The 54,797-nt window shown below is 65.5% G+C and carries 60 protein-coding genes and 1 other RNA gene (1 of these 61 running past the window's edge); 41 read left to right on the forward strand and 20 right to left on the reverse strand.

Annotation, left to right across the window (positions count from 1 at the left end; all coding sequences use genetic code 11):
* Window positions 1–56: 56 nt before the first annotated feature.
* Complete coding sequence (locus tag I6N89_RS16840; protein ID WP_236016695.1) at window positions 57–719, reverse strand: E2/UBC family protein; 663 nt, start codon at window positions 717–719, stop codon at window positions 57–59.
* The gene (locus tag I6N89_RS16845; RefSeq protein ID WP_207019640.1) at window positions 719–1,933 is read right to left on the reverse strand and encodes a CBASS cGAMP synthase; all 1,215 of its coding nucleotides are present in this window, start codon (window positions 1,931–1,933) and stop codon (window positions 719–721) included. The genes I6N89_RS16840 and I6N89_RS16845 overlap by 1 nt, the downstream gene beginning before the upstream one ends.
* 113 nt (window positions 1,934–2,046) lie before the next feature.
* Between I6N89_RS16845 and I6N89_RS16850 the strand changes: the two genes are divergently transcribed.
* The gene (locus tag I6N89_RS16850; protein ID WP_236016696.1) at window positions 2,047–2,670 is read left to right on the forward strand and encodes a hypothetical protein; all 624 of its coding nucleotides are present in this window, start codon (window positions 2,047–2,049) and stop codon (window positions 2,668–2,670) included.
* A 61-nt stretch (window positions 2,671–2,731) separates the two neighbouring features.
* Here the strand turns inward: I6N89_RS16850 and I6N89_RS16855 are convergent, their stop codons facing one another.
* Window positions 2,732–3,982, reverse strand: coding sequence for a hypothetical protein (locus tag I6N89_RS16855; RefSeq protein ID WP_207019643.1), 1,251 nt, complete (start codon window positions 3,980–3,982; stop codon window positions 2,732–2,734).
* A 1,143-nt stretch (window positions 3,983–5,125) separates the two neighbouring features.
* Window positions 5,126–5,533 (reverse strand): SufE family protein, encoded by a 408-nt coding sequence (locus tag I6N89_RS16860; RefSeq protein WP_207019644.1) that lies wholly within the window; start codon window positions 5,531–5,533, stop codon window positions 5,126–5,128.
* Window positions 5,534–5,664: 131 nt separating this feature from the next.
* Here I6N89_RS16860 and I6N89_RS16865 point away from each other — a divergent pair, with 131 nt between their 5' ends.
* Entirely contained in the window at window positions 5,665–6,174 is a 510-nt protein-coding gene (locus I6N89_RS16865) for a hypothetical protein (RefSeq protein ID WP_207019646.1), read from the forward strand.
* 89 nt (window positions 6,175–6,263) lie between these two features.
* On the opposite strand, the gene rnd is transcribed toward I6N89_RS16865, so the two are convergent.
* On the reverse strand, window positions 6,264–7,421 hold the full coding sequence (gene rnd / locus I6N89_RS16870; protein ID WP_207019648.1) for a ribonuclease D: 1,158 nt from the start codon (window positions 7,419–7,421) through the stop codon (window positions 6,264–6,266).
* Window positions 7,422–7,664: 243 nt separating this feature from the next.
* On the opposite strand from rnd, the gene I6N89_RS16875 reads away from it, so the two are divergent.
* Window positions 7,665–7,856: a hypothetical protein gene (locus I6N89_RS16875; RefSeq protein ID WP_207019650.1), complete on the forward strand. Its 192-nt coding sequence runs from the start codon at window positions 7,665–7,667 to the stop codon at window positions 7,854–7,856.
* Here the strand turns inward: I6N89_RS16875 and purN are convergent.
* Both purN and purM read right to left on the reverse strand, forming a co-directional pair.
* Window positions 7,847–8,443: a phosphoribosylglycinamide formyltransferase gene (purN, locus tag I6N89_RS16880; protein ID WP_207019651.1), complete on the reverse strand. Its 597-nt coding sequence runs from the start codon at window positions 8,441–8,443 to the stop codon at window positions 7,847–7,849. The two genes, I6N89_RS16875 and purN, sit on opposite strands and share 10 nt — an antisense overlap.
* On the reverse strand, window positions 8,440–9,486 hold the full coding sequence (gene purM / locus I6N89_RS16885; RefSeq protein ID WP_207019652.1) for a phosphoribosylformylglycinamidine cyclo-ligase: 1,047 nt from the start codon (window positions 9,484–9,486) through the stop codon (window positions 8,440–8,442). Before purM ends, purN begins: the two co-directional genes overlap by 4 nt.
* Window positions 9,487–9,722: 236 nt before the next feature.
* Between purM and ssrA the strand changes: the two genes are divergently transcribed.
* From ssrA to I6N89_RS16930, 9 genes are all read left to right on the forward strand, one after another.
* Window positions 9,723–10,074, forward strand: a transfer-messenger RNA (tmRNA) gene (gene ssrA / locus I6N89_RS16890).
* Between the two features lie 56 nt (window positions 10,075–10,130).
* Entirely contained in the window at window positions 10,131–10,784 is a 654-nt protein-coding gene (locus I6N89_RS16895) for a DUF1194 domain-containing protein (RefSeq protein ID WP_207019654.1), read from the forward strand.
* Between the two features lie 49 nt (window positions 10,785–10,833).
* On the forward strand, window positions 10,834–12,069 hold the full coding sequence (chrA, locus tag I6N89_RS16900; RefSeq protein ID WP_207019656.1) for a chromate efflux transporter: 1,236 nt from the start codon (window positions 10,834–10,836) through the stop codon (window positions 12,067–12,069).
* A gap of 81 nt (window positions 12,070–12,150) precedes the next feature.
* Window positions 12,151–12,618, forward strand: coding sequence for an SspB family protein (locus I6N89_RS16905; RefSeq protein WP_207019658.1), 468 nt, complete (start codon window positions 12,151–12,153; stop codon window positions 12,616–12,618).
* Between the two features lie 12 nt (window positions 12,619–12,630).
* Entirely contained in the window at window positions 12,631–13,260 is a 630-nt protein-coding gene (locus tag I6N89_RS16910) for a class I SAM-dependent methyltransferase (protein ID WP_207019660.1), read from the forward strand.
* Between the two features lie 102 nt (window positions 13,261–13,362).
* Entirely contained in the window at window positions 13,363–14,757 is a 1,395-nt protein-coding gene (fumC, locus tag I6N89_RS16915) for a class II fumarate hydratase (protein ID WP_207019662.1), read from the forward strand.
* A 97-nt stretch (window positions 14,758–14,854) separates the two neighbouring features.
* Window positions 14,855–15,826, forward strand: coding sequence for a serine hydrolase domain-containing protein (locus I6N89_RS16920; protein ID WP_207019834.1), 972 nt, complete (start codon window positions 14,855–14,857; stop codon window positions 15,824–15,826).
* Window positions 15,827–15,879: 53 nt separating this feature from the next.
* Window positions 15,880–16,056, forward strand: a complete 177-nt coding sequence (locus tag I6N89_RS16925) for a DUF4169 family protein (protein ID WP_207019664.1) — start codon at window positions 15,880–15,882, stop codon at window positions 16,054–16,056.
* A complete protein-coding gene (locus I6N89_RS16930) occupies window positions 16,053–16,280 on the forward strand; it encodes a ribbon-helix-helix domain-containing protein (RefSeq protein ID WP_207019665.1) in 228 nt (75 codons plus the stop codon). Before I6N89_RS16925 ends, I6N89_RS16930 begins: the two co-directional genes overlap by 4 nt.
* A 131-nt stretch (window positions 16,281–16,411) precedes the next feature.
* On the opposite strand, the gene lipA is transcribed toward I6N89_RS16930, so the two are convergent.
* Complete coding sequence (lipA, locus tag I6N89_RS16935) at window positions 16,412–17,362, reverse strand: lipoyl synthase (RefSeq protein WP_207019835.1); 951 nt, start codon at window positions 17,360–17,362, stop codon at window positions 16,412–16,414.
* A gap of 189 nt (window positions 17,363–17,551) precedes the next feature.
* Here lipA and I6N89_RS16940 point away from each other — a divergent pair, with 189 nt between their 5' ends.
* On the forward strand, window positions 17,552–18,694 hold the full coding sequence (locus I6N89_RS16940) for a CaiB/BaiF CoA transferase family protein (RefSeq protein ID WP_207019667.1): 1,143 nt from the start codon (window positions 17,552–17,554) through the stop codon (window positions 18,692–18,694).
* 96 nt (window positions 18,695–18,790) lie between these two features.
* Here the strand turns inward: I6N89_RS16940 and I6N89_RS16945 are convergent, their stop codons facing one another.
* Window positions 18,791–19,399: a cupin domain-containing protein gene (locus I6N89_RS16945; protein ID WP_207019669.1), complete on the reverse strand. Its 609-nt coding sequence runs from the start codon at window positions 19,397–19,399 to the stop codon at window positions 18,791–18,793.
* Window positions 19,400–19,451: 52 nt separating this feature from the next.
* On the opposite strand from I6N89_RS16945, the gene I6N89_RS16950 reads away from it, so the two are divergent.
* From I6N89_RS16950 to I6N89_RS16995, 10 genes are all read left to right on the forward strand, one after another.
* Window positions 19,452–20,387: a DMT family transporter gene (locus I6N89_RS16950; RefSeq protein WP_207019671.1), complete on the forward strand. Its 936-nt coding sequence runs from the start codon at window positions 19,452–19,454 to the stop codon at window positions 20,385–20,387.
* Between the two features lie 137 nt (window positions 20,388–20,524).
* Window positions 20,525–22,561, forward strand: coding sequence for an ASKHA domain-containing protein (locus I6N89_RS16955; protein WP_207019673.1), 2,037 nt, complete (start codon window positions 20,525–20,527; stop codon window positions 22,559–22,561).
* Between the two features lie 149 nt (window positions 22,562–22,710).
* The gene (locus I6N89_RS16960) at window positions 22,711–23,289 is read left to right on the forward strand and encodes a YqaA family protein (RefSeq protein WP_207019674.1); all 579 of its coding nucleotides are present in this window, start codon (window positions 22,711–22,713) and stop codon (window positions 23,287–23,289) included.
* Window positions 23,286–23,765 carry a disulfide bond formation protein B gene (locus tag I6N89_RS16965; RefSeq protein ID WP_207019676.1) on the forward strand — a complete coding sequence of 160 codons (480 nt, stop codon included), beginning with the start codon at window positions 23,286–23,288 and terminating at the stop codon, window positions 23,763–23,765. Before I6N89_RS16960 ends, I6N89_RS16965 begins: the two co-directional genes overlap by 4 nt.
* A gap of 270 nt (window positions 23,766–24,035) precedes the next feature.
* Complete coding sequence (locus I6N89_RS16970) at window positions 24,036–24,281, forward strand: PepSY domain-containing protein (protein ID WP_207019678.1); 246 nt, start codon at window positions 24,036–24,038, stop codon at window positions 24,279–24,281.
* Between the two features lie 63 nt (window positions 24,282–24,344).
* Window positions 24,345–24,884: a cytochrome b/b6 domain-containing protein gene (locus I6N89_RS16975; RefSeq protein ID WP_207019680.1), complete on the forward strand. Its 540-nt coding sequence runs from the start codon at window positions 24,345–24,347 to the stop codon at window positions 24,882–24,884.
* A complete protein-coding gene (locus I6N89_RS16980) occupies window positions 24,881–25,408 on the forward strand; it encodes a helix-turn-helix transcriptional regulator (RefSeq protein ID WP_207019682.1) in 528 nt (175 codons plus the stop codon). Before I6N89_RS16975 ends, I6N89_RS16980 begins: the two co-directional genes overlap by 4 nt.
* A 31-nt stretch (window positions 25,409–25,439) precedes the next feature.
* The gene (locus I6N89_RS16985; RefSeq protein ID WP_207019684.1) at window positions 25,440–25,583 is read left to right on the forward strand and encodes a hypothetical protein; all 144 of its coding nucleotides are present in this window, start codon (window positions 25,440–25,442) and stop codon (window positions 25,581–25,583) included.
* 106 nt (window positions 25,584–25,689) lie between these two features.
* Window positions 25,690–26,691: a type I glyceraldehyde-3-phosphate dehydrogenase gene (gene gap, locus I6N89_RS16990; protein WP_207019686.1), complete on the forward strand. Its 1,002-nt coding sequence runs from the start codon at window positions 25,690–25,692 to the stop codon at window positions 26,689–26,691.
* Between the two features lie 491 nt (window positions 26,692–27,182).
* Window positions 27,183–27,350: a hypothetical protein gene (locus I6N89_RS16995; protein WP_207019688.1), complete on the forward strand. Its 168-nt coding sequence runs from the start codon at window positions 27,183–27,185 to the stop codon at window positions 27,348–27,350.
* Window positions 27,351–27,449: 99 nt separating this feature from the next.
* Here I6N89_RS16995 and coaD read toward each other — a convergent pair whose 3' ends face one another.
* The 3 genes from coaD to I6N89_RS17010 form a co-directional block, all read right to left on the reverse strand.
* Window positions 27,450–27,941 (reverse strand): pantetheine-phosphate adenylyltransferase, encoded by a 492-nt coding sequence (coaD, locus tag I6N89_RS17000; protein ID WP_207019690.1) that lies wholly within the window; start codon window positions 27,939–27,941, stop codon window positions 27,450–27,452.
* Between the two features lie 213 nt (window positions 27,942–28,154).
* On the reverse strand, window positions 28,155–28,589 hold the full coding sequence (locus tag I6N89_RS17005) for a CBS domain-containing protein (RefSeq protein ID WP_207019692.1): 435 nt from the start codon (window positions 28,587–28,589) through the stop codon (window positions 28,155–28,157).
* A 62-nt stretch (window positions 28,590–28,651) separates the two neighbouring features.
* Window positions 28,652–29,551, reverse strand: a complete 900-nt coding sequence (locus I6N89_RS17010) for a LysR family transcriptional regulator (protein ID WP_207019695.1) — start codon at window positions 29,549–29,551, stop codon at window positions 28,652–28,654.
* Window positions 29,552–29,675: 124 nt separating this feature from the next.
* On the opposite strand from I6N89_RS17010, the gene I6N89_RS17015 reads away from it, so the two are divergent.
* Window positions 29,676–31,175, forward strand: a complete 1,500-nt coding sequence (locus I6N89_RS17015) for a CoA-acylating methylmalonate-semialdehyde dehydrogenase (RefSeq protein WP_207019697.1) — start codon at window positions 29,676–29,678, stop codon at window positions 31,173–31,175.
* A gap of 70 nt (window positions 31,176–31,245) precedes the next feature.
* On the opposite strand, the gene I6N89_RS17020 is transcribed toward I6N89_RS17015, so the two are convergent.
* The gene (locus I6N89_RS17020) at window positions 31,246–31,416 is read right to left on the reverse strand and encodes a hypothetical protein (protein WP_207019699.1); all 171 of its coding nucleotides are present in this window, start codon (window positions 31,414–31,416) and stop codon (window positions 31,246–31,248) included.
* A gap of 184 nt (window positions 31,417–31,600) precedes the next feature.
* On the opposite strand from I6N89_RS17020, the gene I6N89_RS17025 reads away from it, so the two are divergent.
* The 13 genes from I6N89_RS17025 (at window position 31,601) to I6N89_RS17085 (ending at window position 43,776) form a co-directional block, all read left to right on the forward strand.
* On the forward strand, window positions 31,601–32,020 hold the full coding sequence (locus tag I6N89_RS17025; RefSeq protein WP_076703837.1) for a hypothetical protein: 420 nt from the start codon (window positions 31,601–31,603) through the stop codon (window positions 32,018–32,020).
* Between the two features lie 96 nt (window positions 32,021–32,116).
* Window positions 32,117–32,536, forward strand: a complete 420-nt coding sequence (locus I6N89_RS17030) for a hypothetical protein (protein WP_207019701.1) — start codon at window positions 32,117–32,119, stop codon at window positions 32,534–32,536.
* A 65-nt stretch (window positions 32,537–32,601) separates the two neighbouring features.
* On the forward strand, window positions 32,602–33,720 hold the full coding sequence (locus I6N89_RS17035) for a carboxylate-amine ligase (protein ID WP_207019703.1): 1,119 nt from the start codon (window positions 32,602–32,604) through the stop codon (window positions 33,718–33,720).
* Window positions 33,721–33,797: 77 nt separating this feature from the next.
* Complete coding sequence (locus I6N89_RS17040) at window positions 33,798–34,943, forward strand: glycosyltransferase (RefSeq protein WP_207019705.1); 1,146 nt, start codon at window positions 33,798–33,800, stop codon at window positions 34,941–34,943.
* A 214-nt stretch (window positions 34,944–35,157) separates the two neighbouring features.
* Window positions 35,158–36,297, forward strand: coding sequence for an acyl-CoA dehydrogenase family protein (locus I6N89_RS17045; RefSeq protein WP_207019708.1), 1,140 nt, complete (start codon window positions 35,158–35,160; stop codon window positions 36,295–36,297).
* An 82-nt stretch (window positions 36,298–36,379) separates the two neighbouring features.
* Window positions 36,380–37,411: an enoyl-CoA hydratase/isomerase family protein gene (locus I6N89_RS17050; protein WP_207019710.1), complete on the forward strand. Its 1,032-nt coding sequence runs from the start codon at window positions 36,380–36,382 to the stop codon at window positions 37,409–37,411.
* A 26-nt stretch (window positions 37,412–37,437) separates the two neighbouring features.
* Complete coding sequence (gene mmsB / locus I6N89_RS17055; protein WP_207019712.1) at window positions 37,438–38,310, forward strand: 3-hydroxyisobutyrate dehydrogenase; 873 nt, start codon at window positions 37,438–37,440, stop codon at window positions 38,308–38,310.
* Window positions 38,311–38,362: 52 nt separating this feature from the next.
* Window positions 38,363–39,022: a Crp/Fnr family transcriptional regulator gene (locus tag I6N89_RS17060; protein WP_207019714.1), complete on the forward strand. Its 660-nt coding sequence runs from the start codon at window positions 38,363–38,365 to the stop codon at window positions 39,020–39,022.
* A gap of 76 nt (window positions 39,023–39,098) precedes the next feature.
* Complete coding sequence (locus I6N89_RS17065; protein WP_207019715.1) at window positions 39,099–39,752, forward strand: DsbA family oxidoreductase; 654 nt, start codon at window positions 39,099–39,101, stop codon at window positions 39,750–39,752.
* 16 nt (window positions 39,753–39,768) lie between these two features.
* Window positions 39,769–40,140 (forward strand): potassium channel family protein, encoded by a 372-nt coding sequence (locus tag I6N89_RS17070; RefSeq protein WP_207019717.1) that lies wholly within the window; start codon window positions 39,769–39,771, stop codon window positions 40,138–40,140.
* Between the two features lie 172 nt (window positions 40,141–40,312).
* The gene (locus I6N89_RS17075; RefSeq protein ID WP_207019720.1) at window positions 40,313–41,521 is read left to right on the forward strand and encodes an MFS transporter; all 1,209 of its coding nucleotides are present in this window, start codon (window positions 40,313–40,315) and stop codon (window positions 41,519–41,521) included.
* Between the two features lie 203 nt (window positions 41,522–41,724).
* Window positions 41,725–42,939: an NADP-dependent isocitrate dehydrogenase gene (locus tag I6N89_RS17080; protein WP_207019722.1), complete on the forward strand. Its 1,215-nt coding sequence runs from the start codon at window positions 41,725–41,727 to the stop codon at window positions 42,937–42,939.
* A 216-nt stretch (window positions 42,940–43,155) separates the two neighbouring features.
* Window positions 43,156–43,776: a YitT family protein gene (locus I6N89_RS17085; protein WP_207019836.1), complete on the forward strand. Its 621-nt coding sequence runs from the start codon at window positions 43,156–43,158 to the stop codon at window positions 43,774–43,776.
* Window positions 43,777–43,823: 47 nt separating this feature from the next.
* Here I6N89_RS17085 and I6N89_RS17090 read toward each other — a convergent pair whose 3' ends face one another.
* Window positions 43,824–44,072, reverse strand: a complete 249-nt coding sequence (locus I6N89_RS17090; RefSeq protein ID WP_207019724.1) for a hypothetical protein — start codon at window positions 44,070–44,072, stop codon at window positions 43,824–43,826.
* 243 nt (window positions 44,073–44,315) lie between these two features.
* Between I6N89_RS17090 and I6N89_RS17095 the strand changes: the two genes are divergently transcribed.
* Window positions 44,316–44,777 (forward strand): RNA polymerase sigma factor, encoded by a 462-nt coding sequence (locus tag I6N89_RS17095; protein ID WP_207019725.1) that lies wholly within the window; start codon window positions 44,316–44,318, stop codon window positions 44,775–44,777.
* Window positions 44,778–44,875: 98 nt separating this feature from the next.
* Here the strand turns inward: I6N89_RS17095 and I6N89_RS17100 are convergent, their stop codons facing one another.
* The 4 genes from I6N89_RS17100 to I6N89_RS17115 form a co-directional block, all read right to left on the reverse strand.
* Window positions 44,876–45,769 (reverse strand): fructose bisphosphate aldolase, encoded by an 894-nt coding sequence (locus tag I6N89_RS17100; RefSeq protein WP_207019727.1) that lies wholly within the window; start codon window positions 45,767–45,769, stop codon window positions 44,876–44,878.
* Between the two features lie 105 nt (window positions 45,770–45,874).
* Window positions 45,875–47,227 (reverse strand): cytochrome P450, encoded by a 1,353-nt coding sequence (locus I6N89_RS17105; RefSeq protein WP_207019729.1) that lies wholly within the window; start codon window positions 47,225–47,227, stop codon window positions 45,875–45,877.
* A complete protein-coding gene (locus tag I6N89_RS17110) occupies window positions 47,224–48,462 on the reverse strand; it encodes a hypothetical protein (RefSeq protein WP_207019731.1) in 1,239 nt (412 codons plus the stop codon). Before I6N89_RS17110 ends, I6N89_RS17105 begins: the two co-directional genes overlap by 4 nt.
* Window positions 48,463–48,626: 164 nt before the next feature.
* Window positions 48,627–49,379, reverse strand: a complete 753-nt coding sequence (locus I6N89_RS17115) for a cytochrome c biogenesis CcdA family protein (protein WP_207019733.1) — start codon at window positions 49,377–49,379, stop codon at window positions 48,627–48,629.
* 93 nt (window positions 49,380–49,472) lie between these two features.
* Between I6N89_RS17115 and I6N89_RS17120 the strand changes: the two genes are divergently transcribed.
* On the forward strand, window positions 49,473–49,697 hold the full coding sequence (locus I6N89_RS17120) for a sulfurtransferase TusA family protein (RefSeq protein WP_207019735.1): 225 nt from the start codon (window positions 49,473–49,475) through the stop codon (window positions 49,695–49,697).
* Window positions 49,698–49,795: 98 nt separating this feature from the next.
* Here the strand turns inward: I6N89_RS17120 and I6N89_RS17125 are convergent, their stop codons facing one another.
* The gene (locus I6N89_RS17125; RefSeq protein WP_207019736.1) at window positions 49,796–52,699 is read right to left on the reverse strand and encodes an Rne/Rng family ribonuclease; all 2,904 of its coding nucleotides are present in this window, start codon (window positions 52,697–52,699) and stop codon (window positions 49,796–49,798) included.
* 512 nt (window positions 52,700–53,211) lie between these two features.
* Between I6N89_RS17125 and I6N89_RS17130 the strand changes: the two genes are divergently transcribed.
* Window positions 53,212–53,637: an OsmC family protein gene (locus I6N89_RS17130; RefSeq protein ID WP_207019738.1), complete on the forward strand. Its 426-nt coding sequence runs from the start codon at window positions 53,212–53,214 to the stop codon at window positions 53,635–53,637.
* A 100-nt stretch (window positions 53,638–53,737) separates the two neighbouring features.
* Here the strand turns inward: I6N89_RS17130 and I6N89_RS17135 are convergent, their stop codons facing one another.
* On the reverse strand, window positions 53,738–54,574 hold the full coding sequence (locus I6N89_RS17135) for a LysR family transcriptional regulator (protein WP_207019740.1): 837 nt from the start codon (window positions 54,572–54,574) through the stop codon (window positions 53,738–53,740).
* Window positions 54,575–54,679: 105 nt separating this feature from the next.
* On the opposite strand from I6N89_RS17135, the gene I6N89_RS17140 reads away from it, so the two are divergent.
* On the forward strand, window positions 54,680–54,797 hold the beginning of the coding sequence (locus tag I6N89_RS17140; RefSeq protein ID WP_207019742.1) for a quinone oxidoreductase family protein. Its footprint extends 851 nt past the window's final position; the window shows 118 of its 969 coding nt (coding positions 1–118); it begins with the start codon at window positions 54,680–54,682; its stop codon lies off the right edge, out of view.

The raw sequence follows: 54,797 nt of genomic DNA on the forward strand, positions 1-54,797 counted from the left end.
CCCCCGTGAAGAGAACCGCGCCGCCGCCGCCAGCCTTCGGTCGGGCTACGCCCTCCCTACGGCTGGCGGCGGCGGCCAACTTGCCTGACGGTGCCGGTCAAGATGGTTGTCGCCCACCACGTGCCGGATGATGGCGGACGGATCGCATCAATCGCGTGCACCACCGGCGCTTCGAAGGTCTTGCTGAATGTCCCCCCGGCCTTTTCGGTCCAGGCTTGAAGGCGCTCTTCGCTCTTTCCTGCAATGAGGATTTGTGGACCGTTTTGAAACGTACATACTCCGAACACGCAGCGCGTTAATCCCGATTGTTCATCGATAAGGCAATAGGGCGTGGCGCTCCAATAGGCAGCCAGCTCAGTCATGAAGGCTGAGCTCGGGTTGCCGTGAAGCAATGTGTTGAGCGTTGTGCGGGCCTGCTCAAGACAGGATGCAACGCTGCGATCAGGCTGGTAGCGGTCGAGCAAGAACGTGGCTTTTTCCGCATAGCACAGGGTGCCGTCGCTGACGATATGAGCGGTGAGGCGCTTGGGAAGAGTGTCGCGCTTTAGCACCCGGATTTTCGGCAGGTCTAGAAAGTCGTAATCGGTGATCTCGATTTCTAAGGATACTGATACCGTGCCAACCTTAACCTGGCCTTGATACCGATCCCGCCCGGAGCCTGGCACGAGGGTAAACCCGTGTCCGGCAAGAACCTCACGTACGCGCTGCCAAGCGTTCATCACCCCGAAGTCGTGCGCGCCGTGGTCTTGAGCGGTGCGCTGGAGATAACCGCCGCAGGGGCGGCGATCTCGGGCACCTTGCTATGAGCTTTGACAAGATCGGGGCGGTTCGGCACGCGCCGCCCGAGCGCTTTCTGAAGGCGCTGCACGGTCAGGTCTTGCAAGTAATGTCCGTTCAGCGCGGTGCCGACCGTCTCGTGCAGTTGGTTCGCGGCGCTGCGATAGCGGGCACGCTCGATTTCGTCCCAGTCGTTGAGGGCGCTCGGAACGTCCAAGACCGGGTTCTGGATAGGATCGCGCATAAATTCTGAAAGCGCGCCTGCGACCTGATGAAACGCCAAATCGTCTCGTGCCTCGTCAGCAGAGACAAGACCTTCGCGGTAGCAGTTGGCGATACAGACCATGAGCGCAACCGAAGACGGCCCGCCTTGCTCGAAAGCAAAATCACGCCACCCCTTGAAGTATCGGCTCTGACGCCGGACCTGGGGCCCGTAGCGTGAGAACTGTTCTTCGAACCAGTCATGAAGGGCGCGGGGATCGGACTGGACCCAGCCCTCTTCGCGGTGTGCGAGCATGATCCGGTCGGAAGGGATGCGAAGCGTGCGATGACGGTCCATCATAGTAAGCATCTGGGATGCGGCGGTCACCAGCGTTTCACCCGTCGCATCGCGAAGGCTCTTTTCCAAGGTCTCGAAGGCATCATCAGGGATCGCGTAGAGCGGGTAATCGATATGCATGAACGGGCTGATCTCGACCCGCACACAGGTACTCTTCTTCTTGATGGTCCAGCCTTCGGCATCACACAGAGGATTGATGGCAGTCTCGACCAGTTCGAAGAATTTCTTAGCGGCAAGACCGGGTTCCTGACGGGCCAAGAACGAAGTCTTTACATAGACGCCCGTGTCGCGGTCGCATTGCTGCGGCGGCATGAAGGCCGGTTCGACGGCGGTGTCATAGGCAAGGCCCCCTTGGAGAAGGAAGCGAACATCAAGGGTCGGCGGCGCTTGCTTGGAGGCGCGGTAAGCATCGGTGGCGAGCGCCATCTGTTTGCCGAACTGAACGGCCACGGCGGCGGCGCGGCGGATAGCGGCGCGAAGCTTCCGGTCGGCCTGCAACAGGGCGCGGCGCGTATCATCCGGCAGCAAGATCGCCTGATGGTAGGACGCGCTCGTGTTCGCGCCGAGAAACAGAGCATGGGCATTCATAGTTGACATAGGACCCACCGAGTTCGTGACATCACACACCACATGATATAGGATAGACGGGCGAAAAACAAACCAGATCTTGAGGAATCTCGCGGTTGTACAGAGTCCTAGATAAAACGGCGTTGAATTGGGTTCTGTTCATCCTGTTCGGGGTAAGCTTGGCCATCAACGCGGTGCTGATCCGGCCAGAGACGGGCTCGGAACTCATGCGTCTCATCTACACGACCCCGGCCACCTTCGGGCTCATTAGCCTGGTGCTTGGAGCAACCCCTCTGTGGCGCAAGCTTTGGGGGTTTTTCCCGCTGCTAAACAGCTGGGTTTTCCCCGATCTAAACGGGCGCTGGCAAACTGAAATCCACTCAAACATCGCCGCGATGGCAGCGTATCATCCGGATTTTGCAGGCACCGACCCGCAAACCATCAATACACTGGTGCCCGGGCAATTCGAGATCGTTCAGAACTGGTTCAGGCTCTACATCCGTTTTGATGCCGATGACAAGTATTCGACCTCGAACACACTTGTAGTCGAGCCGAGAAAAGACCGCGAGTCGGGTCGGTTCACTCTCACATATGTCTACAAAAACGAGACCCCTGCACCTCAGCCAACGGATGAGCAGTTTCATTTCGGCGCTGCCCACGTCGAGATCGATCCGAACTTCAAGTCCATGCGAGGAATCTACTGGACGAACCGCAATGCCCCACGCGGGCTAAATACAGCGGGATCCATTGCAGCAAAGCGGGTTTAAAGCTAATAGCTTCTGGCGGCACATTCCTCTAGCTGCACTCGAACGAAGTTCGCGCCGTGGCCTACATCAACCTAAATGCAGGCGAGACTTCAGAACTCCCACTCGATGTGGGTCTATAGCCTATTATACTTCCGTCTTGCGAGACTTTGACTCCAAGGCCGAACCTAGCCAACCCTTGGGCGGCCGATGACCGGCCGCCGCCATCGCCAGTATTGCTGATCCTTACTATAGCGCCGACTGCCAGCACATTACCCTTATGATCCAGTAGTGTTGCTCCATCGATTGAAAGCAACTCTTCCCTAAGAGTACGGTCCAGTTCGTGGAAGGGCCGCTTCTGTACGATGGCGCTAAGCGCTTTTGTTTTTTCTGAAGTTATTAGGTCCAGCCTGTCAAATTCGGCTACTAGCGAGTGCCAACTCTCGCGTTGACCAGAGCCAACAATTCCTAGGCAGGCACCTCGCCTCCCAAACGAAGCGTCGAGAATAGATTCATATATTGCTCCACGAATCTTTGGATCACGCGGCACGGCCATTTGGCCCAAGATCGGACTGTGGGTAAGAAAATGCCAAACCCCATTCCGCCTTGAGAAGAGAAGCTGGCCATCGCGAAAGACTAGCAACTCTCCATATCCATTGAGTGCAACTGCAACCCTACCTTCGCGGCCTGCAGTCCAGTTAGAAATTGCCGATTGCATCGAAGGGCTTGCCGGAGCCGTTTTAACCTGATGATTTAGAGAAAGGTGCTGAATAAAACTCAGACCTTCATCGAATACCAGCATGCTATTGTACCCGTTCGTGAGAACGGCACCTATGTCGTTCGAAGCAAAAAGGTCAAATTTAATGCCTGTGTTCGCTTTCGCAAAGGGATCGATGCCTATCGCCCCGGTTATAGGCGTACCTTCGTAAAGTCGCGTCGACCAGTTCGACATCTGATCGAGCAAGGCAAGAACGTTCTTCTCGATGGATTCTTCAGAGACCGCTCGAGCAACTACTCGCCTTTGGAAGGTCGAGAGCAGATCGGCTTTGAGGTCTCCCTTCAGCTCGTCGTTCATTTCAGCCAGGATACTTGAGAAGGCTTCAACTACCCGAATTTCTCGGGCGGGGTCCTTTTTCTTCGCGAACGGCTGATCTCTTCGAAATATTAGCCGGTATGTATCCGATTTGTTCACCTTAAACCCAATCTTTTGAGGACTGAGATAGGCGACAGTTGCCTCTGAGGAGCTCGAACGTTCAGAAGACGCGTCTAATGCCGCGCCCGAAAATAGTGGGAGCAGATATTCCTCAGATATCTCTCTGAGAAGATCCTCGCTCATCCCTTTCGGTAAAGTGGACCGATCTCTTTTCTGAATCGCCAATATTCAAACCATCTCTTGAAAGCCCATCGCTACGAGAACTTGTTTCTAGCGAATTGGCACGTCTCTCTTGTTGCATTAGTGGCGGGCAAAGTTCACAAGCGAAATCGCTCGGGACCAGCCGTACACATCCTTGCATCACCTTCTCTTCCCAGTCAAAGAGTGCGCACACAAGGCGGTTGAGCAAATTTTGAGTTGTCCGATCACATGGCAGACCAATGTCTGCTTTCGGCACACGAGATACTGTGTGGAGCCCGCCCTTTTGGGCCTTCGTCGCTGCGCTGTGTCTGGGCCGAATGACGGTAAAGGGCTGCCTCGCGCCCTGCCCTACGCCGGGCACGAAGCGCAGTTCAGCGCTGCGTGGGGATCTCGCGGTTTTGAGTCTTCGGAAACCAGCCGTTAACGACTGCCAGCGCAAAAGAAGCTGGTGTCAGCGAGGCTAAGGAGCCTGTGGCGGGCGTAAGGGACCGTCTCTTGGCAGGACAAGGCAACCGCAGTCTGCGCCCCCGCCCCGTTCATCCTTAACCAGGCCCTCGGCCAACGCTTTTCTCAATATCATCCACTTCGTCGACAGCGGGCGAACCACGGTGGCCGATAACTTCCTCGGCCGGAAGCCTTCCGATTCTGAAGCCTTCCCCGCTACTAACTGTGTGTCCAAGGAGGGCCAGTGTGTCCGGCAGTGTGCGTGGAGTGTGCGCGGATGCCCTCCAAAACTGGCCTTTTTGTCCTGTTTTGCGACAGTCCGACCGACACACGTTTTATTTAAATTCAAACACTTACCTAAAACCCGCCAAACAACTCCGGAAACTGTTAATCAATTGGTCGTAGGTTCGATCCCTACCGCCGGAGCCAATCACGAAAAAGCCCATAAAAGTCAATGACTTAGTTGGGATTTCTGTTTGGCAGGGTCTTTCTCATCCCTCTGTGCCCCAAAGCGCGATTATTACTGCGCCCTCCCCCTCGCAGCAATCATCAACCACCCGCACCAGCTTGAACACATCGGCATAGGTAAGGCCCGCGTCCAGCAAATCGGCAAGACGGGCCTTCACGATTACGTCCAAAAACGCGACACAAGCCCGACCAAGCTCGCCGGCAGGCGCCTCCTCACCCCCCCGCCGCATACTCCCGGATCCGCTCCACCATCGCCCGCAGCCCGTTCGAGCGTTGTGCCGAGAGGTGGTCGTTCAGACCCAGCCGGCCCAGCTCGGCGCGGGCGTCGAGCTTGCCGACCTCGCCCACCGGCAGACCGTCATAGAGCCGGTGCAGCACCGCGATCAGGCCACGCACGATCATCGCGTCGCTGTCGCCCTGAAAATGGAAATGCCCCTCCTCAACCGCCGGGTGCAGCCAGACCTGGCTGGCGCAGCCCTCGACCTTGGTGGCGGGCACCTTGAGCGCATCGGGCAAGGGTTCCATCGCCTTCCCCAGCTCGATCACCATGCGGTAGCGGTCTTCCCAATCCTCGAGAAACTCGAAATCCTCGACCACCTCTTCGAACGCCGCCTGTGCCATATCCGTCTCCTGCTGTCGCCTCCAGAGGTAGGCAGGCGCGGCGGAAAGGTCCAGCCCCTGCACGGGATGCTTTTCAAGCCTGGCACAATGCGATAACCCTCACGCACAGGCAGGCAAGGGGCAGTGACGCCATGAAGACATCTCTCTCGGTCCTGATCGTCGCGGGCGTCGTTCTGACAGGCTGCGGCACCGTGCGCGAGTCGCGGATGAACCCGTTCAACTGGTTCGGAGGCAGCGAGCCGGTGACCGTAAACACTGCCGCCACCGGCGCCGACAACCCGCTGATCCCGGCGCGCCGCGCCTCGATCTTTCGGCCCGAAGAAGAAGCCTATGGCGGCTGGCCGGTCGAGACCATCGAAGAGCTGCTGATCGAGCGCCGCCCCGGCGGTGCGATCATCCGCGTCACCGGCATCGCCGACCGCGCCGGCCCGTTCGATGTGCGTATCGTCGAGGACGAGGCCGCCAGCGATGCCGATACGCTGGTTTACGATCTGCGCGCGCTGCAATCGGCGGGGCCGCGCAATGTGGGGCCGCGCGCGCGCATGGTCACGGCAGCGCTCTGGCTCACCGAGCAGGAACTGGCAGGCATCCGCGAGATCCGCGTTCAGGGGGCGAGCAACGCCCGCGTGACGCGCCGGTAAAACGGGGTGGTGGGTTTTAACCCACCATAGAGGCGCCGTAGGGTGGGTTTTTCAACCCACCATGCAACCCACCACGCAAAACCGCGATCTCAGATCTCGATCACCGCGACCTCGCGGCCCTTGACCGCGAGCCCGATTTGCCCTTCGCAGAGCCGCAGCGCATCCTCGCCGAACACCTCGCGGCGCCAGCCGGTCAGCGCTTTGACGTCACGCATGCCCGCCGCCATCGCGTCGAGATCCGCCGCCGGCGCGATCAGCCGTGCCGCCACGCCCGACGCCTCGGTGCGCGCCTTCAGCAGCACCCGCAGCAGATCCGCCAGCGCCGGGTTCACCTGCAACTGGTCGCGGGCATTGTCGGGCTTGGGCAGCTCGTCCTTGGGGCAGTCGAGCCCGGTCTGGATCGCCGCCAGGATGCCCTCGGCGATGGCGCCCTTACGGGCCTCGCGCAGGAGCAGCCGCGAACGGCCCAGATCCTCCATCGTCGCCGGCTTGGTCGAGGCCAGCTCGGTCAGCGCGTCGTCTTTGAAGACACGGTTGCGCGGGATGTTCTTGGACTGCGCGTAATCCTCGCGGAAGGCCGCCAGCTCGCGCACCAGTGCCAGGAAGCGCGGGCTCGACGAACGCGTCTTGACCCGCTGCCAGGCCTCTTCGGGCCGGGTGATATAGGTTTCCGGGTCGGTCAGAACCGCCAGCTCCTCGGCCACCCAACGCGCACGGCCGGTGCGCTCCAGCTCCTTTGCCAGATGCTCGTAGATCACCCGCAGATGGGTGACATCGGCCAGCGCGTATTTCTTCTGCGCATCGGTCAGCGGACGCCGCGACCAGTCGGTGAAGCGCGAGCTCTTGTCGAGCGACTGCCGCGCGATGCGCTTGACCAGCGTCTCGTAGCCCACCTGCTCGCCAAAGCCGCAGACCATCGCCGCAACCTGCGTGTCGAAGAGCGGATCGGGGATCACACCGTGATCGATGAAGAAGATCTCCAGATCCTGCCGTGCGGCATGGAAGACCTTGACCACCGACGTGTCGCGGAAGAGGTCGAGCAGCGGATCGAGCGACAGATTATCGGCGAGCGGATCGACCAGAACCGCGTTCTCGTCGCCCTTGCCCGGCGCCGCGAGCTGGATCAGGCAGAGCTTTGAATAATAGGTCCGTTCCCTCAGAAATTCGGTATCGACCGTGACATAGGGGGCCTCTGCCGCAGCCTCGCAGAACGCGGCAAGCTCTTGTGTCGTGGTGATCGTCTTCATTGGGGCTCCGGCCGCTCTTGCTTATCGTTTGCGTCTCGCTGGGTTGCCCTCCTACACCCGTGCGTGCGCCAGAGCAAAGATATCGCGAAGAAAACCGCGCCCTGAGGCAGGCAGTGACGGGTTTTGAACACGGATTCATTCCACTCCGTGATGCCACCCAAAACAACCATTCATTTTTAAGATACCCGATGCCCGGCTATACCGGCGTCATCACCGCAACCCGCGTCTTTCATAGGTTCCGATATGACGATTCTCGATCTTCACAGCGCCCCGCACCGGTCGTCCGACCGCGCCGCGCGCCCCGCTCTGATGCCTTGGCTTGCTGCGCTTGTCCTGCTTGTGCTCATCGGCGTTCCGGCGCTGATGGCGCCGCCGGCAGAGCTGACGCCCGACGGTTGGCACGGCAATGCCGCCACGCACCGGGCTCAGCCCTGAGCGAGCCGCAGCATCTCGCGATTGCCCTCGGCAAAGCGCCTGAGCACCGCCGGATAGAGGCGGTGCTCCTGCACCAGCACCCGCGCCGCCAGCGCATCGGGCGTGTCGCCCGGCAGCACCGGCACGGTGGCCTGCCCGAGGATCGGGCCCTCGTCCAGCTCCGGCGTGACCTCGTGCACCGTACAGCCATGTTCCGCATCGCCCGCCTCGAGAGCCCGGGCATGGGTGTGCAGCCCGCGATATTTCGGCAGCAGCGAGGGGTGGATGTTCAGCATCCGCCCCTGCCAGTTCTGCACGAAGCTCGCGGTCAGCACCCGCATGAAGCCGGCAAGGCAGAGAATATCCGGCGCGGCCTTTTCCAGCTCTGCCTGAAGCGCGGCCTGAAACGCCTCGCGGTCGCCCTTGAAAGGCCGGTGATCGACCACCGCCGTGGGCACGCCCATCTCGGCGGCCTTCACCAGTCCGCCGGCATCGGCATTGTTCGACAGCACCAGCACGGGCCGGGCCGGGTGATCGCCGGTCATGCTCTCGACCAGCTTCACCATGTTCGAGCCGCCGCCCGAGATGAAGATGGCGACCCGTTTCAAAAGAGCGCGCCCTCATAACCCATGCCCGGCGTGCCGGTGACGGTGCCCAGCGTATAAACGGTCTCGCCTTCCGCGCGCAGCAGCGCGGTCAGCGCCTCGGCCTGTGCCGCGTCCACCGCCAGCACCATGCCGATGCCGCAGTTGAAGGTCTTGAGCATTTCCGCCTGCGCCATGCCGCCGGTCTCGGCCATCCATTTGAACACCGGGGGCAGATCCCAGGCGCCGAGGTCGATCGTGGCGCCCATGCCCTCGGGCAGCACGCGCGGCAGGTTCTCGGTCAGCCCGCCGCCGGTGATATGGGCCAGCGCATGCACGCCGCCCGCCCGCACCGCCGCCAACGCCTGTTTCACATAGAGCCGCGTCGGGGTCAGCAGCACCTCACCAAGCGAGCCCTCGGCCCAGGGGCAATCGGCCTCCCAGCCCAGCCCCGAGACCTCGACCAGCTTGCGCACGAGGCTGTAGCCGTTGGAATGCACCCCGTCCGAGGCCAGCCCCAGCAGCACATCGCCCTCGGCCACGCCGGCGGGCAGCTCGCTGCCGCGCTCCATGGCGCCGACGGCAAAGCCCGCGAGGTCGAAATCGCCCGCCGGATACATGCCCGGCATCTCGGCGGTCTCGCCGCCGATCAGCGCGCAGCCCGAGCGCACGCAGCCCTCGGCGATGCCCTCGATCACCCGCGCGGCGCTCTCGGTGTCGAGCTTGCCGGTGGCGAAATAATCCAGAAAGAACAGCGGCTCGGCGCCCTGACACACCAGATCGTTGACGCACATGGCGACAAGGTCGATGCCGACCCCGTCCACATGGCCGGTGTCGATGGCGATGCGCAGCTTGGTGCCGACCCCGTCGGTGGCCGCCACCAGCACCGGATCGCTGTAGCCCGCCGCCTTCAGATCGAAGAGCGCGCCGAACCCGCCCAGCCCCGTGACGGTGCCCGCCCGGCTGGTCCGCTTCGCCGCGGGTTTGATGCGGTCGACCAGCGCGTTGCCCGCGTCGATATCCACGCCCGCATCCGCATAGGTGATGCCGTTCTTGCCGTCGCTCATGCCGCCCTCCGGGTTTCTTGCGCGCGGCTTTAGCGCATGGGCGCTCCGAAGGAAAGCGTCATGCCATGCATAGAGGGCCCGCCCGAAGAGGCGTATTTGCAAAGAGAAGACGACGCGGGCCTGTCAAACCCGTCGCGCCCTGCCCGTCTTCTCCTGGCAAACCACGCCCGCCAGAGGCGTCCCGGACGTCCCGCCGCTGCATGGTGCCGGAATTTCTGCGCAATCCGTGACGATCCCCCCTTTGATTCCGCGCCCGGCTTGCCTATATTTCCAGCGTTCCCTCGGGAACTATGGACATAAACGCGCTCGTAATAAGCGGATCGGACCCGGGGGCGGTACCCGGCGGCTCCACCATATCACCCTTCGTTGGGGGGAGCATGGGGCCGAAACAGGATCGACGAACGTCTAAAGGGGTTAGCTTTGTCCCGGTGAGCCACCACCGTTATCGGTGCAAATTGCATAATTGCCAACGACAATCATGCTCCGGTTGCAGTTGCTGCGTAAGCAGTAGCAAGACCGAAATCTAAGCCCTTGCGCCTAGCAGCGTAAGGCGGGGTTCGCAGGCACCTGGCAACAGAAGCCTGCACTTCCCTCCCCCTATCAGCGCAATTGACCGGTGCCCCGCGCCCTGCCAGCATCCGCTCATGCTGCGCGCGTTTTGCCTCTGCCTCGCCCTGCTCGCCGCGCCCGCGCGCGCCTGCGAGACCGCGCTGCTGCTGGCGATGGATGTGTCGAACTCGGTGGATGCGGGCGAGTACCGCTTGCAGGCGGAGGGGCTGGCGAGCGCGCTGGCCGATCCCGGGATCGCGGCGATTCTGGTGCAGGACAAGGTGGCGCTGGCGGTGATGCAATGGGCCGGCGACGGGCGGCAGCAGATGAGCATCGGCTGGGTGCAGATGCGCAGCCCCGAAGACGTCACCCGCCTTGCCGCGCGGGCACGCGCCATGGAGCGCGCCTTTGTGCTTTCGGACACCGCGCCGGCCTCGGCGCTGCACAGCGCCATCGACCGCTTCGCCGCGGCGCCCGACTGCGCCCGCCGCGTCATCGACGTCTCGGGCGACGGCACGCCCAATGCAGGCGGCTCCACCGGTGCGGCGCGGCAGCGGGCGCAGCGCGCCGGGATCACCGTGAACGGGCTGGCCATCGAAGCGCCGGGGCATGGGCTCGCCATCACAAATTTCTACCGCCGCGCGCTGATCACACGCGATGGCTTCGTGATGACCGCGCGCGGCCACCGCTCCTTTGCCGAGACGCTGCGACGCAAGATGCTGCGGGAAATCTCGCGTGTCACCGGCTGAGCGGCGCGCCCGTCATGGCGCCGTTACAGAGCCCGGTCACACCGCGCACATGCCCGCATTCTCCCTGCTCTTCACCACCTTCGCCCGGATCGGCCTGCTGAGCTTCGGCGGCCCCGCCGCGCAGATTGCGCTGATGCACCGGGTGCTCGTGGAAGAGCGTGGCTGGCTGAGCGAGCGGCAGTTCCTCTCGGCGCTGAGCTTTTGCATGCTGCTGCCCGGGCCGGAGGCGATGCAGCTTGCCACCTATGCCGGCTGGCGGCTGCGCGGCACCGCCGGCGGGCTGCTGGCAGGGGCGCTCTTCGTGCTGCCCGGGGCGCTGGTGATCGCGGCGCTGGCGGCGCTCTATGCCGCCTATGGCGCCCGCCCCGAGACCGAAGCGCTGATGCTGGGCGTCAAGGCGACGGTGATCGTCATCGTGCTTCAGGCGCTGGCGCGGCTGTGGAAAAGGGCGCTGACCGGGCGCGACGCCGTGGTGATCGCGGTGCTGGGTTTTGCCGCGCTCTACCTGTTCGCGGCGCCCTTCCCGCTGGTGATCGCGGCGGCGGGGTTTTATGGCGCGCTGTCGCGCAGCGCCGCCCCCGAGGCCATCGCCGCGCCGCAGCAGCGCGCGTCCACCCTGCCCCGCATCGCGCTCTGGGCGGCGCTCTGGCTGGCGCCGCTGCCGCTGCTCTGGGCCTTCGGGCAGAGGCTGCTCTTCGATCTGGGGCTGTTCTTTGCCAAGCTCGCCGTAGTCTCCTTCGGCGGTGCCTATGCCGTGCTGGCCTGGATGGCGCAGGAGGTGGTGCAGTTGCGCGGCTGGCTCGGCCCGGAACAGATGGTCGACGCGCTGGGGCTGGCCGAGACCACGCCCGGCCCGCTGATCCTGGTGACCCAGTTCACAGGGCAGCTCATCGGTCATGAAGCGGGTGGCTGGCCGCTGGCGCTGGCGGCCTCGGTGCTGACGCTGTGGATGACCTTCCTGCCCTGTTTCCTCTGGATCTTTGCCTTTGCGCCGCATCTGGAACGGCTGCTGGCGCGACCGCGGCTAAAGGGTGCGCTGAGCGCGATCACCGCCGCCGTGCTGGGGGTGATCGCCAACCTGTCGCTCTGGTTCGCGCTGCATGTGTTCTTTGCCGAAACCCTCGCCGCCCCCGCGCCCTTCGCCGCCACGCTCCCGGTGCTCACAAGCCTGCGCCCGGAGGCGCTGGCACTGGCGGTATTGGCGGCGGGGTTGCTCATCGGGCTGAAACGCTCGGTGCCGCTGACACTGGCGCTCTGCGCGCTCGCCGGCTGGCTGCTGGGCTGAGCGGAGAATTTTCCGGTCGCAGAGTCTTTTCCTCGCCGCCAAATCGAATATGGTGACAGAACCGACACAAGGATTTGTGCCATGTCTGGCGGCATCGACTATGGAAATCTCATGCACCGCGCGATGCGCGGCCTCATTCAGAACGTTCTGGAGGACGTTCGGGAGCGCGGCCTGCCCGGCGAGCATCATTTTTTCATAACCTTCGACACCCAGCACCCGGATGTGGAGATCGCCGACTGGCTGTCCGACCGTTATCCGGGAGAGATGACCGTGGTGCTTCAGCACCGCTTCGACAATCTCGAAGTGACCGATGACGGATTCGCGGTGACGCTCAGCTTTGGCGAGGCGCCGGAGCGGCTCTATATCCCCTATGATTCGATCAAGACCTTCGTCGATCCGTCGGTCGAGTTCGGCCTGCGCTTCGAGACGCATGAGGATGAGGACGAAGACGACCCCACCCCGCCGGAAGACGGGCCCGACGGCCCCGGCGAGGGCGAGACCCAGCACGATGCCGAGGTCGTGCGGCTCGATGCGTTCCGCAAGCAGTAGCGCCAGACACCGGTGACAGTTCCCGAAACCAGGCCCTCCGGGGCGCCGTCCTCCCGCCTGCGCCTGCCCGAGCGATTCCGGCCCGATGCCGATTTCTCGCTGTTTCTGGGACAGGCGCTGCGCAGCCCGCAATCGGTCTCGGCGCTGGCGCCGGCCTCCGACCGGCTGGCCACCGCCATGGCAGCCTGCATCCCCGAGGGCGCCGGGCCAGTGGTCGAGCTCGGCCCCGGCACCGGCAAGATCACCCGCCGGATCCTCGCCCGGGGAATCGCCCCCGCCGATCTGCATCTCATCGAGATCAACGACGAGTTCGCCGGGCTGCTGCGCCAACGCTTTCCCGATCTCACCGTGCATCACTGCGGCGCGCAGAGCGTCGGCGCGCTCGGCCTGCCGCCGCTGCGCGCGGTGGTCTCGGGCCTGCCGCTGCTGTCCTTTCCGGCGCCGCTCCAGGCGCGCATCCTGCGCGCCGCCTTCCGGCAGCTCGCACCCGGCGCGCCCTTCATCCAGTACACCTATGGCCCCGGCGTGCCGGTGTCGTCGCGGCTGATGCGGGTGCTGCACCTGCGCGCAAGACGCTGCGCGGTGGTCTGGGGCAACCTGCCGCCGGCGCAGGTGCTGACCCTGCATCGCGACGCCGGCTGACCGCCCGAAAGGCGCATGTTAACGGTATCCCAAGGTATACAGCCTTGCCTTTCCCGTGACGTGGAGTAAGAGATTTCGCGACCGCGATCAAAGGAGGTTCCCGTGACCCAGACCCGTACCGAAACCGACAGCTTCGGCCCGCTCGAGGTTCCCGCAGACAAGTACTGGGGCGCGCAGACGCAGCGCTCGATCATGAACTTCCCCATCGGCTGGGAAAAGCAGCCGGTGCCGATCATCCGCGCGCTCGGCGTGGTGAAAAAGGCCTGCGCCATGGCCAACAAGGCCAATGGTGCGATGGACGCAAAGATCGCCGACGCGATCATCGCCGCCGCGTCCGAAGTGATCGAGGGCAAGTTCGACGACAACTTCCCGCTGGTGGTCTGGCAGACCGGGTCGGGCACCCAGTCGAACATGAACGCCAACGAAGTGATCTCGAACCGCGCCATCGAGATGCTGGGCGGCGAGATGGGCAGCAAGAAGCCCGTCCATCCGAACGATCACTGCAATATGGGCCAGTCGTCGAACGACACCTTCCCCACCGCCATGCATGTGGGCATCGCCATGCAGGCGCGCGACGTGCTGCTGCCGGGGCTGAAAAAGCTGCTGGCCGCGCTGGAAGCCAAATCGGACGAATTCAAGGACATCATCAAGATCGGCCGCACCCACACCCAGGACGCCACGCCGCTGACGCTGGGCCAGGAATTCTCGGGCTATGCGCATCAGGTCCGCAAGGGCATCCAGCGCGTCGAGGCCTGCCTGCCCGACATCTACGAACTGGCACAGGGCGGCACCGCCGTGGGCACCGGGCTCAACACCAAGAAGGGCTGGGGCGAGGCCGTGGCCGCGAACATGGCCGAGATCACCGGCCTGCCCTTCGTCACCGCACCGAACAAGTTCGAGGCGCTGGCGGCGCATGACGCCATGGTGATGTTCTCGGGCGCGCTCAAGACCGTGGCGGCAAGCCTCTTCAAGATCGCCAACGACATCCGCCTGCTGGGCTCCGGCCCGCGCTCCGGTCTGGGCGAGCTGATCCTGCCGGAAAACGAGCCGGGCAGCTCGATCATGCCGGGCAAGGTGAACCCGACCCAGGCCGAAGCGCTGACCATGGTCTGCGCCCATGTCATGGGCAATGACGCCGCCGTCGGCATGGCCGGTTCGCAGGGTCATTTCGAGCTCAACGTCTACAACCCGATGATGAGCTACAACGTGCTGCAATCCATGCAGCTTCTGGGCGACAGCGCCTCGGCCTTCACCGACAATATGGTGTCGGGCATCCAGGCCAACGAGACGCGCATCGAGAAGCTGATGAAGGAATCGCTGATGCTGGTGACGGCGCTGGCGCCGACCATCGGCTATGACAACGCCACCAAGGTCGCCAAGACCGCACACAAGAACGGCACCACGCTGCGCGAGGAAGCCATCGCGCTCGGCTTTGTCGACGAAGAGACCTTTGACCGCGTCGTGCGTCCCGAAGACATGATCGGCCCCAAGGACTGATTTTTTGCGGCGCGGGGGTATCCCCCGCGCCCGACCCTACGCAGATGTGAACGGCCTGCGCCTGCACGCCGCCCGCGGCTGCCATATCTTTGCCGGTATGGACCGCCGTATCTTTCTCAGCACCGCCCTCGCCACGCCCTTTCTCGCGCCGCGCTTTGCCTCGGCACAGGAGGTCGCGTCCGTTCTCGAGACCGAGGATCAGCTTCACTCCATCCAGGTGCTGCGCGGCGATGAGCTGCTGCTCGCCGAGGCGCCACGCGGGCGCGGGCTGGATGCGGCGGCCAATATCAAATCCTGCTCCAAGAGCCTCGTGGCGCTGATGCTGGGCCGCGCGCTGGAGCGCGGCGATATCGCCTCGGTCGATGCCACGCTGGGCGAGATCGCGCCGGGGCTGATCCCCTCCTCCGCCGATCCCCGGGTGCGCGATATCACCATGGAAGACCTGGTGACCTTGCGCGCCGGGCTGGAGCGCACATCTGGCGGCAATTACGGCGCCTGGGTGTCGTCGGGCAACTGGGTGGCCGATGCGCTCTCGCGTCCGATGGTGGCCGAGCCGGGCGGGCGCATGCTCTATTCCACCGGCAGCACCCATGTGCTTGGCGCGGCGCTGGCGCGAGCGACCGGTCAGAGCCTGCTGCGACAGATGCGCGAGGGCCTGGGCACATCGCTGGGGATCGAGATCCCCGCATGGACGCGCGATCCGCAGGGAAACTATCTCGGCGGCAACGAAATGGCGCTGACGCCGCGCGCCATGCTGCGCGTCGCCTGGATGATGCGCGACGGCGGCAGCTACGATGGCGCTCGGGTCGTCGCCGAGGACTGGCTGGAGGCCTCGCTGGAGCCGCGCACCACCTCGCGTTGGTCGGGCATGGGCTATGGCTACGGTTGGTTTCTCACCCGTTCGGGCTATGGGCTGGCGCGCGGCTATGGCGGGCAGGTCATCGCCTTTCACCGGGACCGCGATCTGGCCGTGGCGATCACCTCGGATCCGCTGCGCCCGGCGCGCTCGGGCGGGTATTTCGGCACGCTGACCGCCCTGCTCGACGGGCCGATCCTCGCCATGGCGTAACGGCAGCGATCTCGACGCTTTCGGAGCTGGCCTAGGCGCGATAAGCTCGGTGCATGACCACCCCGGTGAATCTCAATCGCTACCGCAAGGAGAAGGCCCGCGCCGAAAAGCGCGCCAAGGCTGATTCCAACGCGGTCAAGTTCGGTCGCAGCAAGGCCGAGAAATCCCGCGAGCTCGCCCGCAAGGAGAAAGCCGCGCGCGATCTCGACGGTCACAGGCGCGACGAATGACGGGACGACCGGTCAAACACTCGCTGAGCCTGCGCGGGCACCGCACTTCGGTATCTCTGGAGGAGGCGTTCTGGAACGAGTTCCGCGCCATCGCCCGGGCGGAGGGCAAGGCGCTCAACGCGCTCGCCGCGGAGATCGACGAGACCCGCGGGCTCGAGGCCGGGCTGGCCTCGGCGATCCGGGTTTATGTGCTGAAATACGTCAAGGCCCGCGCCCGCGGCTGAGCGGGGCGCAAATTCCTTGCAAGGAATTTGGCGGCGGTGCCGTGGCGGCCTGTGCCCGGCGTGCCGAAGGCGGCCAATGCGGACGCCTTCGGCGGGAGTATTGTCGGAAAGATGAAAGACCTGGGTCCGGATCAGGCCTCGGCCAGGGTCTTTTCCCGGGCCGCGCGCAGCTTGGCGAAATCGTCGCCGGCGTGATAGCTCGACCGGGTGAGCGGCGTTGCCGAGACCATCAGAAAGCCCTTGCCATAAGCGGTCTTTTCATAATTCGCGAATTCCTCCGGCGTGACGAAACGGTCCACAGCGTGGTGTTTCGATGTCGGCTGGAGGTATTGCCCGATGGTGAGGAAATCCACATTCGCGGCGCGCATGTCGTCCATCACCTGCCGGACGGACTGGGCGTCTTCGCCGAGTCCGACCATGATGCCGGATTTTGTGAAGATCGACGGGTCGATCTCTTTCACCCGTTGCAGCAGCCGCAGCGAATGGAAATAGCGCGCGCCCGGACGCACAGAGGGGTAGAGCCCGGGCACGGTTTCGAGATTGTGGTTGAACACGTCGGGCTTGGCCGCGACCACGGTCTCCAGCACCTCGGGGGCGCATTTCAGGAAATCCGGCGTCAGGATCTCGATCGTGGTCCCGGGCGAGCGGTGGCGCACGGCGCGGATGGTCTGGGCGAAATGCTCCGCCCCGCCATCGGCCAGATCGTCGCGGTCGACGGAGGTGATCACCACATGGTTCAGCCCCAGCTTCTGCACCGCATCGGCGACGCGGCCCGGCTCGAACACGTCGAGCGCATCGGGGCGCCCGGTGGCGATGTTGCAGAAGGAGCAGCCGCGCGTACAGATATCGCCCATGATCATCATCGTGGCGTGACCCTGGTTCCAGCATTCGCCGGCATTCGGGCAGCCCGCCTCTTCACAGACGGTCACGAGCTTGTGTTCGCGCATGATGCGGTGGGTTTCCTGATACCCCTTGCCGGTGGGCGCCTTCACCCGGATCCAGTCCGGTTTCTTGGGCTGAGGATTGTCCTTGCGATGCGCCTTTTCCGGATGACGCTGTGTCGGGATCTTGAGGTCTCGCACCATTTCTTCCCCGCGATAGGTCGGTCTCTTCGAGACAACATATAGCACTGCGGCGGCGGTTGCCAGTGGCCCCGCCCCGTGGGCCCGGTCGGCGGGGTTGAGCGCATCGCGGAGGTTGCGCTTGCGCATGGCGGTCCAGTGCGGAAAGCTGAGCGTGAGCAGCACCGGACATCAGAGAGCCCAAGGCCCATGTCGCTTCCCCTTTCCGGCGTTACCATCGTCGATTTCAGCCGGATTCTCTCCGGCCCCTATGCCACCATGATCCTCGCCGATCTCGGCGCGGTGGTGATCAAGGTCGAGCGCCCGGGGCGCGGTGACGGCGCCCGCGCCCTGCCGCCGCTGAAAGACGGCAAGAGCGGCTTTTTCGCCGCGATCAACCGGGGCAAACGCTCGATTGCGCTGGATCTGGAGGCCGACGCCGACCGCGCCGTGCTCGACAGGCTGCTGCAACGCGCCGATGTTCTGGTGGAGAATTTCCGCCCCGGAGTGATGGCCCGGCACGGGCTCGACTGGGAGACGCTGCGCCATCGCCTGCCCCGGCTGATCTATGCCTCGGTAAGCGGCTATGGTCAGACCGGCCCCGATGCCAAGCGTCCGGCCTATGACGCGGTGGCGCAGGCACGCGGCGGGCTCATGGGGCTGACCGGCACGCCGGCTGCACCAGCGCGGGCGGGAAGCTCGGTCGGCGATCTGGCAGGCGGCATGTTCCTCGCGCATGGTATCCTCGCCGCGCTCTACGACCGCGAGAAGACCGGGCGCGGACGGCGGGTCGATATCGGGCTGCTCGACGCGCAGCTTGCATTGATGGAGCAAGCGGTGCCGCAGACCGCGCTCGGCCCCGCGCCGCAGGCCTCCGGCACACGCCACCCGTCGCTCGCGCCCTGCGAAGCGGTGGCCGCCTCCGACGGGCCCTTCGTGCTCGCCGCCGGGACCGATGCGCAGTTCGAGCGGCTCTGCCTCGCGCTGCAACTGCCGCTGGCCGAGGATCCGCGCTTTGCCGACAATGCCGCCCGGCTCGCCCATGTCCGGCTGCTGAAACGGCTGATCGAGGCCGCCACGCTGGAACATCCGCGCTCGCACTGGCTTTCCAGGCTCACTGCCGCCGGCGTGCCCTGCGCCCCGATCCAGAGCATGGAGCAGGTGATGAAGGATCCGCAGCTTCTGTCGCGCAACATGATCGTCGATGTGCTCGACCGTTACGGGCGCGCCAGCTTCAAGGCCGCCGGCAACCCGATCAAGATGTCGGATATGGAAGACCGTCCGGCACGCCCCGCCGCGCCGGAGCTCGACGGCAACCGCGCCGATATCCTGCGCTGGCTGGGCACGGACTGAGGGCGGACTGAGGGCGAAATACCCGGCAGCTTCGACCGCGCCGGCGCGCGGCTGAGCCCATTGTGTCGCTCCCAGACGCCGGGCAGTTGCCATCGCTCAGTAGTGCGGCGGCGTCACGCTCCACACGACGACCGTTCGCTGCTGCGTCGGGTTGGCATATCCGTGCGGGCGGTTGCAGTCGAAATGAAAACTGTCGCCGGCATTCAGGAGATAGGTTTCTCCCTCGATGCGCAGTTCGAGCTGCCCCTCGCTGACATAGCCGGCTTCTTCACCGTCATGCGCATAAAGATCGCCCGAACTGGCGCCGGGCTCGAAGGTACAGAGCAGCATCTCCAGATTCCCGCCGAGCGTCGGGCACAGAAGCTCGTCGCGAATACCGGACTCGAAGCGAAGCGCGGAACGGCGGGCGGCGCGGACGACCACCGCGGCCTCGGGATCGGCGGTGCGGTCCGGATCCGGAAAAAACCAGCTGATGTTTACGCCGAGCGCTCGGGAAATCGTGCTGAGGGCGCGGATCGACGGCACCGCCTGCTCACGTTCCAGCTGGCTGAGATAGCCAACCGAAAGCGAGGTCGCGCCGGCGAGCTGTTGCAGGGTCATCCCCTTGGCCTTGCGAAGCTCGCGCATGCGCGCACCGACGATCTGTTGTGTGTCCCTCGCGTTGCCCCGGGCCGCGCCCTCCCTGTCGTCCTGCCATTGACTCATCTAAATTTTATATCCATTTTTTTGATGAAAGATAGAATCCTCGGAACCAATTATGCTCAAAACGATCCGCAAAGTCACGGAGACAGCGCCTGATTCCGCCCGGTTTGGTGGCCCCGCAGCGATCCTCTGCGCCACGGCGCTCATGGCGTTGCAGGATGCGCTGGTGAAGCTGCTGAGCACGGGGCTGCCGCTGTGGCAGCTGTTTTTTCTACGCTCTGTGCTGATCCTGCCGCTGTTGGCGGTTCTGGTTCTTCGCACCGGTCACGGGCAGCTTCGCCCGGCCGTGACCCGGCATGTGCTGCTCCGCTCGACGCTGATCGTGGCGATGTATGTGTTCTTCTACGCTGGCCTGCCGGTGCTGGAACTTCCGGTGGTCTCCGCCGTCTACTACACCGGTCCGCTGCTCATCGTCGTGTTTTCCGGCCTTTTCCTGCGAGAGCCCATCGCCATGCCTCAATGGATCGCCGTTCTTGCCGCGTTCATCGGCGTCCTGATCGTGCTGAGACCCGCAGGAGACGCATTTTCCATGGCCGCGCTGATCCCTCTGGCCTCGGCTCTGTGCTACGCGCTTGCGATGGTCGCGACGCGCGGGCGCATGGGTGCGCTGAATGCCTGGGTGCTGACCTTTTCGCTCAATCTCGTCTTTGCCGCAGCCGGTCTTACCGGCATGATCGCTTCCGCGCTTGTCGATATGCCGGAGCGCTATCCGTTCCTGCTCACGGCCTGGGTGCCGCTCGGCATGGACACCGCGCCGGCGATTGTGATTCTGGCGCTCATATCGATCGCGATCCATGTGCTTTTGGCCCGCGCCTATCAGCTCGGCCCGACAGTCGTCGTGGCGGGACTGGATTTCGCCTATCTCGGCTTTGCCGCGATCTGGGCCGCGCTGTTCTTCGGGACCGTTCCGTCTTCGCCGGTCGTTCTCGGCACCTGCCTGATCGCTGCCGCCGGGCTCTACGGTCTGATAAGCGGACGACGGAAACGCTGAAAGCCGCTCGCGTCCGGCGCATCGCGTATAAGCGACGTCCCGCACCCTGCCGCATCCGGCCCGCGCATGTTCGCTTCGCCGCTATTTCTCCGCGGCGACAGCGCCTATGCTTGAGATAAGAGCCAGCAGGACGCGTCATGACCCAGGATCCCCTCGTCGTCTTCACCCCCTCGGGCAAGCGCGGCCGCTTTCCCGCCGGCACCCCCGTGCTGACCGCCGCGCGGCAGCTCGGCGTCGATCTCGATTCCGTCTGCGGCGGGCGCGGCATCTGTTCGAAATGCCAGGTGGTCCCGGGCTTCGGCGACTTTCCCAAACACGGCATCCATTCCAGCAAAGACGCGCTCTCGGGCTGGAACACGGTCGAGGCGCGCTATGACGAAAAGCGCGGCCTGCCGCCCGGGCGGCGGCTGAGCTGTCAGGCGCAGATCCTCGGCGATGTGGTGATCGACGTGCCACCGGAAAGCCAGGTGCACCGGCAGGTGGTGCGCAAGGCGGCCTCGGCGCGGGTCATCGAGATGGACCCGGCGACGCGGCTCTATTACATCGAGGTCGAGGCGCCGGACATGCACGAGCCGACCGGCGATCTCGAACGCATCGCGCGGGCGCTGAAGGCGCAATGGGGTATCGAAAAGATATCCACAGAGTTTTCCACACTTGCCTCCCTGCAACCTATCTTGCGTAAAGGCGACTGGAAAATCACCATCGCTCTGCACAAAACCGATATTTCCGCCGATCCGCGCCTCATCGCCGCCTGGCCCGGACTGCACGAGGCGGGGATCTACGGGCTGGCGATCGACCTCGGCTCCACCACCATCGCCGCGCATCTGACCGATCTCGACAGCGGCGCCGTCATCGCCTCCTCGGGCATCATGAATCCGCAGATCCGCTTTGGCGAGGATCTGATGAGCCGCGTCTCCTATGCGATGATGAATCCCGGCGGCGATGCCGAGATGACCACCGCCGTGCGCGAGGCGATCTCGACCCTGGCCAGCGAGATCGCGCGCGAGGCCGGCATCGACCCGGCGCTGATCCTCGAGACGGTGTTTGTCTGCAATCCGGTGATGCATCACCTGCTGCTGGGCATCGACCCGGTGGAGCTGGGACAGGCGCCCTTTGCGCTCGCCACCTCTTCGGCGCTCAATCTCACCGCCGCCGATCTCGGGCTGACCACCCTGCCCGCCTCGGCGCAGGTCTATATCCTGCCCTGCATCGCCGGCCATGTCGGCGCCGATGCCGCCGCCGTGGCGCTGTCGGAGCAGCCCGGCAAATCCGAAGACCTCGTGCTCATCGTCGATGTCGGCACCAATGCCGAGATCCTGCTCGGCGACAAGACCCGGGTGCTGGCCTGTTCCTCGCCCACCGGCCCCGCCTTCGAGGGCGCGCAGATCAGTTCCGGCCAGCGCGCCGCCGCCGGCGCCATCGAGGCGGTGCGCATCGACCCGGAGACCAAGGAGCCGCGGTTCCGCATCATCGGCAGCAAGTTCTGGTCGGACGAGCGTGGCTTTGCCAAGGCGGTGGCGCGCAGCGGCATCACCGGGATCTGCGGCTCGGGCATCATCGAGGCGGTGGCCGAGATGCGCATGGCCGGCGTGCTGGACGCCTCGGGGCTGATCGGCTCGGCGGAGCAGACCGGCAGCGCGCGCTGCATCGCCGAGGGGCGCACCCATGCCTATGTGCTGCATGACGGGCGCGCCACCGGCGGGCCGCTGATCACCGTGACCCAGGGCGATATTCGCGCCATCCAGCTGGCGAAGTCGGCGCTTTATGCGGGCGCGCGGCTGCTGATGGACACGCGCGGCGTCGATAAGGTCGACCGGGTGGTGCTCGCGGGCGCTTTCGGCGCGCATATCTCGCCGCTGCATGCCATGGTGCTGGGGATGATCCCCGATGTGCCGCTCGACAAGGTGACCTCGGCGGGTAATGCCGCCGGCACCGGCGCCCGGATCGCGCTTTGCAACCTCGCCGCGCGGCGGCAGATCGAGACGGATGTGGGCGCCATCACCAAGGTCGAGACCGCCATCGAGCCACGCTTTCAGGAGCATTTCGTCGCCGCCAACGCGATCCCCCACGCCACCGATCCATTCCCGGAACTGGCGCGCAAGGTGACCCTGCCGCAGGTCGGCTTCAAGAAGGGCGACGAGGGCGGCGGACGCCGCCGGCGGCGCCGGGCGTAAACGCAGACCGACCTGCCCGGCGGCAGTGGCGCCCAGCGGAGCGGCAGCGCGCGGCCTGCGGGACACGCTCGCAGGGGCAACACGAATTCGTCGGTTGCGCCAGACGCCCCGGCATGCTTCCTGCGCAACGGAAACCCGGAGATCCCGCCATGCTGCGCCGCCTCTACGACTGGACGATGTCGCTCGCCGATCATCCGCGGGCGCTCTGGGCGCTGGCGGCGGTGTCTTTCATCGAGGCCTCGGTCTTTCCGATCCCGCCCGATGTGCTGATGATCCCCATGGTGCTGGCGGCACCACGCCGGGCCTGGCTGATCGCGCTGGTGGCGACCGTGTCCTCGGTGCTGGGCGGGCTCGCGGGCTATGGCATCGGGCATTTCTTCTTTGAAGGGCTGGGCCGGCCGATCCTGGAGGCGCTCGGCAAGGCAGATCACATCGAGGCGTTCAATGCGCGCTTCAACGGGGTGGGCTTCTGGGCAGTGCTGATCGCGGGCGTTACCCCCTTCCCGTTCAAGGTGATCACCATCATGTCGGGCTGGACGGCGATGCCGCTCGGCACCTTCGTCGTGACCGCCATCGTCGCGCGCAGCTTCCGCTTCTTCATCGTGGCCGGGCTGCTCTGGGGCTTCGGCACGCCGGTGCGCGATTTCATCGAGCGCCGGCTCGGCCTCGTCTTCACCCTCTTCGTGCTGCTCCTCTTGGGTGGCTTCTACCTCGTGAGGTATCTTTGAAACGCTCTCGCACGCTCCTTGTCCTGCTCGCCGCCGCCGGCTCCGCCGCGGTGTTGCTGGGCGCCTTCGGCTTTCAGTATCTGGGCGGCCTGCCGCCCTGCAAGCTCTGCCTCTGGCAGCGCTGGCCGCATGCCGCCGCCGTGCTCTTCGGCGCCGGCGCACTGGCCACACGCGGGCCTCTCATGCCGCTGCTCGGGGCGCTGTCTGCCGCGACCAGCGGCGGCATCGGGGTCTATCACACCGGGGTCGAGCGCGGCTGGTGGCCGGGTCCGGACAGCTGCACCGCGTCGGGCCAGATCACCGGGATCAGCGCCGACGATCTGCTGAACCAGATCATGAGCGCCGAAATCCAGCGCTGCGACGAGGTGCTGTGGGATCTCTTCGGCCTGTCGATGGCGAGCTGGAACGCGATCGTGAGCCTGGTGCTCGTGGCGCTGTGGCTGGCCGCCGCGGCAAAGAGCACGCGCCAGGGCTGATCGCGCGGGAGCGGTTCGGACCGGGGGCGGTGGGCAGATTGCCCACCCTACGGGCCACGCCCGACAACGAGATCCCCCGTAGGGTGGGCAATCTGCCCACCCTTTTTTACGCGCTCGTCACAAAACCCGTGAAAAACAGCCCTCAACCAAAGTTGTAGGGCGCCCATCCTGCATCTTTCGACCCATGGCAACCGGGGGCACGCGCCGTCAGATCGGTCTCCGAGGCAGGGGCACAGCCCGCTGCCGCGTCGTAACCCAAGGAGACACCACATGACCAAGATCCTCGCCGCCGCCCTCGCCGCGCTCACCCTCGCCGCCCCCGCCATGGCCTCGCCCGATGTCGATACCGAGACCGCCGCCCAGGTGCGCGAAAAGCTCACCGCCGAAGGCTACGAGGTGCGCAAGATCGACAATGAGGACGGCATGATCGAGGTCTATGCGCTGAAAGACGGCGCGCGCTTCGAGCTCTATCTCGACGCCGACCTGAACGTGGTCCGCTCCAAAACCGAAGACTGAGCCACGTGCGGCCCCGGGGCATCGCTCCGGGGCCGATGCACATCGCCGTAAAGGAGCATCGCCATGACCCGCCACCCCGTCTGGGACCCGCTGCTGCGGGCGTTCCACTGGAGCCTCGCCGGGCTCTTCACCGCCAACGCCTTTTTCACCGACGACGAGAGCGCCGCCCATGAATGGGTCGGCTACGCCATCGGCGGGCTGATCGCGCTGCGCCTGATCTGGGGCTTTGTCGGCCCGCATTCGGCGCGCTTCGCCAGCTTCCTGCCCAACCGCGAACGCATCCGCGGCCAGCTCACCGATATGGCCACCGGCCGCCGCCGGGTGCATCTGATGCACACCCCCATCGGGGCGCTGATGATCTACAACCTGCTGCTGACCCTCGCTGGCATCGTCGCCACCGGCGTGATGATGACCACCACCATGTTCTGGGGCATCGGCTGGGTCGAGGAGATGCATGAGGTTCTGGTCGGCTGGGCCGAGATCTCGGTGCTGCTGCATGTGGCCGCCGTGGTCTTCGAAAGCCTGCGCACCGGGGTGAACCTGCCCGGCGCGATGATTACGGGTGTCAAAAACGTGCCGGATGGGGCAAATATCGAGGCATGACAACCGCCACACCGACCGGAGCCGAGCGCTCCGCCCCGCTTGTCGGGCTGATCGCCGTGCAGATTCTCTGCGCGGCCTTCTTCCTCTTCGATGTCGCCCGCGATGGGATCGAGATCGGCTGGCCGCCCTTCACCCACTGGGAATTCGTGGTGGAGCTGCTGGCGGCGCTGTCGCTGATCGCGGCGGTCGCGGTCGAGCTGCGCTGGCTGATGGCACTGTTGCGGCGCAAGGCACATCTTGAGCGGCAGCTCTCGCTGGCCGCCGGCGCCTTTCACGACATCGTTGCGGCGCAGTTCGACAGCTGGGGGCTGACGCCCTCGGAACAGGATGTGGCGATGCTGACGCTCAAGGGGCTGGCCATCGCCGAGATCGCCGAAATCCGGGGCTCGGCGGAAGGCACGGTGAAATCCCACCTCAACGGCATCTATCGCAAGGCCGGGGTCACCGGGCGCGGCGCCTTCCTCAGCCTCTTCATCGAAGAGCTCATGTCCACCCCCCGGAGCCCCCTGCCAGAAGGCGCGTGACAGCGCCCCTGCGCTCTGGCATGACGGCGCCATGACCAATCGGATCGCGATATGGATCGGCCTGATCGTCGTCGCAGCGCTGGCGGCGGATATCTGGCTCTATGGCTCGGAACATATGCTGTTTCTGGGCCGCAAGCTGTTCGTTCTGCTCGATTGGCTGGCCTTTTGGCATTGAGTTCCGGCGCTAAACCAGAGCCCCCGGCGTGGCGCAGGTTGACTTAGCGTTGGCAACCTGATGACGTGCGCGCATCAGCCGGATACCGAACAGCGAGGAGATATCCATGACCGTCAAAGTCGCCATCAACGGCTTCGGGCGCATCGGGCGCAACGTGTTGCGCGCTATCATTGAATCGGGCCGCACCGATATCGAGGTGATCGCCATCAACGACCTCGGCCCGGTCGAAACCAACGCCCATCTGCTGCAATTCGACAGCGTGCACGGCCGCTTCCCGGTCGAGGTGAAGGTCGATGGCGACACGATCGACGTGGGCCGCGGCCCGATCAAGATCACCGCGATCCGCGACCCCAAGGAATTGCCCTGGGGCGATGTGGACGTGGCCCTGGAATGCACCGGGATCTTCACCGCCCGCGAAAAGGCGGCGCTGCATCTGGAGAATGGCTCCAAGCGCGTGCTGGTCTCGGCCCCGGCCTCCGGCGCCGACAAGACCATCGTCTTCGGCGTCAATGACAGCGCGCTGACCGCCGACGATGTCGTGGTGTCGAACGCCTCCTGCACCACCAACTGCCTGTCGCCGGTGGCCAAGGTGCTGAACGATGCCATCGGCATCGAAAAGGGCTTCATGACCACGATCCACTCCTATACCGGCGACCAGCCGACACTGGACACGATGCACAAGGATCTTTACCGCGCCCGCGCCGCGGCGATGTCGATGATCCCGACCTCCACCGGCGCTGCCAAGGCCGTGGGCCTCGTGCTGCCCGAGCTGAACGGCAAGCTCGACGGTGTGGCGATCCGGGTGCCGACACCGAATGTCTCGGTGGTGGATCTGGTCTTCGAGGCCAAGAAAAGCACCACCGTGGAAGAGATCAACGACGCGATCCGCGCTGCCGCCAATGGCCCGCTCAAGGGCATTCTCGGCTACACCGACAAGAAGCTCGTGTCGTCGGATTTCAACCACGACTCGCACAGCTCGGTTTTCCACACCGATCAGACCAAGGTGATGGAGGGCAGCATGTGCCGCATCCTGACCTGGTATGACAATGAATGGGGCTTCTCCAACCGCATGTCCGACACCGCTGTGGCACTGGGCAAGCTAATCTGATCCTCCGTCGCTTTGACGACGCAGACAATTTCGAGGGGCGGGGCCGGCGATGGCCCCGCCCCTCGTCTTTCAGAACCTCGCGCGCGGCGGCATAGCCCTGCCTTGCGCCCTGCTCCGCCGAGGGCGCAGCCGGATGGGACGGAAGCAACCCCACCGTTACCGGCGTGGGCAGTGGAATGGCCCGTCGCCGCGTCGCCGGGCCTGTGGACGGCGTATCCGCGCCGGGCGCGCGCATGCCATCGCCAAGATCGGAGCGCGCTGCGGCAGCGCACCGGCGGTTCGGATTTCCATCCCGTCACCTCTTGAACGACATGGCGTTAACGTCGATGCGGAAAGGCTGAGAAGGTCTTACCCGGCCACGGGCCGCGCGGGGCCACGAGGCCGCCATGCAAAACATGCAGGCCGGGTTTGGGTTTTCGGAAGTTGTGCTGCGACGCAGCATTCCCCAGGTTAGCGCCATCAGAAACAGAAGGCGTCCCAAGGAGAGACCCATGACCCGCCTTTACGAAACCCTCAGAGAGCGGCTCGACCGCCGCGCCCGCTACCGCCGCACCCTGCGCGAGCTGCGCAGCCTGCCGCTGGATACGGCGCTCGATCTCGACATCTATCACGGCGACGCCCGCCGCATCGCCAGCCAGGCCGTCTACGGCCGGGGCTGATCGCCGCGCGCTTTTCCTGCGGACGGTGGGCACATTGCCCACCCTACACGAGATCCGCAGGGTGGGTTTTCAACCCACCGCACGCGGCAGGGCAAAAGCTCAGGCGAAGCGTGCCTTAAGCGCCTCATGGACCGGCGGGGTGACGAATTTGCTCACATCGCCGCCGAGACGGGCAATTTCCTTCACCAGCTTCGAGGCAATGGCCTGATGCCGCGCCTCGGCCATGAGGAACACCGTCTCGACGCTGTCGTCGAGCGCCCGGTTCATGCCGACCATCTGGAATTCATACTCGAAATCCGCCACGGCGCGCAGGCCGCGCACGATGATCTGCGCGCCGACATCGTGGGCGCAGTCGATCAGCAGATTCTCGAACGGATGGGGCACGATCTCTGTGCCGGTCTGCTCGGAGAGCGCGCGGCATTCGGATTCGATCATCGCAACGCGCTCTTCCAGCGTGAAGAGCGGCCCCTTGTCGCGGTTGATGGCCACGCCGATCACCAGACGATCGACCAGCGCGGCGGCGCGGCTGATGATATCCATATGGCCCAGGGTGATCGGATCGAATGTGCCGGGGTAAAGACCGATGCGCATGGGGCCTCCTCAGTTTCCCAATTCCCGGCACGCAACAATATTGCCCAAATGAATGCAACCCCGAAAGGCAGGAGATTTTACGCCAGAGGCCCGGTGCGGGGACATGGCAGCGCAAACAAGGGTAACGCCCCGGCGGATCACACCGAATCCATGCCTCGCGCGCCGGCGCGCCGCCATGGGCCCTGCGGGAATCGGGCGGCGCCTCCGGGGGCTTCAATATCCCATGATCATGCCCTGAAGCGCCTCTTTCTCCATTGCCAGTTCAGAGATATGCGCCTTGACCACGTCGCCGATGGTGATGATCCCGACCATTACGCCGTCCTCGACCACCGGCAGGTGACGGAACCGGCCCTCTGTCATCCGCGCCAGCACCACATCGCTGTCCTCGGCGCAGGTACAGGTCTGCACTGCTTTCGTCATAAGATCGTCCACCCGGCTGGTCAGACAGACACCGCCCTCCGCAGCGATGCGGCGCACGATGTCGCGTTCGGACAGGATGCCCAACGGCGTCTGCCCGTCCTCGGAGATCACCACGCCGCCGATACGGCGCTCGGCCAGCACCTGCGCCGCCGCGGCGACGCTCGTGCCCGGAGCCACCGTGACGACACCGTCGTCGGCCTTGTCCTTGAGAATTTGCTGCACCTGCATTCGGCTCTCCTCCAATCGCGTCTCTGCATGTGCATTCAGCGTCCCCGCACTGCGACAATCTGTCAAGTCAGACCTTCGAGCCGGGTCAATTCCCGCCGTACCCCCTGCACCAGTGCGCGGGCAAATGTGTCGAGCCGGCCCAATCTGCGGTCATCCGCATGGCGAATGAGGTAGAAACTGCGCGTGAGCTCCACCCGGTCGGCCAGCACCTTGCGCAGCCCCGGCGCCGCCGGCAGCGCGAAATCGTGGACGATTCCCAGCCCGGCGCTCTGGCGCAGCCAGTGGAACTGCACCGAGACCGAATTCGACGCCAGCCCGACCCGTTCGAGCCCGATATCGGCGAGGTAATCCAGCTCCTTGTCGAAGATCATGTCGGGGATATAGCCGACGATGCGGTGATCGCGCAGATCCTCCAGCGTGCGGATCGGCGGGTGCTGCGCCAGATAATCCTCTGACGCGGCCAGATGCAGCCGGTAATCGGTGAGCTTCTGCACCACCAGCCGCCCCGCCGTGGGGGCAGAGACGCCGATGGCCAGATCCGCCTCGCGCCGCGACAGGTTGACGATGCGCGGCAGGGCGACGATCTGCACCTCCAGCTCGGGGTTCTCGGCGGCGATCTCCGCCACCACCTGCGGCAGCAGGAAATTGGCGCAGCCATCCGGCGCGCCGATGCGGATCTGCCCCGACATGCCCTCGCCCGCCGCGCCGCGCACCGCCTGCGTGCCCTGCCCCAGCGCCCGCTCGGCAGCCTCGGCATGGGAGAGCAGCCGCGCCCCCGCCTCGGTCAGCGCATAGCCCTGCGGGCTCTTGGCAAAGAGCGGCTGGCCGAGGCTCTCCTCCAGCCGCGCCACGCGGCGGCCCACCGTCGCCGGATCCATCCGCAGCGCGCGGCCGGCGCCCGACAGGCTGTCGCCCCGCGCCACGGCGAGGAAAATCCGCAGGTCGTCCCAGTTCTCCCGCATGGCATCTCTCCCGCAGGGTATCCTTTGCGTTTTTGCAAAACCTTTTTGCCCGATTACCTCTGTGATCGGCATTTATGCAAGACTAACCTGCCGCCAAATCATGAAAGACTCCGGAGGATCGACCGTGAAAGAGCTCACCCATTTCATCAACGGCCAGCACGTCAAGGGCACATCGGGCCGCTTTACCGAGGTGTTCAACCCCGCCACCGGCGAGGCCATCGCCAAGGTGCCGCTGGCCACCGCCGCCGAGCTCGACGAGGCCGTCGCCAAGGCCGCCGAGGCGCAGAAGGCCTGGGGCGCCACCAACCCGCAGCGCCGGGCGCGCGTGATGATGAAATTCGGCGCGCTCATCAACGAGCATATGGACGAGCTGGCCGAGCTGGTTTCGATGGAGCATGGCAAGACCCTGCCCGACGGGCGCGGCGACGTGCAGCGCGGGCTGGAGGTGATCGAGGTCTGCATGGGCGCGCCGCATATGCTCAAGGGCGAGTTCACCAACGATGGCGGCCCGGGCATCGACCTTTATTCCATGCGCCAGCCTCTGGGCGTGGTCGCCGGCATCACCCCGTTCAACTTCCCGGCGATGATCCCGCTGTGGAAGATGGGCCCGGCGCTGGCCTGCGGCAACGCGATGATCCTGAAACCCTCCGAGCGCTGCCCCTCGACCTCGCTGCGCCTCGCCGAGCTGGTGATCGAGGCCGGCCTGCCCGCCGGCGTGCTTCAGGTGGTGAACGGCGACAAGGAGGTGGTCGACGCGATCCTCGACAACGAGACCGTGGCCGGCGTGGGCTTTGTCGGCTCCACCCCGATCGCGCAGTACATCTATGGCCGCGCCGCCAATAACGGCAAGCGCGCGCAGTGCTTCGGCGGCGCCAAGAACCACATGATCGTCATGCCCGATGCCGATCTCGACAAGGCGGCGGATGCGCTGGTGGGCGCCGGCTTCGGCGCCGCGGGCGAACGCTGCATGGCGATCTCGGTGGCGGTGCCGGTCGGCAAGGAAACCGCCGACGCGCTGGTCGAAAAGCTGGTGCCGCGCATCGAAAAGCTCAAGGTCGGCCCCTACACCGCCGGCGACGACGTGGATTACGGCCCCGTCATCACCGCCGCCGCCAAGGACCGCATCGAAAAGCTGGTGCAGTCCGGTGTCGATCAGGGCGCCGATCTGGTGGTCGACGGGCGCGGCTTCGAGCTTCAGGGCTATGAGGACGGGTTCTTTGTCGGGCCGTCGATGTTCGACAACGTGACCCCGGATATGGAGATCTACAAGGAAGAGATCTTTGGCCCGGTGCTGAGCCAGGTGCGTGCCGACAGCTACGAAGACGCGCTGAACCTCGTGATCGACAACCCCTATGGCAACGGCACGGCGATCTTTACCGCCGATGGCGACACCGCGCGCGATTTTGCCAACCGGGTGAATGTCGGCATGGTCGGCATCAACTTCCCGATCCCGGTGCCGCTGAGCTACCACACCTTTGGCGGCTGGAAGAAATCGGCCTTCGGCGATCTCAACCAGTACGGCCCAGACGCCTTCCGCTTCTACACCAAGACCAAGACCGTCACCGCGCGCTGGTTCTCGGGCATCAAGGAAGGCGGCGAATTCAACTTCAAGGCGATGGACTGACCTCTTCCGCCTGTTAAATCGCTACGCGCCCCGGGTCCTCGACGGCCCGGGGCGTTGCGTTTCAGGGCATTTAGCGCGTGTCGCCCAGCCCGCCATCGCTGGCAAACCCGTCACGCGGGCTCTTTTCGGCGCCGAGACCGCTCAGCTCGCCGCGCTCGGACGTCGTTTTCGCCTCGGCGCCCGATGCGGCAACCAGCGTCAGCGCGGCGAGGATCAGCGAGAAAAAGGCGATGCGGGTCATGATGCGGTCTCCAAAATGGCGGGTCGCAATCTGGCCACCACTGTGCCGCGGGTCCGCGTCTCGTCCTATTCCGGAAAACCAGACCCTTTCGGGGATTGCCTTTTTCGACATATTGCAGACATTTTGATCAAACCGGTCGGGCCAGGGTCACGTCCGGCAGTTCCGTTCCACAGGCCGTTCCCGCATGTCCGTCTCGTTCCGTATCCTGCCACAGCATGGTATCGTCTATATCCGCTACGAGGGCTTTGCCCTGTTCGACGATACGATCCGCGCGGTCGGCGCCTATACCCAGCATCCAGAGTCGAGTCCGGGGCAGAAACATCTGGTCGACCTGTCGCGCATCACCGGGATCGAGCAGGATTTCGTCAAACTGATGCAAATCCAGGCACTCAAGGCCGATGCCTTTATCGGCGGCGGCGCTCAGACGATGATCGTCTATTATGCCCCGACGCCGCTGGCCTTTGAGGTCTCCAAGGTGATCCTGCGCTCGTGGGACGGCATCGACGCGGTGGTTCCCCTGGTCCAGCAAAGCGAGACCGGAACACTCTCCCTGCTCGGCGTCGGTCTGCCGAGTTTCGCAGCGCTGCTCGAAGGCACCGACTGAGCCGGCAGACCGGCGCAGCGGACACTGCCTGCACACGCCTTGTCCGAATCCGCCAGAAAAGATATATTTAAACCACCTGTTTTGGTGTGGTGCATCATGGCTGTAGACGTTTCCGTCTTCGAAAGCCGCAATCTCGCGTATGCCCGTTTTCACGGCAACGTCACCCCTGTGGACAATTTACGTGCTTTCGACAGCATCCTGACCGACCCCCGCACCCGCGCCGATACCGCCCACCTCGCCGACCTGTCGGCGGTCAACGACATGGAGACGGACTTTCTGCAAACGCTCTCGCTCGTGGCCACCCAGACCCGGCTGACCGGGCGCGTGCTGCCCGGCACCAGATACGCGGTCTTCGCCCCCGACGACCTCACCTTTGGCGCCGCACGGATGTTTCACCAGATCGCCGAAACCGCGCTGCCCTATCAGATCGAGGTGTTCCGCCGCGAAGCGCCGGCGCTCGCGCATCTGCGCCAGCCCGAACGCTCGATCTCGGATTTCCTGATCGCCGCCGAATAGCCCGGGCCTTGCCGCAATCGCCGCTCTCTGCTTTTCTTGTCGCGCACGGGGGGAGGAGACGCGGAATGGATGCGCCGGAATTCAGCCTCGGGATCGAAGAGGAATATCTTCTCGTCGATCGCGACAGCCTGGCGCTGGCCGAGGCGCCCGAGGCGCTGCTCGCCGCCTGTTCCGAAGAGCTCGAAGGCCAGGTCACCCCGGAATACCTGCAATGCCAGATCGAGATCGGCACCCGCCCCTGCGCCGATATCGCCGCCGCGCGCGAGGATCTGCGCCGCCTGCGCCGCACCGTCTCGACACAGGCCGCGCGGTTCAACCTGACGCCCATCGCCGCCTCCTGCCATCCGCTGGCGGACTGGAAGAACCAGCACCACACCGACAAGGACCGCTATAACGACCTGCGCCGCGATCTCGGCGGCGTGGTGCGGCGCATGCTGATCTGCGGCATGCATGTGCATGTGGGGCTGGGCGATGACAGCCTGCGCGCCGATCTGATGCGCCAGGCGAGCTATTTCCTGCCGCATCTGCTGGCGCTCTCCACCTCCTCGCCGTTCTGGCAGGGGCAGGATACCGGGCTCGCCAGCTACCGCATTTCCGTCTTCGACAACCTGCCGCGCACCGGGTTGCCGCCGAATTTCACCAACTGGCAGGATTACCAGCGCTCGGTGCAGGTGCTGGTGGATCTGGGGCTGATCGAGGACGCCTCCAAGATCTGGTGGGATCTGCGCCCCTCCTCGCGCTTTCCGACGCTGGAGACGCGGATCATGGATGTGCAACCGCGGCTCGAGGACACGCTGATGCTGGCGGCGGTGAACCAGTGCCTGATGCGCATGCTCTGGCGACTGAGGCGGCGCAACCAGCGCTGGCGGATCTACGAGAACTTCCTGATCGGCGAAAACCGCTGGCGGGCGCAGCGTTATGGCGTGACCGAGGGGCTGATCGATTTCGGCGCGGCGCGGATCGTGCCCTTCGCCGATCTCGCCGAAGAGCTGATCGCGCTGCTGGCCGAGGATGCCGAGGCGCTCGGCTGCCTGGCCGAGATCGAGCGTATGCGCCGCATCGTTGCCGAGGGCAATTCCTCGATCCGCCAGCGCGCGGCGGCCGAGGCGGCGGGCGGCGACGGCGAGGCCCGGATGCGCGCGGTGGTCGGCCATCTCATCGAAGAGTTCCACGAAGGGATCTGAGGGGCGGCGCGCGGCTCCCTTGCAAGGCCCGCGCCGCCGGGGCACAAGGGCGCCGGCCAGCGCTAGCGGAGACCGCCATGAAGACCTGCATCGTCACCTCCGATTTCTTCGTTCCGGGCGAAACCTTCATCAACCGCCATATCGAACACATCTTCGGCGGCGACACCTGCGTGCTAACGGGCCGGTTCAACGGCACCGATCCGCTGGGCAAGCCGCTCTTCGTGCGCCGCGCCCCCCTCAGCCCCGCCGACAGGCTGCGTGCGCCCTTCGCCATGGGCTGGAACGCCGCGCTGGAAGGCACCGGCCGCCTGCCCTTCGGCGACAACCGCCGCCGCCTCGCCGACTGGCTGCGCGCGGAGAAGGTCGAGGTGATCCTTGCCGAATTCGGCACCCAGGCGCTGGTGGTGGCCAGGCTCGCAACCGAGCTGGACCTGCCGGTCTTCACCTATTTCCGCGGCACCGATGCTAGCTTCGCCCTGCGCTCGCGCCAGATCGTGCGCGCCTACAGGCGCATGATGCCAAGGCTCGACGGAGTGTTCTCGGTCAGCCGGTTCCTGCTCGACAATCTCGCCCGCCACGGCGTCACCCATCCCAATGCCCATGTGGTGCCCTCCGGCGTCGATATCCGCCGCTTCACCCCAGGCGAGAAACGCCCCGGCTCCTTCCTCGCCGTGGGTCGCATGGTGGAGAAAAAGGCCCCCGAGGTCACGCTGCGCGCCTTCGCCAGGGCCGCGCAGGGCCGCGAGGCGCATCTCACCTTCATCGGCGACGGCCCGCTGCTCGATCCCTGCAAGGCGCTCGCCGCCGAGCTCGGCATCGCCGCGCAGGTGACCTTCACCGGCGCGCTGCCGCATGACGCGGTGCGCGAACATCTCACCACCACCGAGACCTTCCTCCAGCATTCGGTCACCGCCGCGAACGGCAATACCGAGGGCCTGCCCACCGCCATCCAGGAGGCGCTGGCCTGCGGCTGCATCACGCTGTCCACCTGGCATGCCGGCATCCCCGAGGCGGTGGAGGACGGCGTCAACGGGCTGCTGGTACCGGAATGGGACGAGGCGGGCTTTGCCGCGCGCATCGCGCAGCTGCTCGACATGTCCGACCGCAGCGCCATGACCCGCGCCGCCCGCGACACGGCGGTGGCGAAATTCGACAATGCGGTGCTGCTCGAAAAGGTCGAAACGGTGATCCGCGACCGGCTCGCCACCCGCGCCCGCGCCTGATCCCCGCGCGCCCGCCCCTTCATCTTTCTGCAAATACTCAAAAAATCCCCTCGCGCCGCCGCTGCCACCCGCACCGCGCGGGCCGCAGGCGCGCGCCTCCGGCGACGAGGCCCCGCCTCGGCGCAATCCCTGCCGCTTGCCCTTGCATCCCGTGGCGACTCCCGGCACATTATGAACAATCGTTCAATTTCCATCTCGGCAGGGAGGAGCCCATATGGATTTCGCACTGAGCGAAGAACAAACGGCCATTTTCGACATGGCCTACGGGTTCGGGCAGGAGCATATCGCACCCTATGCCCGCGACTGGGAGACACAGGGCAGCATTCCAAAGGAGCTCTGGCCCGAGATCGGCGCGCTGGGGCTCGGCGGGATCTATGTGAGCGAGGCGAACGGCGGCTCGGGGCTCACCCGGCTCGATGCGACGCTGGTCTTCGAGGCGCTCAGCATGGCCTGCCCGTCGGTCGCCTCCTTCCTGTCGATCCACAATATGTGCGCCCGGATGATCGACGCCTACGGCTCCGAGGATCTGCGCGCGCGCTACCTGCCCAAGGCGCTGACCATGGAGACGGTGCTCTCCTACTGCCTGACCGAGCCGGGCGCCGGCTCCGACGCGGCGGCGCTGAAGACCCGCGCGGAAAAGACCGACACGGGCTACAGCCTCACCGGCACCAAGGCCTTCATCTCCGGCGGCGGCTATTCCGATGCCTATGTGGTCATGGCCCGCAGTGGCGGCGAGGGTCCGCGCGGGGTCTCGGCCATCGTGGTCGAGGACGGCGCGCCGGGGCTCAGCTTCGGCGGGCTCGAGGACAAGATGGGCTGGCGCTCGCAGCCGACGCGGCAGGTGCAGTTCGACGCGGTCGCGGTGCCGGCGGCGAACCTGCTCGGCGAGGAGGGCAAGGGGTTCAACTACGCCATGGCCGGGCTCGATGGCGGGCGGCTCAATATCTCCGCCTGTAGCCTCGGCGCGGCGCAGGCGGCGCTCGACGCGACACTGGCCTATATGGCCGAGCGCGAGGCGTTCGGGCAGAGCATCGACCGCTTCCAGGCGCTGCAATTCCGCCTCGCCGACATGGAGATCGAGTTGCAGGCGGCGCGCACCTTCCTGCGTCAGGCGGCGTGGAAACTCGACCAGGGCGCGCCGGATGCGACGAAATTCTGTGCCATGGCGAAGAAATTCGTCACCGAGGCGGGCAGCAGGGTTGCCGATCAATGCCTGCAACTGCATGGCGGGTATGGATATCTCGCCGATTACGGGATCGAGAAGATCGTGCGCGACCTGCGCGTGCACCAGATCCTCGAAGGCACCAACGAAATCATGCGGCTGATCGTGGCCCGCACGCTGGTCGCGCGATGACCGGCGGGGCGCGCACCAAATCTCTTCGAAGAGATTTGCAAAATCCTTCGAAGGATTTTGCCGCCAACGGAAAGACCTGTTCATGACCGACATTCACACCAACATCGAGGGCCGCGCCGGGCGCATCACCCTCACCCGCCCCAAGGCGCTCAACGCGCTCGACCACGAGATGTGCCTCGCGATCGAGGCGGCGCTCGACGCCTGGCGCGACGATCCGCAGGTCTCGCTGGTGATGATCGACGCCGAGGGCGAGCGCGCCTTCTGCGCCGGCGGCGATATCGCGGCGGTCTACCGTGCCGGGCTTGTGGGCGATTACGAGGCCGGGCGGGCCTTCTGGCGCGACGAATATCGCATGAACGCCAAGCTCGCCGAGTACCCCAAGCCGGTGGTCAGCTTCCTGCACGGCTTCGTCATGGGCGGCGGCGTCGGGCTCGGCGGGCATTGTTCGCACCGCGTGGTGGGCGAGAGCGCGCAGATCGCCATGCCGGAATGCGGCATCGGTTTCGTGCCCGATGTCGGCGGCTCGCTGCTGCTGGCGCGCGCGCCGGGCGGGCTTGGCGCCTATCTCGGCCTGACCGCGGCCCGCATGGGTCCGGGCGACGCGCTGCATGCCGGCTTTGCCGATTGCTTCATCCCCGAATCCCTCTGGCCGGCGCTGAAACAGGCGCTTGCGGAAACCGGTGACGTGGCCGCGCTGGACGCCGCCGCCGACACCCCGCCCGCAAGCCCGCTCGCCGCCGCGCAGCCGGAGATCGACACGCTCTTCGCCGCCGGCCCGCTGGCGGAGATCGCCGCGCGGCTGGAGCAGGCGGAGGGCGAGATCGCGGACCCCGCGCGCAAGGCGGTGGCGCGCAACTCGCCGCTCTCCATGGCGCTGACGCTGGAGATGCTCGCCCGGCTGCGCGCGCAAGAGAGCGATATCCGCAGCGCGCTGCGGCAGGAATACCGGGTCTCGCACCGCGCGGCGGAGATGGGCGATTTCCTCGAAGGCGTGCGCGCGCAGATCATCGACAAGGACCGCAACCCGCGCTGGCGTTACAGGCTCAAAGAGATCACCCCCGATCTGGTCGCGGGGTTCCTGGCGCCGCTGGGCGCGGACGAACTGGCGCTGTGACGCGCCGCGCAAGGGAGGAGACAGACATGAAGATCGGATTTATCGGGCTGGGCAATATGGGCGCGCCGATGGCCGCCAACCTGGCAAAAGCCGGCCATGAGGTCACCGGCTTCGACGTAGCGGGCGCCACGGCGGAAGGCGTGGCACAGGCCGCCAGCGGGCCGGAGGCGGTGAAGGGCGCCGAGGTGGTCATCACCATGCTCCCCAACGGCGCGATCCTGCGCGATGTCGCCGCCGAGCTGATCCCGGCCATGGCGCCGGGCGCGGTGTTTCTCGATTGCTCCACCGTGGATGTGGAGAGCGCCCGCGCGGTGGCCGAACAAGCCGAGGCCGCGGGGCTTGGCGCGCTCGACGCGCCGGTCTCGGGCGGCATCGGCGGCGCGGCCGGCGGCACGCTGACCTTCATGGTCGGCGGCTCCGAGGCGGCCTTTGCCACCGCCAAGCCGCTCTTCGACATCATGGGGCAGAAGGCGGTGCATTGCGGCCCCTCGGGCAATGGTCAGGCGGCGAAGATCTGCAACAATATGATCCTCGGCGTCACCATGATCGCCACCTGCGAGGCCTTTGCGCTGGCCGACAAGCTGGGGCTCTCGCGCGAGGCGATGTTCGATGTGGTCTCCACGTCCTCGGGCTATAGCTGGTCGATGAACGCCTATTGCCCGGCGCCGGGCGTCGGGCCGCAATCGCCCTCGGACAATGGCTACAAGCCGGGCTTTGCCGCCGAGCTGATGCTGAAGGATCTGGGCCTCTCGCAGCAGGCCGCCGAGGCCGCCGATGCCGACACCCCCATGGGTGCCGCGGCGCTGGCGCTCTACAAGAGCTTCGTCGAGGACGAGGGCGGCAAGGGCATGGATTTCTCGGCCATGCTGCCGAGGTTCGAAAAACGCGGGCGCGGCTAAGCCGCACCTGCGGGCTCTGGACCCTGCCCGCGTCGCCTGACACTCTGCGCGCATGTCCAAGACCAGCCCCGTCGCAGCCCATCTGCCGCCGCTTGCGCCCGAGACCGTCGCGGCGCTCGACCGGCTGCCCGTCGCCGAACTGCCGCAGGGCAGCGTGCTGTTCCGCCCCGGCGATCCGGTGCAGGGGTTCGTCATCGTGCTCTCGGGGCGGGTCGAGGTTTTCCTGACCGGCCCCAGCGGGCGCGAGATCCTGCTCTATGCGGTCGAGCCCGGGCAGAGCTGCGTGCAATCCACGCTGGGGCTGCTCGGCGACGAGACCTATTCCGGCGAGGCGGTCACCCGCCGCGCCTGCCGGCTGGTGATGATCCCACGCGCGCTGTTCCTGCGGCTCATGGAGAGCGACGCGGCGTTTCGCAGCTTTGTCTTCCGCGCCTTCGCAGAGCGCATGCAAAACATGATGCATCTGCTTGAAAAGGTGGCGTTTCAGCGGGTCGAATGCCGGCTGGCGCAGGCGCTTCTCGACGGCGCGACCGATGGCACATTACGCGCCACCCACGCAGAGATCGCCACCACGATCGGCTCCGCCCGCGAGGTGGTCTCGCGCCGGCTCGACGCGCTGGCGCGGCGCGGCATCGTGGCGCTCGACCGGGGGGCTGTGCGGCTTCTCGACATGGACACGCTGCGCAGCCTGGCCGAGACCAGCACCGGGTGAGCGCGCAACACCGACCCTTTCAGCGGTCGATTCCGCCGCGCGACCCTGTTAGGAAGGCCGGAAAAGGACGTATTACATGGTCACGCTCGACATCTTCTCCGATCCGATCTGCCCCTGGTGCTATATCGGCAAGGCCTATCTCGACCGCGCCTTGCAGGACGCCCCGGACCACCCGTTCACTCTGCGCTGGCGGACCTTCATGCTGAACCCGCAGATGCCCGCCGAAGGCATGGAGCGGCGCGCCTATCTCGAAGGCAAGTTCGGCGGCAAGGAGGGTGCGGTGGAGGCCTATATGCCGGTGGCCGAGCACGCCGCGCAGGCCGGGGTGGAGATCAATCTCGACGCCATCGAACGCACGCCCTCGACGCTGGACGCGCAGCGGCTGATCCACTGGGCGGGGATCGAAGGCGTGCAGACGCCGGTGGTCTCGGCACTGTTCCGCGCCTATTTCGTCGAAGGCCGCGATATCGGCAGCCGCGAGGTTCTGGGCGATATCGCCGATAGCTGCGGGCTGGATGCCAGCCTGATCCTGCGGCTGCTGGCCTCGGATGCCGACCGCAAGGAAGTGGTCGAGATGGACGCGGCGGCGCGCGGCATGGGGGTGACCTCGGTGCCGACCTTCGTGGTTGCCGGCCAGCACGCGGTGCCCGGCGCGCAGCCCTCGGATCTCTGGGCGCGGGTCATCGCCGAACTGAAGGACGGCGGCGCGCAGGCGGCGGCGCTGGCCTGAGCCGGGCGCGGCGGGCATGAAACGGCTGCGCATTCTGACGCTCGTGGCGACGGTGCTGGGCATCATCGCCATCGGCACGGTGTATTTCCACCTCGTCGAGGGGTGGAGCTGGCTCGACTCTTATTTCTTCACCGTGGTGACGCTTTCGACCGTGGGCTATGGCAACCACATCCCGGTGACAGTGGCGGGCAAGATCGGCACCACCGTCTTTATTCTGCTCGGGCTCGGCATCTTTGCCGTCGCGGTGCAGCAGTTCGGCCTCTTCGCCATGCGCAAGCGCGAGGAGCACACCGAGTGGCTGATCGCCAAACTCGGCAGAGAGGCGGCGAACGAGGACACGCCGGAACCAGAACCGGACGCACACAAACGACCCGACACCGCAGAGTGATCCGGGCCAGCCATGCGCATGGCGCATGGCGGACTTCCGCCGGGCACGGGTCGAAACACGCTTGTGTTGCGGAACCGATTTCCGATAGCCCGGTTGGTAGCGATAAATCGCTTTCCCAAATCCCTGCGACATACCGTGCCGGCGGGGCCGTTTCACCGAGGTTGCAGATTTCATGCGTTCAGGTCCAGGACGAGTTGAGTTCATCGCGCTGCTGGCGATGCTGTTTGCCACCATTGCGTTTTCCATCGACGCCATGCTGCCCGCACTGCCCGAGATCGGGCAGGAACTGACACCCGACGACATCAACCGCGCGCAGCTGGTGATCACCAGCTTCGTCCTGGGAATGGGGCTGGGCACGCTGTTCACCGGCCCGCTCTCCGACACGTTCGGACGCAAGCCGGTGATCCTGGGCGGCGCGGCGCTCTATATTGCCATGTCGCTGGTCGCGGCGCAGGAGGATACGCTCGAGCTGCTTTTGCTGTCGCGGCTCTTGCAGGGGCTCGGCGCCGCCGGACCCCGCGTGGTGGCGCTCGCCATCGTGCGCGATCTGCATGCCGGCCGGGACATGGCACGGATCATGTCCTTCGTGATGATGGTCTTCACGCTGTTTCCCGCGCTTGCACCCTCCATCGGCGCGGTGATCATCGAAATGTCGAGCTGGCGCGGGATCTTTATCGCCTTCGTGATCTTTGCCTCGTTCTCGTCGCTCTGGCTGATGATCCGCCTGCCCGAAACCCTGCCGCGCGAGCACCGCCGGCCGTTTCGCTTCGCGGCAATCTGGGCCGCGATCCGCGAACTTCTGGGCCACCCGATCGTGCGGATTTCCATTGCGGTGCAATCGCTGGTCATGGCGATGCTGTTCTCGATGATTTCCAACGTGCAGCAGATCTACGATATCAGCTTCGGCCGGGGCGAGAGCTTTCCGATCTGGTTCGGCGCCATCGCGGTACTGGCGGCCAGCGGCAGCGTGCTCAACGCCACCCTGGTCATGCGGCTGGGCATGCGTTTTCTGATCACCGCGATGCTCACGGTTCAGGTCGTCACTTCGGGCGCGGCGCTTCTGCTCTTTGCCGGCGGCGTCTCCGGCGAAATCGGCTTTGCCGTCTTCCTGCTCTGGCAGTTCACGCTGTTCTTCCAGATGGGGCTGATCGTGGGCAATGTGAACGCGCTGGCCATGGAACCGGTGGGCCATATCGCCGGGCTGGCTGCCTCGATCATCGGCTCGGTCTCTACCGTCCTGGCGGTGCTGATCGCCGTGCCTAACGCGCTGATGTTCGACGGCACCCCGATCCCGCTGGCCTCCGGCATCTTTGTCGAGGCGGTTCTGGCGCTGCTGCTGATGCGCTGGCTGGCCCGGATCGAAGCGGCTCAGCCCGCCTGACATTGCTCCGTCCGGATCGTCCGCGCGCGAAGCCGATATGACGCGAAATTCACCGCCCGGCCCTGTCCCTCCGGATGGGCGCAGGGCTTTTCATGGCAAAGTCGTGACAATTTGGTATACAAAGGCATACACACCTTTTCGCGCTGCGGTTTCTGCGCTACAGCATAAGCATCCGCTGCAATCTGCCATGAAAGGTGCACCGCATGTCGAAGATCAAGGTCGAGAACCCGATCGTCGAGATGGACGGGGACGAGATGACCCGTATCATCTGGGATTTCATCAAGAAAAAGCTGATCCTGCCCTATCTGGACATCGACCTGCTTTACTACGATCTCGGCATCGAGAGCCGCGACGAGACCAATGACCAGATCACCATCGACGCCGCCGAAAAGACCAAGGAGGTGGGTGTCGCGGTGAAATGCGCCACGATCACCCCCGACGAGGCGCGGGTCGAGGAGTTCGGCCTCAAGAAGATGTGGAAATCGCCCAACGGCACGATCCGCAACATTCTCGGCGGCGTGGTGTTCCGCCAACCGATCATCTGCAAGAACGTGCCCCGCCTGGTGCCCGGCTGGACCAGGCCCATCGTGATCGGCCGCCACGCCTTTGGCGACCAGTACAAGGCCACCGACATGAAATTCCCCGGTGCCGGCACGCTGACGATGAAATTCGTCGGCGACGATGGCACGGTGATCGAGGAAGAGGTCTACAAGGCGCCGTCTTCGGGCGTCTACATGGGGATGTACAATCTCGACGAGTCCATCGCCGATTTCGCCCGCGCCTCGATGAACTATGCACTGGATCTGGGCTGGCCGCTCTACCTGTCGACCAAGAACACCATCCTCAAGCAATACGATGGCCAGTTCCTGCTGACCTTCCAGAAGATCTTTGACGAGGAATTCGCCGACAAGTTCAAGGCCAAGGGCATCTGGTACGAACACCGGCTGATCGACGACATGGTCGCCTGCTGCATGAAGTGGAATGGCGGCTTTGTATGGGCCTGCAAGAACTACGATGGCGACGTGCAATCCGACACCGTGGCGCAGGGCTTCGGCTCGCTCGGGCTGATGACCTCGCAGCTGATGACGCCGGACGGCAAGATCGTCGAAGCCGAGGCGGCGCATGGCACTGTGACGCGGCATTATCGCCAGCATCAGGAGGGCAAGTCGACTTCGACCAACTCCATCGCCTCGATCTTCGCCTGGACCGGCGGGCTCAAGCACCGCGCGAAGCTCGACGGCAACGAGGCACTGATGACTTTCGCCACGACGCTGGAAAAGGTCATCGTCGACACCGTGGAAGCGGGCTGGATGACCAAGGATCTGGCGCTGCTGGTGGGACCGGATCAGAAATGGCTGACCACCATGGGCTTCCTCGAAAAGATCGACGAGAACCTGAACAAGGCGCTGGCCGGCTGAGCCGGCGGCAAATTCCTTCGAAGGAATTTGCAAAAGTCTTCGAAGACTTTTGTGCCGGGCGGCAGCCAGAGACGCATGCCCGGCACAAATTCAGGGGGGCGGGGTTTGCCCCGCTTACCATCTTGTGAGCACCGCAAACGCGGCGCCCGCATAGGACGTCGGGTCACAGCGCAAACGCGCTTGACCGGTCCGCGTGCCCGCGTCATGGCTCATGACATGCTGCTTCTCGACAATCCCCCGCCGGATCGGCACACGCTCTGGGAGGACATCCAGGCCATCGTCACCGGCACCACGCTGGTGGCGCTGTCGATCCAGTTCCTGCGCGCCTCCGAGCTCTTCACCGGCCAGATCGCCGGCCTGTCGCTGGTGCTCTCCTATCCGACCGGCCTGCCCTTCGGCGCGATCTTCTTCATCCTCAATCTGCCCTTCTACCTGCTGGCGATCCGCCAGCTCGGCTGGCGATTCACCATCAAGAGCTTCCTGTCGGTGGCACTGATGGCCAGCATCGCCGAAAGCCTGCCGCTGGTGCTGACGATCAACCATCTGCACCCGGCGCTCGGCGCGGGGCTCTCGGGCATGCTAGCGGGGGTCGGTCTGCTGCTGCTGTTCCGGCACGGTGCCACGCTCGGCGGTGTCGGCATCGTGGCGCTCTGGGCGCAGGACACGCGCGGCATCAAGGCCGGGCATGTGCAGCTTGGCTTCGATCTCTGCGTCTTCGCGCTGGCGCTGTTCCTCTTCGACTGGGAACAGGTGCTCTGGTCGCTCTTCGGCGCGGTGGTGCTGAACCTGCTGATCACCGTGAACCACCGCCGCGACCGCTATATCGCGCGGTCCTGAATGGCGCGCCGCCCCCGTGGGGAACCGGGGACGGCGCGACCCCGGGGTCAGCCCTCTTCGGGCAGCGACCCCAGTTCCCGGGCGTCCGCGACCTCTTCCTCGCTCAGAAGACCGTCGCCATCGGAATCCATGGACATGAACCCGTCGGTCGAAACCTCGGGCCAGACCGCCTGCACCTCGCTCACCGTCAGCATGCCGTCACCGTTCACATCCGCCTCTTCGGCCGCAAAGGCCGGCAGCGCGGCGGTTGCGGCAGTGGCGGCGAAAGCGACGGCGGTCAGGATCTGCTTGGTCATGTGAGTACTCCCTTCAGGGTCGTGGTTGATGACGAAAGCGCCACTCCCGGCGGCTTTCACAAGGTAAGAGGCGCGAGCGGCCGTTTGCGTTCCCGCGTTTCGCACCCCGCCCCGAAACGCGCGGCCCCCCGCCGAAACCGGCCCGCCGGCTGCGCGGCGCATCGCCCAAACAAGGCAGGGGAAAGCCGCTCGGCGGGATTCCCCCCTCTGGCCGGGGATTTTCCCGCCGTCATAGTGCCTTGCATGGATATGACCCGTGACACGCTCAGCCGGCTGCGCGCCCGCGCCCGCCGCCTGAGCCCCTGCTCCGCCGAGGCGGAGGATCTCGTCCAGGACGCGCTCCTGGGCTATCTCGAACGATCAGAACACGGCGCCGAGATCGCGGCGCCGCTGCCCTACATGATGACCGCCCTGCGCCACGGCGCCCAGGCGCAGCGACGCCGGGCAGAGCGTCTTTCGCCGCTCGACAGCGCTGCCGAGCCGCAGACCGGGGATGCCGAACTGCCCTGCTTCACTGCCGAGGTGCTGCGCGCCGTCGAGCGGCTGCCGGAGGCCGACCGCGCCCTGCTCCGCCGGGTGATCGCGGGCGAGACGCAGCCGGCGGCCCTGGCGCGCGCCATGGGGCTGCCGCCGGGCACGGTGATGTCGCGGCTCGCCCGCGCCCGCCGCCGCCTGCGCGCCGCGGTTGGAGAAGACACACCGTAGGGTGGGTTTCCAACCCACCTCCCAAAACGCAAGAAGCGCGCCGCAAACCCGGCGCGCTTCCCCGCAATCACATTCCGCGCCCGACCGGGCGCGCCGCCTCAGAGCGAGGCCTGATAGATCTTGTCGATATTGCTGCCGAGCAGACCGTTGAAGTCGTCGTCCGACTGCTTCTTCGACAGGCCCTCGGCCAGCGCGCGGCTGAAGGACGCGATCATTTTCGGCTGCTTGGCAAGCTTTTCGCAGGCCACATCGGTCGAATAGCCGCCCGACAGCGCCACAACGCGCACCACGCGCGGATGATCGGCGAGTTCATCGTAAAGACCGTCAACGCTCGGAATGGTCAGCTTCAGCATCACATCGTCGCCCTCGGGCAGCGCGTCGAGCTCCGCCGCGATGGCGGCTTTCAGCATCTCCTCGGCCTCGGATTTGGTGGCTGAGTTGATGTCGACCTCGGGCTCGATGATCGGCACCAGACCGGCGGCAACCACGGTCTTGCCCACTTCGAACTGCTGCGCGACCACCGCCTTGATCCCGGCCTCATTGGCTTCGTGGATCACCGAGCGCTCCTTGGTGCCGAAGATGCCGAAGGTCGCCTTGGCCTCGGCGAGCAGCTCTTCCAGCCCCGGCATCGGCTTCATCAGCTGCACGCCGTCTTCCTTGTCGGCAAGCCCCTTGTCGATCTTCAGGAAAGGCACGACTCCGCGCTTTTCCCAGAGATACTGGGCGGTCGGAATGCCGTCGATCTCGGCGCGCATGGTGCGTTCGAAGAGGATCGCGCCCAGCACCTTGGCGTCGGTGAAGTCCGGCGCGGTGATGATACGGGTGCGCATCTTGTGGATCTCGCCATACATCTCGGCTTCGCCGTTGTATTCGTCTTCTTCCACGCCATAGAGCTTCAGCGCCTTCGGGGTCGATCCGCCCGACTGATCGAGTGCGGCGATAAAGCCCTGGCCCGTCGCCATCTTCTGTTTCTGTTCGTCGAAAACGCTCATGAGGAACCCTCTCTCCCATGCTGAAAATGCCTGTTGCGACAGGCATAAACCAAGGCCACGGGGTTGGATAGGTGGCCGCGCCGGGTTTAACGCTAACGTCCGCCGCTAACGGCGGTCCACCGCCAAGTGGATCCCGTCGCGGGCACGCACGGTGAGAAAGGCCACCGGCTCGGGCACCTTGTCGGGCAGCGCGGTGAGCTTCAGATCGCGCAGGATGAGCGAGAGCATCAGCACCCCCTCGACCATGGCAAAGCCCGCCCCGGTGCAGACGCGCGGCCCGGCGGAAAACGGCATATAGGCCTCGCGCATGCACTGCCGACCATTTTCGGTGCCCCAGCGCGCCGGGTCGAACCCGTCGGGATTGTCCCAGAGCCGTTCGTGCCGGTGCTGATGCCAGGGGCTCAGCACCACCTGCGCGCCCTTCGGCAGATCGCGGTCGCGAAAGCGCTCCGGGCAGGTCGTCTCGCGCACCATCATCGGCACCGGCGGGTAGAGCCGCAGCGCCTCGCGGAACACGTCGCGCGAGAGCTTGAGTTTCGAGATATCGGCGAAATCTGGCGCATCGCCCAGGGCCTGCGCCTCTTCTGCCAGCCGCTCCTGCCACTCCGGATGCGTCGCCACGAGGTAGAGCGCCCAGGCCAGCGCCGAGGCAGAGGTCTCGTGCCCGGCAAGAAAGAAGATCGCCACCTGATCGACCATCTCATCGGTGGAAAACCGCTCGCCGGTTTCCGGGTCGGCGGTCGTCATGATCTTGGTCGCCAGATCGTCGGGCGCGCGGCGCGCCACGATCTCGGCCATGCGCCGTTCGGTCAGCTCGGTGATGAGGCCGCGAATGCGTTTCGCCGCGGCCTTGGTGTCGGCGCGGAAAAATCGCGGCATCCAGCGCGGCAGCGGAAAGAAGGCGGCGAGGTTGAGGATCGGCTGGGTGCGCTGATAGGCGCGGAATTCGTGAAACACCTTCTGCGCCAGCGCATCCTCGATGGGGATGGAAAACAGCGTGCGAAAGATGATGTCGGCGGCAGCGTGAGAGGTCTGCTCCTCGATCTCCACCACCTCGCCCGCGCGCGCACTCAGCCGCGCCAGCGCCGCCTGCGCCGCCTCCCACATGGCCGGATAGGTCTCGCGCAGCCGCCCGCCCTCGAAGGCCGGGTCGATGATCCGCCGCTGGCGCTGCCAGAGCGCGCCATTGGTGAGAAAGACCGAGTCGCCGAGCAGCGGGCGCAGCCCTTCGGAGATGCGTCCGGATTTGGGGAAATCCAGTGGTCGATCCTTCAGCACGGTCTTCACCAGATCCGGCTGGTTGATCAGATAGGAGCGGAAGAAGGGGGTTTTGAACTCCGCCATCCAGGCGCGATAGAGCCGCGCCGGCTGCGCCGAGAGGATGTCCTCGCGGAAGAGCTTCACATAGCGGCGCAGCGACACCTTGTCGGGGCGCGATCTGGGTTTCGGCGGGGTCACGGCGCGACCGACGTGAATTTCGACACCGGCACGTCGATGCGGCTGTTCGAGGGCGGGCGCTCCGCATAGCGCGTGGCGAGGCTGAGCGGCCCGGCGGTGATGCGGAAATAGTCGTAGTCGAGCGGGGCGTCGAAGGCACAGAGATACTGGAAATGCAGCCGGAAGAACCGCCAGCGCAGCGCCTTCCAGCGCGCGGGGCTGAGCGATCTGGTGAACTGCGCCGAGAAGACCAGCGGCCAGCGCTTGCCCGCCGGCGCCACGCCCGAGACCGCCACCGGATCGCAGAGCGCAAAGGCACAGCCGTCGCCCGGCGCCGTGACATCGACCCAGGTCAGTTCGCGGCGCATGGAGAGATAGGCGAGATCGGCGCGCAGCCGGTAGGCGTCGCGCAGGAAGGAGACCATGGGCACCACCTGCCCGAGGCTCAGGAAGGCCAGGCGCGGGCCCCGCGCCGGCACCCGGCCCTGCCGGATGAGATCGGCGAGGATCGACACCGCCAGATGCGCGCCCGAGCTGTGGCCCACCACCAGCACCTCGTCGGCCTCCGAGCGCAGCGCCTCGGCGATGGTGTCGCCGAATGCCGCCATGCGCGCCTCCAGCTCCGGCGGGTTGGCGCCGCGATACTGTGCCGAATAGGCGTAGTCATGCATCAGGTAATAGGCGAAGAGCTTGCCGTCCTTGCGCTTGAACCAGCGCAGCAGCAGCACCGCCACCGTCCCCCATGCCACCGCACCGAGCCCCACCGCGACGACGCCCAGCCAGGGGCGGAGGAGCTGCACCCCGGCATAAACGCCCCACCCCGCCAGCAGCGCCACCAGAAGTTGCAGCAACAGCATACCCACCGGATAGAGCGCCGCGATCACCGGCCCCTTGCGCAGCCGCATGAGCCGCCGCAGCGCGCCGGTGGCGATATATTCCCAGGCGGTGCGGATCAGTTGCAGATAGGTCGCGGGGATCGAGGTCGACATGCTGTCGCGCACGATATCCGACCAGACCAGCACCTCCACATCCGCCTCGACAGCCGCGCCCTCCATTTCCGCCGCGACATGCCAGCCATAGGGGCCCTTTGTGGTCTTGGGTTTCAGCCCGATCCCATACCCGGAAATCTCCGCCTGCGCCGCGCCCTCCTTGCGGTAGAGCTCGCGATAGCGTCTGGGATGAATCGGGTCGTAGCCGGGGATGTAGAACACCCGCCGCCGCGCCACCTCCTGCTCTGCCACGGGATCGTTGCCCATCTCTCTGCCTTCTTTGCCTCGATCCTGTCTTTATACAACACAGACGGCAAGAGTATGGCGCGTATCGGACAGCGGACTGTCTTTCATCTTTCTCCAAATACTCCCGCCGGAGGCACGCCCGAGGGCGCGAATTTTTGAGTATTTCTGGAAAGATGAGGCCCGGATCAGCCCAGTTCCCCCAGCGCGGGGAAGGTTTCCAGCAGCCAGAAGGAGAAGGCGGAGAAGGCGCCCGTGAGCAGCATCAGCCCGACCACGATCAGCAGCCCGCCCATGACCTTTTCAATCAGCGCCATGTGGCGCTTGAGCCGGTTCATGATCCCCATGGCGCGGCTGAGGAACACCGCCGCCAGCAGGAAGGGCAGCCCCAGTCCCGCCGCATAGACCGCCAGCAGCACCGTACCGCGCGCCACCGAGGCCTCGGAGGCGGCCATCGACAGGATCGCGCCGAGCTGCGGGCCAATGCAGGGGGTCCAGCCGAAGGCGAAGGCCAGCCCGAGGATATAGGCGCCGAAGGCGGAGCCGCCGGTCTCGCCGGTCTCGATCCGCGCCTCGCGGTCGAGGAAGGGGATGCGGAAGACATGCAGGAAATGCAGCCCGAAGACAATCACCACCACGCCGGAGATCCGCGCCAGAAGCAGCTGGTTCTGAAGGAAGAACATGCCCAGCCAGGAGGCGGTGAAGCCGAGCAGCACAAAGACCGTCGAGAGCCCCAGCACAAAGAACAGCGCGGCGAGGAAGGCGCGCAGCCGGGCGCGGCCGCCGGCCTCCATCTCGGCAATGCTGACGCCGGACATGAAGGCCAGATAGGGCGGCACGATGGGCAGCACGCAGGGGCTCAGGAACGAGACGATCCCGGCGGCGAGCGCCACGAACATGGCCGGCCAGAGGCTGGCGTCGATGAGGTCGATTCCGAACATATGCCGCTCATAGAAGATAACGGCGCCGCCGTCACGCGGCGCAGGGTCACATCCCCGTGGACAGGCGGCAGCGCCGCGCGTAATTCGGGGCGCATGGAAGAGCTCGATGCCACGGGGCTGCTCTGCCCCCTGCCCGTTCTGAAGACCCGAAAGCGCCTGCTGGCGCTGGCGCCCGGCGCGGTGCTGCGCGTGCGCACGGACGATCCGGTGGCGGTGGTGGACATGCCGCATTTCTGCGCCGAGGCCGGGCATGCGCTGGAGACGCAGCAGGAGGAGGGCAGCGTCACGATCTGGGTGATCCGCCGGGGCGATATGTAGACGCGGGGGACGGTGGGCAGATTGCCCACCCTACGTCGCGTTTCGACGCAAAAAGCCCCGGAGCGGATCCGGGGCTTTTTCGTTCGTCGAGGGCTGGCTCAGCGGCCGATGGACCACCAGCCGCGCCGCTTGGGCTTGTCGTCGCCGTCATCCTCGGCATCGACGGTCTCGGCCACCGGGTCCGGCTCGGCAGGCGTTTCGGCGGTCGGTGCGGGCGCGTCGTCCTGCTCTTCCGCCGGCGCCTCGGGGGCCGGTTCCTCAGTCGGAGCCGGCGCGTCTGCGGCGGTCTCCTCGGCGGAGCTTTCTTCCGCGACCGGCGCTTCGGGAGCATCGGTCTCCGGCGCCGGCGCCTCTTCCTCTGCGACAGGCGCCGCTTCGGGGCTGTCCTCGACCGCCGACCCGGCAACAGGCGCTTCCGAGGCCGGTTCCGGTGCCGGCTCTGCGGCGAGGGGTTCGGCGACGGGCGTCTCTTCGGTGGTCGGAGCTTCGACGGTTTCCGCGACGGGCTCGGCGGGCGCCGCATCTTCAGCGGGAGCCGCCTCGGTGGTTTCTTCGGCAGGTGCCGCTTTCGGGGTCTTCGAGCGCGAGCGCGAGCGTGTCCGTTTCGGCTTGGCCGGGGGCTCGGCCTCCTCGGACGCTGGGGCCGCCTCTTCCGCCGCGGGCGCGGCGTCATCGGCGGTTTCAGCCGGCGCGGGCTCTGCTACGGTCTCGGCGGGCTGATCGGAGGCGTCGTTCGAATCGCCCTCGTCGCCCGAGCCGTTGCCATTGTCCTCGCCATTCTCCTTGTTCTTGGAGCGCGAGCGACGACGACGACGACGGCGTTTCTTGGGCTTGCTGTCCTCGTCCGAGCCGTTTTCGGCCTCGGAGGTCGTGACCTCGCCCGTGGCCTCGTCCTCTTCCTCCTCGTCGGGGATGTCCTCGTCGATCTGATCCATCAGCGAGGTATCGACCGAGACCACCGGCGCCAGCACCTCGGCGACGTTGCGGGTGGCGGTCTTGAATTTCTCCATGGAGAAATCGGGCGAGACCAGATGCATGTCGCCCTCGATCCGCACCGCCATGCCGTAGCGGGCCTCGATCTGCGCCACATGTTCACGCTTCTGGTTCATCAGGTAGTTGGCGATGCCCACCGGGCATTTCACCAGCACCTCGCGCGAGCGGCGGCGGGTGCCCTCCTCCTCGATCTGGCGCAGGATGTTGAGCGCCATATTGTCGTCGGAGCGGATCAGGCCGGTGCCGTGGCAGGCCGGGCACGGCTGTGTCGTCGCCTCGATCATGCCGGGGCGCAAACGCTGGCGCGACATCTCTAGTAGGCCGAAGCCCGAGATCCGGCCCACCTGGATGCGGGCGCGGTCGGTCTTGAGCTTGTCCTTCAGCTTCTTCTCGACGGCGGCGTTGTTCTTGCGCTCTTCCATGTCGATGAAGTCGATCACGATCAGACCGGCCAGGTCGCGCAGGCGGAGCTGGCGGGCCACCTCCTCGGCGGCTTCCAGGTTGGTCTTGAGCGCGGTCTCTTCGATCGAGCCCTCTTTGGTGGCGCGGCCCGAGTTCACGTCGATGGCGACCAGCGCCTCGGTGACGCCGATCACGATATAGCCGCCCGACTTGAGCTGCACCGTCGGGTTGAACATGGAGCTGAGATAGCTCTCGACCTGATAGCGCGCGAAGAGCGGCATCGGGTCGACATAGTGTTTCACGTTCTTGGCGTGGGACGGCATGATCATCTTCATGAAGTCCTTGGCGATGCGGTAGCCCTTTTCGCCTTCCACATGGACTTCGTCGATCTCGCGATTGTAGAGGTCACGGATCGAGCGTTTGATCAGGTCGCCCTCCTCATAGATCTTGGCCGGCGCGATGCTCTTCAGCGTGAGCTCGCGGATCTGTTCCCAGAGCCGTTGGAGATATTCGTAATCGCGCTTGATCTCGGTTTTGGTGCGTTTCGCGCCGGCAGTGCGGATGATCAGGCCCGCGCCCTTGGGCACGTCGATCTCCTGCGCGATCTGCTTGAGCTTGGAACGGTCGGTGGCGTTGGTGATCTTGCGCGAGATGCCGCCGCCCCGGGCGGTGTTGGGCATCAGCACGCAATAGCGGCCCGCGAGCGACAGATAGGTGGTCAGCGCCGCCCCCTTGTTGCCGCGCTCTTCCTTGACGACCTGCACCAGCATGATCTGGCGCACCTTGATGACTTCCTGGATCTTGTATTTCCGCGGGCGCGGCTTGCGCTTGGGGCGGATGTCTTCCTCGGTGTCGTCATCGGCGACGGATTCGATGCTGTCGTCGCGCGGGGCGTCGTCGTCGTTATCGTCGTCGCTGTCGTCTTCGTCGCTCTCGTCCGACTCAGGCGCGGCTGCGGGCGCCTCGTCTTCGACGGGCGCAGCCTCTGCCGCATCGGGTTTCGACGCATCTTCGACCGCGGTGGGCGCCTCATCGGCGCTTTCGGCAGGCTCCGCAACCGGCGCCTCGGCGACCAGCTCCATGGGCGAGAGCCCCTCGGCGGTATCGTCGCCTGTGCTGTCCTCGCTCACCGTGCCATCGCCAAGGTCGATGGTTTCCATCCCCTTGATTTCGGAAACGTCCGCCGAGGTGGTTTTGTCGTCGCTCTTGGCCTTTTCGGCCTTGGACCGCGACCGCGACCGGCGCGACCGCGACCGGGACGAACGCGAAGAGCGCGACTTTTCTTTGTCGGCCTCGTCCTCGTCGTCGGCCTCGGCAGCAAGCGCGGCCTCTTCCTCCATCAGCGCCTGACGGTCGGCAACGGGGATCTGGTAATAATCGGGATGGATTTCCGAGAAGGCGAGGAAACCGTGGCGGTTGCCGCCGTAATCCACAAAGGCCGCCTGGAGCGAAGGCTCCACCCGCGTCACCTTGGCGAGATAGATATTGCCGGCTAGCTGCCGCTTGTTCTCAGATTCGAAGTCGAATTCCTCGACCTTGTTTCCGTCGACCACCACAACGCGGGTTTCTTCCGCGTGGGTGGCGTCGATGAGCATTTTCTTTGCCATGTTGTCCGTCTGCACGGCGCAAGCGCCCCTGCTCCTCCGGGAGGGGGACGAAGAGGTGTTGCGGCGTGGCTTGTCTGGGCGAGTTGCGGCGCGCAGGCACGGGAAGACTGTCTGCCTTCGCCCTGGTGCCTCGTCTGCGTCGCACGCTTCATCGCGGTTCTTCTCCGACGCATGCGCGGGTTAGCCCCGGCTGCGCCTGTTTACGGCCCGTCGCGTCTGTGCGGTGCGGGCGGTCTTCGGGTGGCCTTTCGGCCCGATCGGTCTGCGCCGGGTCCCCGGAAAAAGGACAGCGCCGGTGCAGCGAAACTCTGGTGGCCCCGGATTTCAGGAGGCCTGTCCGACAGCATAAGGGAACGGGTGTGGAAAAGACAATATGCAATGTGAAGGCAGGATGAATATGCCCGCCCTCGCGGCGCAGGCCTGCCTGCGATGCAACCTTGGCCCGATGCGCGCGTTGGCTTGGGAGGGCGCCGCAAACCCGGCGCAGCACATGAACCGCAAAGGAGTACGACATGATCCGCAAGACGGGATCCGCGAACTGGAAAGGCGGCCTCAAGGACGGCACCGGCACGATCTCAACGGAATCGGGCGCTTTGAAGGCGGTGAATTACGGCTTCAACAAGCGCTTTGAGGGCGAGCCGGGCAGCAACCCCGAGGAACTGATCGGCGCCGCGCATGCGAGCTGCTTTTCAATGGCGCTGAGCAAGATCCTCGGCGAGGCAGGATTTACCGCCGACGACATCTCTACCGCCGCCACGGTGTCGCTGGAAAAATCCGGCGACGGGTTCGCGGTGACCAAGAGCCATCTGGAAGTGACCGCCAAGGTGCCGGGCGCCTCGGAAGAAGATTTTGCCAAGGCGGCCAAGACGGCCAAGGAGAACTGCCCGATCTCGCAGCTTCTGAATGCCGAGATCACCATGGACGCATTGCTGGGCTGAGGGACGGCGGGAGGGGGCGCTGCCCCCTTCGCGCGCCGAGGCGCGCTTCACCTCCGGGATATTTTTGGCCAATGGAAACCGAAAGCACGGCGAGGAGCCGTCAGAAGCGCATGGTTTTCAGCGTTTCGAACACGGCGCGCACCGGGGCCGATGCTGCCATATCCGTGTGACAGATCATCCAGACCTCGCGCGTCAGCGGCGGAGCGCCCGGTGCGGCGCGCGTCAAGGCCGGATCGGAGGCGGCGAGGAAATCTGGCAGCATGGCGACACCCGCACCGGCGCGCACCAGGGCGTGCTGCATCTCGATCTGATCCGCCGCCAGCCCCCTGCCCGTGGCCAGATCGCCAAGCGCGCTTTGCTGCGGCGCCTCTGCAAGCGCGCCGCCCAGCCGGATATACGCCCAGTCGCTCTCTGCCCTGCCGCTGAGGTAGTCCGGGCACGCGTAGAGGCGGAAGGCGATCTCGCCCAGCTTTACCGCCGTCAGCGCGCCGTGCTCGGGCCGGTGCAGGCGGATCGCGATATCGGCCTCCCGGCGCTCCAGCGAGACGGTGTGGATGTCGCCTGAGATGAAAATATTCAGCTCGGGATGCTGCTTGCGCAGACCGGTGAGCGGCGCGGCCATCAGCGCCGCGGCAAAGGCCGGCGGCGCGCTGATCGTGACATCGCCGCTCACCGTCATCGTCGCGCTGCGGGCGTAGCGCAGCACGCTCTCCGCCTCGCCCTGCATCTGCGCCGAGAGCGCGGCGATGCGTTTGCCCGCCGGCGTCAGCACGAGTCTGCGTCCGCGCCGGTCCACCAGTTTCAGGTTCAGTTCTGCCTCGAGCGCCGCAATTCGGCGCGCGATGGTGGCATGCTCGACCTTCAGATGCCGCGCCGCGCCGGAGAGCGAACCGGCCTCGGCGAAACAGGCGAAATGGCGGAGATCGTCCCAGTTCATGGCCCTGCCGGATAATGTGAATTTATTCCCATATACTGCGGATATTTCGATAATTTACGCACATGTTGCAAACCCTATGATCGCCCACGAAAGTGAGGACGATCAATGGAACAGGCATTCAGACTGGTCACCCCGGGCCGCGACGGGCGTTTGCAGCGCATCGATTGGGAGGCCGGCGCGCCCGGCCCCGGCACGCTGCGCATCCGGCAGGAGCGGATCGGCG

The organism is Salipiger abyssi (assembly GCF_017311415.1).
Lineage (GTDB): Bacteria > Pseudomonadota > Alphaproteobacteria > Rhodobacterales > Rhodobacteraceae > Salipiger > Salipiger abyssi_A.

Bases quoted from the DNA above. Each gene is read 5' to 3' on its own strand.
- I6N89_RS16840 (WP_236016695.1), bottom strand. From the start codon at position 719: ATGAACGCTTGGCAGCGCGTACGTGAGGTTCTTGCCGGACACGGGTTT.
- I6N89_RS16845 (WP_207019640.1), bottom strand. From the start codon at position 1,933: ATGTCAACTATGAATGCCCATGCTCTGTTTCTCGGCGCGAACACGAGC.
- I6N89_RS16855 (WP_207019643.1), bottom strand. From the start codon at position 3,982: ATGAGCGAGGATCTTCTCAGAGAGATATCTGAGGAATATCTGCTCCCA.
- I6N89_RS16860 (WP_207019644.1), bottom strand. From the start codon at position 5,533: ATGGCACAGGCGGCGTTCGAAGAGGTGGTCGAGGATTTCGAGTTTCTC.
- I6N89_RS16865 (WP_207019646.1), top strand. From the start codon at position 5,665: ATGAAGACATCTCTCTCGGTCCTGATCGTCGCGGGCGTCGTTCTGACA.
- rnd (WP_207019648.1), bottom strand. From the start codon at position 7,421: ATGAAGACGATCACCACGACACAAGAGCTTGCCGCGTTCTGCGAGGCT.
- I6N89_RS16875 (WP_207019650.1), top strand. From the start codon at position 7,665: ATGACGATTCTCGATCTTCACAGCGCCCCGCACCGGTCGTCCGACCGC.
- purM (WP_207019652.1), bottom strand. From the start codon at position 9,486: ATGAGCGACGGCAAGAACGGCATCACCTATGCGGATGCGGGCGTGGAT.
- I6N89_RS16895 (WP_207019654.1), top strand. From the start codon at position 10,131: ATGCTGCGCGCGTTTTGCCTCTGCCTCGCCCTGCTCGCCGCGCCCGCG.
- chrA (WP_207019656.1), top strand. From the start codon at position 10,834: ATGCCCGCATTCTCCCTGCTCTTCACCACCTTCGCCCGGATCGGCCTG.
- I6N89_RS16905 (WP_207019658.1), top strand. From the start codon at position 12,151: ATGTCTGGCGGCATCGACTATGGAAATCTCATGCACCGCGCGATGCGC.
- I6N89_RS16920 (WP_207019834.1), top strand. From the start codon at position 14,855: ATGGACCGCCGTATCTTTCTCAGCACCGCCCTCGCCACGCCCTTTCTC.
- I6N89_RS16925 (WP_207019664.1), top strand. From the start codon at position 15,880: ATGACCACCCCGGTGAATCTCAATCGCTACCGCAAGGAGAAGGCCCGC.
- I6N89_RS16930 (WP_207019665.1), top strand. From the start codon at position 16,053: ATGACGGGACGACCGGTCAAACACTCGCTGAGCCTGCGCGGGCACCGC.
- I6N89_RS16940 (WP_207019667.1), top strand. From the start codon at position 17,552: ATGTCGCTTCCCCTTTCCGGCGTTACCATCGTCGATTTCAGCCGGATT.
- I6N89_RS16945 (WP_207019669.1), bottom strand. From the start codon at position 19,399: ATGAGTCAATGGCAGGACGACAGGGAGGGCGCGGCCCGGGGCAACGCG.
- I6N89_RS16950 (WP_207019671.1), top strand. From the start codon at position 19,452: ATGCTCAAAACGATCCGCAAAGTCACGGAGACAGCGCCTGATTCCGCC.
- I6N89_RS16955 (WP_207019673.1), top strand. From the start codon at position 20,525: ATGACCCAGGATCCCCTCGTCGTCTTCACCCCCTCGGGCAAGCGCGGC.
- I6N89_RS16960 (WP_207019674.1), top strand. From the start codon at position 22,711: ATGCTGCGCCGCCTCTACGACTGGACGATGTCGCTCGCCGATCATCCG.
- I6N89_RS16970 (WP_207019678.1), top strand. From the start codon at position 24,036: ATGACCAAGATCCTCGCCGCCGCCCTCGCCGCGCTCACCCTCGCCGCC.
- I6N89_RS16975 (WP_207019680.1), top strand. From the start codon at position 24,345: ATGACCCGCCACCCCGTCTGGGACCCGCTGCTGCGGGCGTTCCACTGG.
- I6N89_RS16980 (WP_207019682.1), top strand. From the start codon at position 24,881: ATGACAACCGCCACACCGACCGGAGCCGAGCGCTCCGCCCCGCTTGTC.
- I6N89_RS16985 (WP_207019684.1), top strand. From the start codon at position 25,440: ATGACCAATCGGATCGCGATATGGATCGGCCTGATCGTCGTCGCAGCG.
- gap (WP_207019686.1), top strand. From the start codon at position 25,690: ATGACCGTCAAAGTCGCCATCAACGGCTTCGGGCGCATCGGGCGCAAC.
- I6N89_RS16995 (WP_207019688.1), top strand. From the start codon at position 27,183: ATGACCCGCCTTTACGAAACCCTCAGAGAGCGGCTCGACCGCCGCGCC.
- coaD (WP_207019690.1), bottom strand. From the start codon at position 27,941: ATGCGCATCGGTCTTTACCCCGGCACATTCGATCCGATCACCCTGGGC.
- I6N89_RS17005 (WP_207019692.1), bottom strand. From the start codon at position 28,589: ATGCAGGTGCAGCAAATTCTCAAGGACAAGGCCGACGACGGTGTCGTC.
- I6N89_RS17010 (WP_207019695.1), bottom strand. From the start codon at position 29,551: ATGCGGGAGAACTGGGACGACCTGCGGATTTTCCTCGCCGTGGCGCGG.
- I6N89_RS17020 (WP_207019699.1), bottom strand. From the start codon at position 31,416: ATGACCCGCATCGCCTTTTTCTCGCTGATCCTCGCCGCGCTGACGCTG.
- I6N89_RS17025 (WP_076703837.1), top strand. From the start codon at position 31,601: ATGTCCGTCTCGTTCCGTATCCTGCCACAGCATGGTATCGTCTATATC.
- I6N89_RS17030 (WP_207019701.1), top strand. From the start codon at position 32,117: ATGGCTGTAGACGTTTCCGTCTTCGAAAGCCGCAATCTCGCGTATGCC.
- I6N89_RS17035 (WP_207019703.1), top strand. From the start codon at position 32,602: ATGGATGCGCCGGAATTCAGCCTCGGGATCGAAGAGGAATATCTTCTC.
- I6N89_RS17040 (WP_207019705.1), top strand. From the start codon at position 33,798: ATGAAGACCTGCATCGTCACCTCCGATTTCTTCGTTCCGGGCGAAACC.
- I6N89_RS17045 (WP_207019708.1), top strand. From the start codon at position 35,158: ATGGATTTCGCACTGAGCGAAGAACAAACGGCCATTTTCGACATGGCC.
- I6N89_RS17050 (WP_207019710.1), top strand. From the start codon at position 36,380: ATGACCGACATTCACACCAACATCGAGGGCCGCGCCGGGCGCATCACC.
- mmsB (WP_207019712.1), top strand. From the start codon at position 37,438: ATGAAGATCGGATTTATCGGGCTGGGCAATATGGGCGCGCCGATGGCC.
- I6N89_RS17060 (WP_207019714.1), top strand. From the start codon at position 38,363: ATGTCCAAGACCAGCCCCGTCGCAGCCCATCTGCCGCCGCTTGCGCCC.
- I6N89_RS17065 (WP_207019715.1), top strand. From the start codon at position 39,099: ATGGTCACGCTCGACATCTTCTCCGATCCGATCTGCCCCTGGTGCTAT.
- I6N89_RS17070 (WP_207019717.1), top strand. From the start codon at position 39,769: ATGAAACGGCTGCGCATTCTGACGCTCGTGGCGACGGTGCTGGGCATC.
- I6N89_RS17075 (WP_207019720.1), top strand. From the start codon at position 40,313: ATGCGTTCAGGTCCAGGACGAGTTGAGTTCATCGCGCTGCTGGCGATG.
- I6N89_RS17080 (WP_207019722.1), top strand. From the start codon at position 41,725: ATGTCGAAGATCAAGGTCGAGAACCCGATCGTCGAGATGGACGGGGAC.
- I6N89_RS17085 (WP_207019836.1), top strand. From the start codon at position 43,156: ATGCTGCTTCTCGACAATCCCCCGCCGGATCGGCACACGCTCTGGGAG.
- I6N89_RS17090 (WP_207019724.1), bottom strand. From the start codon at position 44,072: ATGACCAAGCAGATCCTGACCGCCGTCGCTTTCGCCGCCACTGCCGCA.
- I6N89_RS17095 (WP_207019725.1), top strand. From the start codon at position 44,316: ATGGATATGACCCGTGACACGCTCAGCCGGCTGCGCGCCCGCGCCCGC.
- I6N89_RS17100 (WP_207019727.1), bottom strand. From the start codon at position 45,769: ATGAGCGTTTTCGACGAACAGAAACAGAAGATGGCGACGGGCCAGGGC.
- I6N89_RS17110 (WP_207019731.1), bottom strand. From the start codon at position 48,462: ATGGGCAACGATCCCGTGGCAGAGCAGGAGGTGGCGCGGCGGCGGGTG.
- I6N89_RS17115 (WP_207019733.1), bottom strand. From the start codon at position 49,379: ATGTTCGGAATCGACCTCATCGACGCCAGCCTCTGGCCGGCCATGTTC.
- I6N89_RS17120 (WP_207019735.1), top strand. From the start codon at position 49,473: ATGGAAGAGCTCGATGCCACGGGGCTGCTCTGCCCCCTGCCCGTTCTG.
- I6N89_RS17125 (WP_207019736.1), bottom strand. From the start codon at position 52,699: ATGGCAAAGAAAATGCTCATCGACGCCACCCACGCGGAAGAAACCCGC.
- I6N89_RS17130 (WP_207019738.1), top strand. From the start codon at position 53,212: ATGATCCGCAAGACGGGATCCGCGAACTGGAAAGGCGGCCTCAAGGAC.
- I6N89_RS17135 (WP_207019740.1), bottom strand. From the start codon at position 54,574: ATGAACTGGGACGATCTCCGCCATTTCGCCTGTTTCGCCGAGGCCGGT.